General features: G+C 34.5%; 43 protein-coding genes and 1 pseudogene (1 of these 44 running past the window's edge). 29 read left to right on the forward strand and 15 right to left on the reverse strand.

Annotated elements, in window-relative coordinates:
- Nucleotides 1-279 precede the first annotated feature (279 nt).
- The 4 genes and pseudogenes from APR43_RS21705 to nhaA form a co-directional block, all read right to left on the reverse strand.
- Nucleotides 280-579 carry an antibiotic biosynthesis monooxygenase gene (locus APR43_RS21705; protein WP_205720343.1) on the reverse strand — a complete coding sequence of 100 codons (300 nt, stop codon included), beginning with the start codon at nucleotides 577-579 and terminating at the stop codon, nucleotides 280-282.
- Nucleotides 580-736: 157 nt separating this feature from the next.
- Nucleotides 737-844 (reverse strand): annotated as a pseudogene (locus tag APR43_RS24715) (c-type cytochrome); the annotation flags it as partial.
- 189 nt (nucleotides 845-1,033) lie between these two features.
- Entirely contained in the window at nucleotides 1,034-1,576 is a 543-nt protein-coding gene (locus APR43_RS21715; RefSeq protein WP_053474522.1) for a hypothetical protein, read from the reverse strand.
- A gap of 63 nt (nucleotides 1,577-1,639) precedes the next feature.
- Complete coding sequence (nhaA, locus tag APR43_RS21720; RefSeq protein ID WP_053474521.1) at nucleotides 1,640-2,785, reverse strand: Na+/H+ antiporter NhaA; 1,146 nt, start codon at nucleotides 2,783-2,785, stop codon at nucleotides 1,640-1,642.
- Nucleotides 2,786-3,406: 621 nt separating this feature from the next.
- Here nhaA and APR43_RS21725 point away from each other — a divergent pair.
- The 6 genes from APR43_RS21725 (at nucleotide 3,407) to APR43_RS21750 (ending at nucleotide 6,437) form a co-directional block, all read left to right on the forward strand.
- Nucleotides 3,407-3,640, forward strand: coding sequence for a hypothetical protein (locus APR43_RS21725; protein ID WP_053473978.1), 234 nt, complete (start codon nucleotides 3,407-3,409; stop codon nucleotides 3,638-3,640).
- A gap of 81 nt (nucleotides 3,641-3,721) precedes the next feature.
- Entirely contained in the window at nucleotides 3,722-4,669 is a 948-nt protein-coding gene (locus APR43_RS21730; RefSeq protein ID WP_053473979.1) for a 2-hydroxyacid dehydrogenase, read from the forward strand.
- 211 nt (nucleotides 4,670-4,880) lie between these two features.
- On the forward strand, nucleotides 4,881-5,282 hold the full coding sequence (locus tag APR43_RS21735) for a DUF805 domain-containing protein (RefSeq protein WP_053473980.1): 402 nt from the start codon (nucleotides 4,881-4,883) through the stop codon (nucleotides 5,280-5,282).
- A gap of 22 nt (nucleotides 5,283-5,304) precedes the next feature.
- A complete protein-coding gene (locus APR43_RS21740; RefSeq protein WP_053473981.1) occupies nucleotides 5,305-5,583 on the forward strand; it encodes a TM2 domain-containing protein in 279 nt (92 codons plus the stop codon).
- Nucleotides 5,584-5,673: 90 nt separating this feature from the next.
- Nucleotides 5,674-5,937 carry a TM2 domain-containing protein gene (locus tag APR43_RS21745; protein WP_053473982.1) on the forward strand — a complete coding sequence of 88 codons (264 nt, stop codon included), beginning with the start codon at nucleotides 5,674-5,676 and terminating at the stop codon, nucleotides 5,935-5,937.
- A gap of 239 nt (nucleotides 5,938-6,176) precedes the next feature.
- Entirely contained in the window at nucleotides 6,177-6,437 is a 261-nt protein-coding gene (locus tag APR43_RS21750; RefSeq protein ID WP_053473983.1) for a TM2 domain-containing protein, read from the forward strand.
- 103 nt (nucleotides 6,438-6,540) lie between these two features.
- Here the strand turns inward: APR43_RS21750 and APR43_RS21755 are convergent, their stop codons facing one another.
- On the reverse strand, nucleotides 6,541-8,343 hold the full coding sequence (locus tag APR43_RS21755) for a GNAT family N-acyltransferase (RefSeq protein ID WP_053473984.1): 1,803 nt from the start codon (nucleotides 8,341-8,343) through the stop codon (nucleotides 6,541-6,543).
- 120 nt (nucleotides 8,344-8,463) lie between these two features.
- Here APR43_RS21755 and APR43_RS21760 point away from each other — a divergent pair, with 120 nt between their 5' ends.
- From APR43_RS21760 to APR43_RS21770, 3 genes are all read left to right on the forward strand, one after another.
- A complete protein-coding gene (locus tag APR43_RS21760; RefSeq protein ID WP_053473985.1) occupies nucleotides 8,464-9,225 on the forward strand; it encodes an exodeoxyribonuclease III in 762 nt (253 codons plus the stop codon).
- Between the two features lie 145 nt (nucleotides 9,226-9,370).
- The gene (locus APR43_RS21765) at nucleotides 9,371-10,315 is read left to right on the forward strand and encodes an OmpA family protein (protein ID WP_053473986.1); all 945 of its coding nucleotides are present in this window, start codon (nucleotides 9,371-9,373) and stop codon (nucleotides 10,313-10,315) included.
- Nucleotides 10,316-10,592: 277 nt separating this feature from the next.
- On the forward strand, nucleotides 10,593-11,630 hold the full coding sequence (locus APR43_RS21770) for an aldo/keto reductase (RefSeq protein ID WP_053473987.1): 1,038 nt from the start codon (nucleotides 10,593-10,595) through the stop codon (nucleotides 11,628-11,630).
- Between the two features lie 170 nt (nucleotides 11,631-11,800).
- On the opposite strand, the gene APR43_RS21775 is transcribed toward APR43_RS21770, so the two are convergent.
- The 4 genes from APR43_RS21775 to APR43_RS21790 all read right to left on the reverse strand — a co-directional run bounded on the left by APR43_RS21775 (nucleotide 11,801) and on the right by APR43_RS21790 (nucleotide 16,398).
- Nucleotides 11,801-13,441 carry a DUF4139 domain-containing protein gene (locus APR43_RS21775; protein ID WP_053473988.1) on the reverse strand — a complete coding sequence of 547 codons (1,641 nt, stop codon included), beginning with the start codon at nucleotides 13,439-13,441 and terminating at the stop codon, nucleotides 11,801-11,803.
- Nucleotides 13,442-13,500: 59 nt separating this feature from the next.
- The gene (locus tag APR43_RS21780) at nucleotides 13,501-14,124 is read right to left on the reverse strand and encodes a murein L,D-transpeptidase catalytic domain-containing protein (protein ID WP_053473989.1); all 624 of its coding nucleotides are present in this window, start codon (nucleotides 14,122-14,124) and stop codon (nucleotides 13,501-13,503) included.
- A gap of 22 nt (nucleotides 14,125-14,146) precedes the next feature.
- Nucleotides 14,147-15,307, reverse strand: a complete 1,161-nt coding sequence (locus APR43_RS21785; protein WP_053473990.1) for a vWA domain-containing protein — start codon at nucleotides 15,305-15,307, stop codon at nucleotides 14,147-14,149.
- A 110-nt stretch (nucleotides 15,308-15,417) separates the two neighbouring features.
- Entirely contained in the window at nucleotides 15,418-16,398 is a 981-nt protein-coding gene (locus APR43_RS21790) for an SIMPL domain-containing protein (RefSeq protein WP_053473991.1), read from the reverse strand.
- Between the two features lie 147 nt (nucleotides 16,399-16,545).
- On the opposite strand from APR43_RS21790, the gene APR43_RS21795 reads away from it, so the two are divergent.
- Nucleotides 16,546-18,369 (forward strand): histidine kinase, encoded by a 1,824-nt coding sequence (locus APR43_RS21795; protein WP_053473992.1) that lies wholly within the window; start codon nucleotides 16,546-16,548, stop codon nucleotides 18,367-18,369.
- Nucleotides 18,366-19,115 (forward strand): LytR/AlgR family response regulator transcription factor, encoded by a 750-nt coding sequence (locus tag APR43_RS21800; RefSeq protein ID WP_053473993.1) that lies wholly within the window; start codon nucleotides 18,366-18,368, stop codon nucleotides 19,113-19,115. Before APR43_RS21795 ends, APR43_RS21800 begins: the two co-directional genes overlap by 4 nt.
- 131 nt (nucleotides 19,116-19,246) lie before the next feature.
- Here APR43_RS21800 and APR43_RS21805 read toward each other — a convergent pair whose 3' ends face one another.
- The 5 genes from APR43_RS21805 to panC form a co-directional block, all read right to left on the reverse strand.
- A complete protein-coding gene (locus APR43_RS21805) occupies nucleotides 19,247-21,211 on the reverse strand; it encodes a transglycosylase domain-containing protein (protein ID WP_053473994.1) in 1,965 nt (654 codons plus the stop codon).
- Nucleotides 21,212-21,378: 167 nt separating this feature from the next.
- A complete protein-coding gene (radA, locus tag APR43_RS21810) occupies nucleotides 21,379-22,740 on the reverse strand; it encodes a DNA repair protein RadA (protein ID WP_053473995.1) in 1,362 nt (453 codons plus the stop codon).
- Nucleotides 22,740-23,894 carry an alpha/beta hydrolase gene (locus APR43_RS21815; protein WP_053473996.1) on the reverse strand — a complete coding sequence of 385 codons (1,155 nt, stop codon included), beginning with the start codon at nucleotides 23,892-23,894 and terminating at the stop codon, nucleotides 22,740-22,742. The genes radA and APR43_RS21815 overlap by 1 nt, the downstream gene beginning before the upstream one ends.
- A 201-nt stretch (nucleotides 23,895-24,095) precedes the next feature.
- Nucleotides 24,096-24,446 carry an aspartate 1-decarboxylase gene (gene panD / locus APR43_RS21820; protein ID WP_053473997.1) on the reverse strand — a complete coding sequence of 117 codons (351 nt, stop codon included), beginning with the start codon at nucleotides 24,444-24,446 and terminating at the stop codon, nucleotides 24,096-24,098.
- A 14-nt stretch (nucleotides 24,447-24,460) separates the two neighbouring features.
- Nucleotides 24,461-25,339, reverse strand: a complete 879-nt coding sequence (gene panC / locus APR43_RS21825) for a pantoate--beta-alanine ligase (protein ID WP_053473998.1) — start codon at nucleotides 25,337-25,339, stop codon at nucleotides 24,461-24,463.
- Between the two features lie 78 nt (nucleotides 25,340-25,417).
- Between panC and APR43_RS21830 the strand changes: the two genes are divergently transcribed.
- The 16 genes from APR43_RS21830 to APR43_RS21905 all read left to right on the forward strand — a co-directional run bounded on the left by APR43_RS21830 (nucleotide 25,418) and on the right by APR43_RS21905 (nucleotide 44,656).
- On the forward strand, nucleotides 25,418-26,224 hold the full coding sequence (locus tag APR43_RS21830; protein WP_053473999.1) for a glycogen/starch synthase: 807 nt from the start codon (nucleotides 25,418-25,420) through the stop codon (nucleotides 26,222-26,224).
- Nucleotides 26,225-26,245: 21 nt separating this feature from the next.
- On the forward strand, nucleotides 26,246-27,877 hold the full coding sequence (locus APR43_RS21835; RefSeq protein ID WP_053474000.1) for a DUF4270 domain-containing protein: 1,632 nt from the start codon (nucleotides 26,246-26,248) through the stop codon (nucleotides 27,875-27,877).
- 7 nt (nucleotides 27,878-27,884) lie between these two features.
- The gene (gene glmS / locus APR43_RS21840) at nucleotides 27,885-29,735 is read left to right on the forward strand and encodes a glutamine--fructose-6-phosphate transaminase (isomerizing) (RefSeq protein WP_053474001.1); all 1,851 of its coding nucleotides are present in this window, start codon (nucleotides 27,885-27,887) and stop codon (nucleotides 29,733-29,735) included.
- A gap of 317 nt (nucleotides 29,736-30,052) precedes the next feature.
- Nucleotides 30,053-32,824: a carboxypeptidase-like regulatory domain-containing protein gene (locus APR43_RS21845; protein WP_053474002.1), complete on the forward strand. Its 2,772-nt coding sequence runs from the start codon at nucleotides 30,053-30,055 to the stop codon at nucleotides 32,822-32,824.
- Nucleotides 32,825-32,911: 87 nt separating this feature from the next.
- The gene (locus tag APR43_RS21850) at nucleotides 32,912-34,477 is read left to right on the forward strand and encodes a G-D-S-L family lipolytic protein (protein WP_053474003.1); all 1,566 of its coding nucleotides are present in this window, start codon (nucleotides 32,912-32,914) and stop codon (nucleotides 34,475-34,477) included.
- 235 nt (nucleotides 34,478-34,712) lie between these two features.
- On the forward strand, nucleotides 34,713-36,224 hold the full coding sequence (atpD, locus tag APR43_RS21855; RefSeq protein ID WP_026984148.1) for a F0F1 ATP synthase subunit beta: 1,512 nt from the start codon (nucleotides 34,713-34,715) through the stop codon (nucleotides 36,222-36,224).
- A gap of 92 nt (nucleotides 36,225-36,316) precedes the next feature.
- Nucleotides 36,317-36,598 carry a F0F1 ATP synthase subunit epsilon gene (locus APR43_RS21860; RefSeq protein WP_053474004.1) on the forward strand — a complete coding sequence of 94 codons (282 nt, stop codon included), beginning with the start codon at nucleotides 36,317-36,319 and terminating at the stop codon, nucleotides 36,596-36,598.
- A 207-nt stretch (nucleotides 36,599-36,805) separates the two neighbouring features.
- On the forward strand, nucleotides 36,806-37,444 hold the full coding sequence (locus APR43_RS21865) for an NAD(P)-dependent oxidoreductase (RefSeq protein ID WP_053474005.1): 639 nt from the start codon (nucleotides 36,806-36,808) through the stop codon (nucleotides 37,442-37,444).
- A 78-nt stretch (nucleotides 37,445-37,522) separates the two neighbouring features.
- A complete protein-coding gene (locus APR43_RS21870; protein WP_053474006.1) occupies nucleotides 37,523-38,659 on the forward strand; it encodes an aminotransferase class I/II-fold pyridoxal phosphate-dependent enzyme in 1,137 nt (378 codons plus the stop codon).
- Between the two features lie 42 nt (nucleotides 38,660-38,701).
- Entirely contained in the window at nucleotides 38,702-39,103 is a 402-nt protein-coding gene (locus tag APR43_RS21875; protein ID WP_053474007.1) for a GxxExxY protein, read from the forward strand.
- Nucleotides 39,104-39,233: 130 nt separating this feature from the next.
- Nucleotides 39,234-40,097 carry a TraB/GumN family protein gene (locus APR43_RS21880; RefSeq protein ID WP_053474008.1) on the forward strand — a complete coding sequence of 288 codons (864 nt, stop codon included), beginning with the start codon at nucleotides 39,234-39,236 and terminating at the stop codon, nucleotides 40,095-40,097.
- Between the two features lie 6 nt (nucleotides 40,098-40,103).
- Complete coding sequence (locus APR43_RS21885) at nucleotides 40,104-40,607, forward strand: RNA polymerase sigma factor (protein ID WP_053474009.1); 504 nt, start codon at nucleotides 40,104-40,106, stop codon at nucleotides 40,605-40,607.
- Entirely contained in the window at nucleotides 40,597-41,214 is a 618-nt protein-coding gene (locus APR43_RS21890) for a hypothetical protein (RefSeq protein WP_053474010.1), read from the forward strand. Before APR43_RS21885 ends, APR43_RS21890 begins: the two co-directional genes overlap by 11 nt.
- Nucleotides 41,215-41,371: 157 nt before the next feature.
- On the forward strand, nucleotides 41,372-41,989 hold the full coding sequence (gene bioD / locus APR43_RS21895; RefSeq protein WP_053474011.1) for a dethiobiotin synthase: 618 nt from the start codon (nucleotides 41,372-41,374) through the stop codon (nucleotides 41,987-41,989).
- 98 nt (nucleotides 41,990-42,087) lie between these two features.
- The gene (bioA, locus tag APR43_RS21900) at nucleotides 42,088-43,359 is read left to right on the forward strand and encodes an adenosylmethionine--8-amino-7-oxononanoate transaminase (RefSeq protein ID WP_053474012.1); all 1,272 of its coding nucleotides are present in this window, start codon (nucleotides 42,088-42,090) and stop codon (nucleotides 43,357-43,359) included.
- Between the two features lie 127 nt (nucleotides 43,360-43,486).
- Nucleotides 43,487-44,656, forward strand: coding sequence for a beta-ketoacyl synthase N-terminal-like domain-containing protein (locus APR43_RS21905; RefSeq protein WP_053474013.1), 1,170 nt, complete (start codon nucleotides 43,487-43,489; stop codon nucleotides 44,654-44,656).
- Between the two features lie 73 nt (nucleotides 44,657-44,729).
- Here APR43_RS21905 and APR43_RS21910 read toward each other — a convergent pair whose 3' ends face one another.
- Nucleotides 44,730-51,425 (reverse strand): T9SS sorting signal type C domain-containing protein, encoded by a 6,696-nt coding sequence (locus APR43_RS21910; protein ID WP_123924587.1) that lies wholly within the window; start codon nucleotides 51,423-51,425, stop codon nucleotides 44,730-44,732.
- A 279-nt stretch (nucleotides 51,426-51,704) separates the two neighbouring features.
- Here APR43_RS21910 and APR43_RS21915 point away from each other — a divergent pair, with 279 nt between their 5' ends.
- Together APR43_RS21915 and APR43_RS21920 are read left to right on the forward strand one after the other, a co-directional pair.
- Entirely contained in the window at nucleotides 51,705-52,175 is a 471-nt protein-coding gene (locus APR43_RS21915) for a regulatory protein RecX (protein ID WP_053474015.1), read from the forward strand.
- 407 nt (nucleotides 52,176-52,582) lie between these two features.
- Nucleotides 52,583-57,671, forward strand: partial view of a T9SS sorting signal type C domain-containing protein gene (locus tag APR43_RS21920; protein WP_053474016.1) — the 5' portion only. The gene runs 488 nt beyond the window's last position; only the first 5,089 of its 5,577 coding nucleotides appear in the window; the start codon lies at nucleotides 52,583-52,585; its stop codon lies off the right edge, out of view.

Genomic DNA, 57,671 nt, shown 5'->3' on the forward strand with positions numbered 1-57,671 from the left:
TAGACAATGATTTAAGAAAATACTACATCAGAAAAGTTGATGAAGGAAAGAATAAAATGAGCGTTTTAAACGCTGTGAGAAACAAAATAATACATCGGGTTTTTGCGGTAATAAAAAACCAAATCCATTATCAAAAAGATTTGGTTTTATCATAGAAATCGAAATGACAATATTATGGATAAATTTGAAATTAATAGATTGTCAGTCTGAGCGAAGTCGAAGACCTTATGCACAATAAAGTCCTTCGACTTCGCTCAGGATGACATTTAGGATAATTGTTTAAGCAAAAACCTCAAAATGTTCGACTTTCTCTTCAAATTCTAATAAAAAGTCATCATCTTCAGGATAATATTTTGCTTTTTCGAAATCGTCTCCTGCAAAATTTTTAATTACTTCGAGATTTTCCCAATATGTAATTAGCGTAAAATGTGCTTCGTTGTTTTTGATATTTCTTAAAAAAGACAATTTTACAAAACCAGCTGTTTTTGAATAATCAGGAATTGCAGTGTCATTTATGAATTGGGTATAAGCTTCATAATCTTCAACTTTTGTTTTTCCGTGCCATATTCTTGCGATCATAATGGTAAGTTTTTAAGATTTAATAACGTATTCCTGAACAATAATCTATTAACAAAGGAAGATTTTCTTCATTTAAATAATCTTTAAACTTCGTTCTGTGAAAATCAAGTCCTAATTTTTCAATTTTAGTGGTGTCAATCCTGTGATTTTTATCGATCATCCATTTTACAAAAACTAATGAATCAATGTTACGAAGTGCCGGACCAGTGCTTTTGGCGTCTAGTTTATGGCAAGCAGCACAATTAGCGTTAAAAATTTCTTTTCCCCCATATTGTTTTTCTGTTAATTTAGGACTTTCTGTTCCACAAAAGGGAACAGGAATTTGACAATTTGTTACAGGTTCATACGTTTTTATTTCATAGAACATTACTCCAACGAGTAGAATTATCAAAGTAATTGAAAACAAAAGGATATGGCGTATTTTCTTCATTTGCGAAGTTTGGAATTTGGAATTTTACTTTTGGGTTTTAATCAATCGAATATATTTCCTCCCACATTCTGAAAGCTTTGTATAGGAATTCATCGAGTTGCCATAATTTTGAATTGTCAATGTGTCTTTTACATAAGAAGCTTCGATTCCAACTGGGATTTCTAATTCTTTTGAAGAAGTTTCAGAATCCGAAACAGAATCATTTTCTTCTTCATGACTTATATCGCCTTCATATTCATCCCATTTTATACCTTCGAGAATCAAATATTTTTCTCCATATTTTTGGATTTTAAAAGTCGCAATTCCTTTAAGCTGTCTGGTTTTTGTTTTTAAGAAATAAGAATACCCGCTTTTTGTTTTAGTTATTTGTAAAGAAAGCTGACAATCATCAGAATCGTTTTCTTCGGCTTTTGTTTCATAAGTGCCTTCTATCAATTTTTTGTCAAATGGCTTTGGTAAAGTAACAGTAACAATTTTTTTTGAAATGGGAGTTTCAGAAACGGGTTTTTTGTCGTTACAAGAAAAAAGGAAGACAAAACTAAACAACAAACAATAATACTTTTTCATTTCTTAATTAAGATTATTAAAATTAAATCTGTTTATATCTGCGAAAATCTGCGTGCCAAAAAACTAAACGCTTTTATCTTTGGAAAGAACAAACTTTAAATAAGCAAATCCCAAAACGCCGGAAAGTACAGAAGCTATAATAATTGATATTTTAGAATACAGAATTGTTTCGGGATCTTTAAAAGCCAGGAGCGTAATAAAAATAGACATTGTAAAACCAATTCCGCCCAACATTCCGGCGCCTAAAATATGCGCCCATTTTAAGCTTTTTGGTAAAGCACATAATCCGGCACTTACGCCAATGGAAGAAAAAAGAGCAATTCCCAAAGGTTTTCCTATTACGAGACCAAGAATAATTCCAAATGTATTGGGATGATTTAATCCAGCATGCCAATCAGAATTTATGGCGATGCAAGTATTCGCAATTGCAAACAAAGGCAAAATAAAAAATGCCGAAGGCTTATGTAAAAAATGCTGCAATTTATAAGAGGACGATTTTTCGCTGCAGTCTCCAAACGGAATCACAAAGGCTAAAATAACGCCCGTTATTGTAGCATGAACTCCGGAGTTTAACATAAAATACCACATTATTACGCCGCCAATTAAATACGGAATTAGGTTGTAAACTTTCATTCGGTTTAAGAGAAATAATAAAATCCAAATTCCCAATGCAATGCCTAAATTTAAAAAGGCAATTGATTTTGTGTAAAAAACAGCGATGACAATTATGGCGCCCAAATCGTCTATAACGGCAAGTGCGGTTAAAAAGACTTTTAAAGATGCGGGAACTTTGTTTCCTAAAAGAGATAAAATTCCAATTGCGAAAGCAATATCTGTCGCCATTGGAATTCCGGCACCGTTTTGCGTTGCCGTTTTAAAATTTAAAGCTAAAAATATAGCGGCAGGAACCAGCATTCCGCCAAAAGCAGCCATAATAGGCAATGATGCATTTTTTATATTGGAAAGTTCGCCATGATAAATTTCGCGTTCTAATTCTAAACCAATCAATAAAAAGAAAATCGTCATTAATCCGTCGTTAATCCAATGCGTGATCGAATGTCCGCCCAGATCTTTTTCCCAAAAAGAAATATATTCCGTCGCATAAGACGAATTTGCGGCAAACAAAGAAATAATCGTAACAAATAATAGAAGCAATCCTCCTGATTTTTCGTTTTCAAAAAAGGCTTTAAAAGTCTTGGTCAATTTCATTTTAGAAAGATTGTGTGATTTAGAAAAGAGAGAATTTCTTTGAGGCTTGTTTTTCAAAGTTAAAAAAAATCTGACCAATAAAAAAGTTTAGTTCGAGAGGGACAAAGGTTCAGAGGTTCAAAGGGACAAAGGTTTCGCCAGGTTTTATCGTAGAGACGCACTGCAGTGCGTCTAACCCAATTTGAGAAAAAAACCTATGCTCATTCTATGTCATTTCGACGAAGGAGAAATCGCACTCGTGAATCTATAAAGAGAATCGCCAATCTTTGTCGAGTTTCTAGTGCGATTTCTCGTTCCTCGAAATGACAAAACGAGAGGAATTATTTCAGTTAAAAAATAATAAAACTTTTAATATTTTGGACACATTTATGAGTCTTATTTAAAGAAAATTATTACGACTTTTGTGATAGTAACATTCCTAATCTCAAATAGGCAGAATAAAAGAGCTGAAGTAAATACCACAACTAAACTCTTGTAAAAATCTTAAATGCTTTAAATCTTGAATTTAAAGAAATGCTAGATTTTACTTTTAAATAGAAATTCGGCTAAAGCCTTTCCCTTTTAACATAAAAAAACCTCCAGTTAAAACTGGAGGCAATTTACTTATAAAAAAATAAAATAATGACTACAGAAAACCTTTCACAAGAATTTGAAAACAGATTAAAAGACTTTTTCATACACAGTATTGATCCTGAAGATATGGCCAAAACGATACGACAAGTAAATCATGCTCTTTCATTGTGCTCTATGCGCGGATGTGAAACTTTGGAATCTGAATTACCTAATATCGATGATAATTTTTATTGGCTCAATAAATTGGCAGAAGTTCTTGATCCTTATCTGGATGTTGATTAAGTAATTGAAATTGTGTTTTCATTTAAAAATGGAACAATTAAGAATTAGCTGTATTTTTGTTTTAATAAAACAGAATAAAAAATGAGTGTAAAAATTCTTCATATCGACAGCAATCACCCTATTCTTTGGCAACAACTTGAAGAAGCGGGTTTTGAAAATCACGCCGATTTTAAATCTTCTAAAGAAGAAATTGAAGCTAAAATTCAGGATTATAACGGGATCGTAATTCGCAGCAGATTTAAAATTGATAAAACATTTCTGGACAAAGCGACCAATTTACAGTTTATTGCACGTGTTGGTGCGGGTTTAGAAAGTATTGACTGTGATTACGCTTTATCTAAAGATATTGAACTAATCGCCGCTCCCGAAGGAAATCGAAATGCGGTTGCAGAACATACTTTAGGGATGATTCTTTCTCTTTTTAATAAATTGAATATTGCCGATTATGAAATTCGTTCGGGTCAATGGAACAGAGAAAGTAACCGTGGTCACGAACTGGATGGAAAAACGGTAGGGATTATTGGTTATGGAAATATGGGTAAAGCATTTGCAAAAAAACTGAGAGGGTTTGATGTCGAAGTTTTATGTTATGATATTCAGGATAATGTGGGAGATGAAAATGCCAGACAAGTTTCATTAAAGGAACTTAAGGAAAAAACAGATGTTTTGAGTCTGCACATTCCGTGGACTCGAGAAACGGATAGAATGGTTGATGCTGCGTTTATTAACGAATTCAAAAAGCCAATATGGATAATTAATACTTCGAGAGGTAAAAATATTGTTACGGCAGATTTAGTTGAGACAATGAAAACCGGGAAAGTACTTGGTGCAGGTCTTGATGTTTTGGAATATGAAAAGCTGTCTTTTGAAACTCTTTTTCAGGATAAAAATACTCCCGAAGCTTTTCAGTATTTATTAGACGGGCGAAAAGTAATTTTAACGCCTCATATTGCAGGTTGGACTTTTGAAAGTCACGAGCGTTTGGCACAGGTTATTGTTGATAAAATAAAAAAAGTGTATTCGAAGTAAATTATTGATATCAGAATTTAATTACTTCTTGATTTTAATAAAATCAGTTTAGTTTTTAATAACAAGGCAATTCTGTAAAAGTAATGTTCATTATTAGTTTTTAAAATTATTTTTGTTTAATATTGTTTTCGATTTTTTTAACAAAATTTTAGAAAAGGAGAAACTGAAAATCCTAAAAAGAGTAGGGGTAAACTAACTAATTTATTAATTTATGATTGAATGGTACAAAAAAGTGGTTTTTGAAAACTATGCAAACTTTAAAGGTCGTGCAAGAAGAAGTGAATATTGGTATTTTGCACTTGCAAATGGTATAATTTCATTTTCATTAATAATTATTGGAGTTATACTTGGGACAATATTTGGTGACGCTATGACAGGAGGAATCATTGGATATGTTCTTGTGATACTTTATTCATTGGCAACACTTTTTCCAAGTTTAGGTGTATTAGTTAGAAGATTACACGATGTTGGAAAAAGCGGCTGGTTTTATTTTGTTGCTTTTATTCCATTAGCCGGCCCAATCTGGATTTTGATTTTATTATGTACAGATGGAGACTACCCTAAAAATGATATCGAAGAAATCAATGAAATTGGTAAAGTTGAATTGCAATAATTAATTAACTAAATATATAAAAATGGAGACTACAAAACCAGAATCTTGGAATACACCATCTGAACCAAAAGCAGAAAACAAAAAAGTTGTTGCCGGAATCCTTGGAATCTTATTAGGTGGATTTGGAATTCACAAATTTATCTTAGGATATACACAAGAAGGAATTATCCAATTAGTAATTACTCTTGTTACTTGCGGAGTTGGAAGTATAATTGGTTTCGTTGAAGGAATCATTTACCTGACAAAATCAGACGAAGAATTTTACCAAACTTACCAAGTAGGTAAGAAAGGCTGGTTCTAAAAACATATTTATCCCATTTGTATCATAACAAATGGGATTTTTTTTGCCCGATTATTTTTTAATTTAAATACTAATTTTAAGAATAAAACTATGGAAAACACACAATCAGAATTTGGAGGACCAAAACCAGAAAACAAAAAAGTTGTTGCTGGAATTCTAGCTATTTTATTAGGAGTATTAGGAATTCATAAATTCTATTTAGGATATAGTAAAGAAGGCATTATTCAGCTTGTTTTAGGTCTTTTATGCGGAATAGGAGGTTTAATAGGCTTAATTGAAGGAATTATTTATCTGACAAAATCAGATGAAGATTTTTATCAAACGTATCAAGTTGGCAGAAAAGGCTGGTTTTAATCCTGAAAAGTAAAACGAACTAGTTTTAAAACAAAATTGTAAACATAAAATCCCATTTGTATAAGCAAATGGGATTTTTTTATGTACAGATTAAATATAATTCCTCTATTCGAAGATTGATTCATAAATGTCTTTTTATAATACTTTGATGGCTTTTAGTGGTTTAAGCTTTATGTTTAAGGGGGTAATATTGCGGGTTTTTAGAAATAATTAAGAAGTTAAAAATTAGATTTATTATTATGGAAAACGAAGATTTAAATTCAGGAAAAGTAGAGAATAAAAAAGTTACTGCCGGGGTTCTAGGGATTTTGTTAGGATCATTTGGAGTACATAAATTTTATTTGGGTTATCAAAAAGAAGGAATTATTCAACTTATAGTTACTTTAATTACTTGTGGTTTAGGTGGAATTGTTGGTTTTATTGAAGGTATTATCTATCTAACAAAATCAGATGAAGAATTTTACCAGACATATCAGGTTGGTAAAAAGCCATGGTTTTAATCCTAATAGAAAAGTAAAACGACTAGTTTTTAAATAAAAATTGTAAATAAAAAATCCCATTTGTATTAGCAAATGGGATTTTTCTATTTTGGAGTAAATCTGATTAATCTTCTTTCTCAGATAATTTACGTTCTAATTCTATTTGAAACTCTTCAATAACAGGTTTCATAGTGCTTTCTGGAATATCTGCGATTCTAATGTACATTAAACCATCGACAGCGTTATTAAACAAAGGATCGACGTTAAAAGCAACCACACGTGCATTTTGCTTGATGTACTTTTTAATTAAAACTGGCAAACGTAAATTTCCAGGTTCTAATTCGTCAATAATTTTATCGAATTTATTTAAGTCAGATTCAGCTTCGTCAAAAATAAAGTCTTTATCTGCGTCTTTCAGTTTTACTTTATATGCCTTTTTCGGGTGAATGTATTGTGCAATATACGGATCGTAATAATTTGATTTCATGAACTCAATCATAAGTGATTTAGAGAAATCTGAAAACTGATTACTGATACTCACACCGCCTAATAAATATTTATGTTCAGGATAACGTAATGTAGTGTGAATAATTCCTTTCCATAATAAGAATAAAGGCATTGGTTTTTGCTGATATTCACGAATGATAAAAGCACGTCCCATTTCGATCGATTTATGCATCATATCATGCAATTCGGGTTCAAAACGGAATAAGTCAGTCAGATAAAAACCTTCGATGCCGTATTTCGGGTAAATCTCAGCCCCTAATCCCATACGGTAAGCACCTGCGATTTTTTTAGTTTCATCATCCCATAAAAACATATGGTGATAATATTGATCGTATTCGTCAATGTCAATAGATTCGTTAGTTCCTTCACCAACTTCTCTAAAAGTAATTTCACGAAGACGTCCAATTTCATGTAAAATATTCGGAATTGATTTTGCACGTGCAAAAAACACTTCATAATTTTTACTCTGTAATAACCTGCAGTCGCTGTTTCTTAACGCCTGAACTTCATCAATCATTTTTGATTCATTCGCCGGCGTAACGATTTTTTTGGGTGCTTTAGGAATTTTTAAACTTGCTGTGTCAATCAATTTGGTGTCTTTTTCAAAAGGATTGGCAAGCATATAGGTTTTCTTTCTTAAGAATTCTGAGTATTCTTCAAAAGATTCTATTTCATTTTGTTCGCTTACAGAAATTGGTTTCCCAATACGAACTTTAATAACACGGTCTTTTTGTGTAAGCAGTTCTGACGGAAGTTTTGCAGTACGCAGCGTATCATCAATTTTAGAAAGCCAATAAAATAATTTACTGTTTTTAGCGTGAAAGTATATCGGTACAACCGGAACTTTGGCTTTTCTGATTAATTTTAGGGCACCTTCTTCCCAAGGTTTATCTACTACTAATTTTCCATCTTTATAAGTCGAAACTTCCCCGGCAGGGAAAATTCCCAAAGGCTTTCCGTCACTTAAATGACGCAAAGTTTCTTTGATTCCAACAACGCTCGATTTAGCATCCTTATGATTTTCAAAAGGATTAACCGGCATGATGTATTTTTTTAGCGGAACAATTCGATGCAATAAGAAATTAGCGATAATCTTGAAATTTGGTTCTCTTTCAAGCATTAATTTCAAAAGCAAAATACCATCAATTCCTCCAAGCGGATGATTTGAAATGGTTATATAAGCGCCATCTTTAGGTAAACGTTTTAAATCTTCTTCAGGGATTTCGAATTTGATTTCCATCTCATCCAAAATTCCATTTAAAAACGCAACATCCTCTAAATGTTTATTATGATCGTAAATTTTATTAAGGGTAGAGATCTTAAGAACCTTCATAAGAATCCAGCCTGAGAAGGTACCAAGCACTCCGTACTTCTCAACATTTATTGCCTTTGCAACTTCTTTCGCGGTAACTAAACCCATGTACTATTTTTAATTTATTAGAGCAGCGAACAAAGATAACAAAAAACTCTACTTTTCCTTTATTCAATTACAAACTTTCCTCTTTTTTATTACATTTGGAATCCTAAAAAAAATATCCATATGAAAATTATTTCTTATAATGTAAACGGAATTCGTGCTGCAATTACTAAAGGTTTTATCGAATGGCTTCAGGCGGCAAGTCCAGATGTTATCTGCCTTCAGGAGATAAAAGCTACTCAGGATCAGATTCCTGTCGAAGCAATAACGGCTGCCGGCTATCCGTATCAATATTACTATCCTGCAACAAAAAAAGGATATAGCGGTGTTGCAATATTATCTAAAATAGAACCTAAAAAAGTGGTTTACGGAACTGGAATTCATCATATGGATTTTGAAGGCAGAAATTTACGTGCTGATTTTGATGATGTTTCGGTAATGAGTTTGTATCTACCTTCTGGAACTAACATCGAAAGATTAGATCATAAATTTATGTTTATGGATGATTTTCAAACCTATGTTAACGAATTGAAACTGACGCTTCCAAACCTTATTATTTGCGGCGATTACAATATTTGCCACGAAGCAATTGATATTCACGATCCGGTTCGTAACAAAACGGTTTCGGGATTTTTACCTGCAGAACGTGCCTGGCTGGATAGTTTTATGAAGTCTGGTTTTATTGATAGTTTCCGTCATTTTAATAAAGATCCGCATCATTATTCATGGTGGAGTTACCGCGCAGGAGCCAGAGGAAATAACAAAGGCTGGCGTATCGATTATAATTTAGTGAGCGAAGTAATGGGGCATCGTTTAAAACGTGCCGTTATTCTTCCAGATGCCATTCACTCAGATCATTGTCCGGTTTTAGTTGAAATTGAATAAAGTTTGGTATTGTTCTTGTTGAAAGAACTGCGGTTCAAAGATTTAAAATATACATTCCATTAAAACTATGAAACATTGGAATTTGGAATTTTTGAATTTAAAATATTAAGAATTATTATCGCCCCAAATAAAAAACAAAAGTAAAATGATTAAAAAAGCCTCCATTGGATTAGTAGTTTTGGCATTGTCTGCAACTTCTTGTGTATCCAAAAAGATTTACAATGATCTTGAAACAAAATATTCAGATCTAAAAAAAGAAAACCGTTCTATCGCTGACGAAAATGCAGATTTAAAAACAGCAAAAAATCAGTTAGAGTTAGACCGAGATAAACTAACAAAAGATTTATCGGCAACAAAAGATGACCTTGCCAAACAAAAAGCTGATTTAGCTGCAGAGCAAAAGAAATACAAAGTATTACAGGATTCTTATAATGCATTAGAGAAAAACAGCAACGATGCATTAGAAAGTAATATGGCTAAAAACCGTGATTTGCTTGCTCAATTAGAAGCAAAATCTAAAAAACTGGCCGATGAACAAGCACGTTTAGATAAAACAGCAAACCGTTTGAAAGAACTTGAAGATATGATTGCTGCTAAAGAAGAAGCAATGCGCAAGCTAAAAGAAACTTTATCTAAAGCTCTTAACGGTTTTGAAGGTAAAGGTTTAACAGTAGAACAGAAAAACGGTAAAGTATATGTTTCTATGGAAAACAAATTACTTTTCAATTCAGGAAGCTGGGCTGTTGGAACAGAAGGTAGAAGAGCCGTTGTAGAACTTGGAAAAGTTTTGGGCGACAATCCGGATCTTTCTGTTCTTATTGAAGGACATACAGATGATGATCCGTATGCTGGTTCAGGACCAATTGCAAACAACTGGGATTTATCGACTAAAAGAGCAACAGCAATTGTAGCTATTTTGAGCGAAAACAATAAAATCAACAAACAAAAACTTACAGCAGCGGGAAGAAGCGAATTTTCTCCTTTGGCAAGCAACGCCACTCCGGAAGGAAAAGCTAAAAACCGCAGAATCGAAATCATCTTAACACCAAGATTAGATGAAATCGCTGAAATGCTTAATAGTATAAATTAAGTTGCTAAGGTTCTGAGGGACTAAGATGCTAAGATTTTTAAAAAGGGTTCAAAGTTTTACTTTGAACCCTTTTTTGTTTCCTGCAAGGTTTTGAAAACCTTGTAGGTTTAAGTTTAAGTTTGTTGAGAATAGATAACAATACCTACAAGGTTTTCAAAACCTTGCAGGAAACGAAGGCATAAAAATCTTGTACTTTTTTTAACCTTTGTCAAATTTAGATTTGTAAAATCCCTTTGTACCTTTGCGCCTCTGCAACTTTGAACCTATAAAGAAAAAAATGAAATACACTACAATCCCAAACACAGATATAAAAGTTAGTAAAATAAATCTTGGAACGATGACTTTTGGTCAGCAGAATACAGAAGCTGAAGGTCACGAACAAATGGATTATGCACTTGAACAAGGCGTAAACTTTTTTGATACAGCCGAAATGTACTCCGTTCCGGCACGTGAAGAAACTTACGGAAGTACAGAAAAAATCATCGGAACATGGTTTAAAAAATCCGGAAATCGCGATAAAGTTGTTTTAGCCTCTAAAATTGCAGGACCAAACCCGAATTTTACTTATATGCGTGAAAAAGGAGATTTTTCTCCGGCAAGTATTAAATATGCTTTAGAAAATAGTTTAAAACGCCTTCAGACAGATTATATTGATTTGTACCAAATGCATTGGCCGGAACGTAAAACAAATTATTTCGGACAGCGTGGTTTTAATGGTCATGATGATGCGTGGGAAGATCATTTTAGAGAAATCCTTGAAACGTTTGACGGATTAATTAAAGAAGGAAAAATTAAACATATTGGAGTTTCAAATGAAAACGCGTGGGGAATGATGCGTCTTTTAGAGGAAAGTAAATACCAAAACCTGCCAAGAATCAAAACCGTTCAAAATCCTTATAATTTATTGAACCGCCTTTTTGAAGTGGGTTCTGCCGAAGTTTCAAAATATGAAAATGTTGGTTTATTAGCATATTCTCCTTTAGCATTTGGAGTTTTAACGGGTAAATTTTTAACTGGCGAAGCACATCCAAATGCGAGAGTTAATCTTTTTCCGCAATACACACGTTACAAAAGCGAACAATGTACACAAGCAACAAAATTGTATCAGGAAATTGCTAAAAAACACGGATTAACATTGACAGAACTAGCAATGGGATTTGTTTTGCAACAGCCATTTTTGACCAGTGCGATTATTGGTGCAACAACAATGGAACAGTTAAAAGAAAACATCGCCACAATTGATGTAGTTTTATCAAAAGAAATTATAGCAGAAATTAACCACGTTCAGGCGATTATTCCAGATCCGGCGCCTTAATTATTTGCTAAATAGGGCTTCGACTACGCTCAGCCTGACAATTTCAAGAGACTTCTAAATTTCAAGTGTCAGCCTGAGCGTAGTCGAAGGCCTTTTATAACACAAATTCCACAAATTAACACAGATCAGTCCGTGAAATTTGTGGAATTTGTGTTTAAATGTTTATCCATTTATAAGTTCAAAGTTTGATCTTTTGGATATTTCACTTTATAACTAATTCTGAATTTTTTGGTTTCATTTGGTTTTAACTGCAATTGCCAGGTTAATATTCCGGTTTCGGCATTTACTTTTGCCGAATCACTTTGCAGTAATTCTACTTCAATATCTTTATTTGTAGTCAATGGATATTGATCTTTCAAAAGCAATTCAACCGCTTCTTTTTTGTTATTTCTTACTGTAATATCAAAAGTAAAAGTCTGTTCTTTTTTAGCAGATAAAAACTTAGTTCCTGATTTATCTGCGACTTTTTCACGTTTGATAGATACTTTTTTGTCGCGTCCCATACTCAGGTTCAAAGTATCGCTGGTTTGATTCGGTTCAATAAACGTTTTACCAACATACATTCCTTCAAAAATAATATTCGCTTCGCCTCGCAATAAATTGTATTTACTGTAATCTGCAATTTCAGCAAGTAAAAAAGCATCGTTTTCCACTTTTGGAACCGCATAATATTTATACGTTGCCGGAAGTTTTATTTCTTTTAAAGAGACGCTGTGAATTTTTCCATTCGATAAAATATCATATGGAATATCAATATCAAAAGAAATATTAAGCTGGTTTTCCGCAACTGTTGTGTAATTCGAAACAGAAGATTCTGCTATCGCAGGTGCAGCCATTTCCGTTTGGACACCTGCTATTTTATCTTTAAAAACACTTCCCTGCAGCTGATTCCTTTTTTTCTGTGTTCCATAACCAATAGTCACAACTTCATCATTATATACCTGATTCGCCAGAAACCAAGAACTCAATATTGGCGCCTGATTATTTTGATTTGGATAACCGCTTGAAAGAGTCAGTTTTACTTTTTTCCAGTCAATTCCTGTATTTTGAACCACTTGTGCTTTGTACATCATATTAATTGGAGCCGCAACACTTTCGGTACGCAAATCATAAAAAGGAGACCAGCCAGCATTATTGGTTAAATAAGATATTTCTAAAGGAACCGGCCCGGCTACACTATTCATTACCTGAACGATTAGTTTTCCAGACGAAGTTTTTTCTTCTTTGCTTGTATCCACTTCAAGTTTATTATTAAGTTTTTGAAGCGTTTCGTCCAGTTTTTGCTTTTTCTCTGTCAGCGTATTTATGTTGTTAGCAATTTCAATTTGTTTGCTTTTATAATACTCCACCATTTTCATTAATTCGGCAACATTCAATCCAGAATTTACGCCGGAAATCTGTTGGTTTTTGTCTAATAACTGAATGGTTTTTGTTTCAGAATTGATAGTATTATTTACTTTCTGAATTTCCTTTTGAACCAAAACAATACTGTCACGAACTCTTTTCAATAACGGCGATTTAGGATCAGTTTCATATTCTGAAATATAATTATTGGTAAACTGAACCGAAAGCACCGTTACACTTGCAGGCGTACCAATTTGGATAGAACTTTCATTTAAATTTACTGCCACATTTTTAACTACAATTTCGCTTGTTCCTAATGGTAAAGTCGTACTTGCAGTTTGAGAAATTTCGGCAGCATTAAAATATACCGTTGCCGCTTTTACTTTTGCAGTGGTGAAAATGGGTTTTTGCGCAAAGGCAAAAATGCCTAAAAATAATAAAAGCGCCGTTGCATGTTTCTTAATCATTGGAGTATAATTTAAAGTGTTATAAAAGTATAGATGACAAAATGAAGTGAAAGGTTGGTTTAATAATACATTACTAAAAGAATTTTCTTTTTAGAATTATCGATCATTTTTTCAATTACGCCAAAAAACTTTTCGTTAACCATTGGGCATCCCAAACTATTACAAATAGGATTTATTTGTTCTTCAAAAGGAATATCTACATATTTGTGGAGGACGATATTTCGATCGAGAGCATTACTATTGGTTTTGTCTAAACCGTATAATTTGTATGCTTTTCCAAAAGTTCCAAAATAAGAATTACCAATTGCATATTTGCCAAGTGAACTGCAGTTAGAATCTTTGGTATTGCTAAATTGTAGTTTTCCGGCAATTCCGGTTTCAGATCCGGAACCGTGGCCAACCAAACCTTTGTTCAATATTTTGTTGTGTTTTAAGTCGTAAACAAAAAACCGGTTTTTTCCAGATTCAATCTTCATATCTAATAAGAAGACAACATTTGAATTGTATTTAGGAGCTTTCCCCAAAAAATTCCTAATCTCAGTTATCTCACTTTTTAGTTTCTCTTCGTAGGAGTAAACCGGTTTTGAACTTGTAATGATTTTTGGCTTTTCTTCCTTATTGTTACAGGCAAAACTCAAGCCAAAAATGCTCAGCCAAAGCAAAAAGAATATTTTCTTTTTCATGTTTCAGGATTTGCAGTACGATTTATTTCTCAACCGTATAACCTTTCACTTTTGCAAAAGCAACTATCGAAGTATTAATCGTGTTACCAAGATCGTCTTGCTTTTTAGTTTTCTTAGCTTCGGTATCAATATACGCCTGACGTTTTTTAGCCAAAACACTAATCTCTTTTTGGATTGTTTCTCTTTCCTTCGTTTTCTCAGCTACGATTTTTTGCAATTCTTCAGTCGATTTACCCTGAAGTTCAGCGGGAAGTTCTTCTTTTCTAATTTTCGAAAGAGCTGCTGCATCATCTTTTGTTTTATCGACCAAATCCCAGCTTTCATTTTTATAAACCGCTTTTGATTTGCTTACGGCGCGGTCTGTATAGTTAGCTTTCGAAACCTTTTTGGCATTTTGATCCTGCATAACCTGGTTCATTTTTTTGTCAGCTCCTTTAGCACCATAATTAATGTAGGTTTTGTTTATTTTTTCATCGCATTTAGTGATTTCATCGTCATATGGCGTTGCGATATATTCAACAGATTGATTGGCGTCGATATTAAAATATTTCCCTTTTCCGATGTCAGCGCCATCCTTCCAAAATATGTTTATACCTTCCGTTTTATTGCCGCAAAAAATCGTGTTTACATAAATATCATTTTTTAAAGCACTGCTTATGGCTTCTTTATAGCTGATTTTTCCCTGATTGAATCCCTCGTTTCCGGCAATGTAAATCAGTTTCATACTGTTGTTCTCGTCTGCCCATTTTAATTCTTTTGTCGCATCCTGAATTACAGCGCCGCAATATTCATTTCCGCCATTGGTTCTAAGTGCAAATAATTGCTCCGAAATCAAATCCAAATCTGTTGAAAGCGGCGTAATTTGTCTGATGTAATTTGATTTTTCTGATAAGCCGCTATTTCCATATTCATACAACGCTATTTCGATATCTGGAGTTTTTCCTTCGTATTTTAAAGTCGTCAAAGTATTCACGATGTTCCATAATCTCGATTTGGCCTGATCGATTAATCCTTCCATACTGCTCGAAGTGTCCAGCAAAAGTGCGACCTGAATTTTGGTAGCCGTAACGGAATCTGATTTCTTAATCTCAGTTTTATTTTTTGGATTTGCATTCGCTGAATTACAGCCGGCAATAGAAAACACAGTAGCAAAAAGCGCGGAAATAAAAAGATTTGATTTCATAATTTTAGTTTTAATTGGATGATTACAGATCAAACTTAAAAACTAAAAACGCGCGCTTTTTGCACAAATGGTGAAACGGTATTTTGACTTGGTGAAATGCTTCTGCCAGATTAATGAATTGGTCGGGCTGTAGTTGTATTCAATGTTTTTAAATCACCATTTGCAGTCACCAGAATAAATTCTTTCTCTGTTTTGTCGGCTTTTAAAGGTTGTTTCTTTTCTCTGCTAATCGCCATTTTAACCTCATATTGTACTTGAATAACTGGTTCTAAAACAGTAGGATTAATAACGAAATCAAATTCTTTATTAAATACAGGCTGATAATAAAGTGTAACAGATTTACTAAGCTGATTAACGTTTGCCGCTTTTTTTAAGTTTAAAGAAGAACCATTGTAAGCTTCATACGATTTGTACATTTCTACTGGAACATTTACGATGTAATCGTCGGTGATTCTTTTTTCGGCATTTATAAATGTTTCGCCAAGCAATTCCTGATAGTTTTTAATTTTTTCCTGAACCAAAAGTTTTGCTTTTAGCATCATTTCTCTCTTAACCGTTTCTAATGTATTAGAGAAATAATCCACTCGTACCAAATCGTATATTTCGTTATTAGATAAAATAGCAATAAACTCATTAAGCTGATTTGGGTCTGAAAATTTGATATGAATGTTTTTCTTCAACTCAAATCCAGCCGGAACTTCATTATAAGTTTTACGGTTAAAAAGCTTTTTCTCTGCTTCATATTCATAAGCAGGAACAAACGAAATCATATCGACAAAAGTTTCCACGCCTTTTTTAAGTTTAATGGCATTGAGAGACTGCGTAATTCTTTGATCAATTAATTCATTTACTTCTTTAGTGGTTTTACCCGTTTGAGTTACACTGAAAATTGCCGTATAAGCATCTGCTTTAATATTGGCAAGCCCTTTTACGCTTACCACAATATCGCCATTTGAAGGGAAATTTGTGTCGATCGTATTATTGTCGTTATTATAAGATTGCGGATTTTTATAATTGACATTTCCCGAAGCCTGGCCAATAATAAATGAAGAAAATAGAAGCGCTAAAAATGTAAAGAATAGTTTTTTCATGATTATAGTTTTTAAGAATTAGTGGTCAAATGTATTGATCGAAAAAACGTATTTTTGACAGAATGGGTCAACAGGCTGTTTGACTTGGTGAAAAATATAGGATAGGAATTTGAAATTAGGTTACTTTACATTTCTAAATAACATATTGTGAAACGTCATTTATTAATTGGTTTTAGTCTGTTTTGTTTAGTGCTACTGTTTCCACAGCGAACAATAGCGCAGGCATTTCCTGTGCAGAAAAGTGAAAAAAGCCAGCAGGTCAAAATCAGTAAAGCTGCCGACGATTTATCGAAATCATTAAATGAAAATGATGAAGCAAAAATTGCTCAGAATTATGAAAGGCTGGCGAATGAATTTTTAAATAACGGTGATAATGCCAAAGCCGAAGAATATTTTAAAAGAGCATTAAACAGTTATACCAAACTAAAACTAACCGACGATAAAACCCGTGTAACGCGAAGCTTAGCCAAAACACAGGAAAACCAGAAGAACTTTGATTCGGCAATTAAAAATTATGAAGTTGCGGGTTCATTAGCAAAAGATGTTTCTGAAGAAAAGATAAATTTAAACGACGCTAACCGACTTAAAAATCAGTCGAATCCGGAGAGTCAAAAGGGTTATGTAGATTCTAATATTGAATTGCTGAAAAAGGAAAAGAAAAGCCAGGAAGTTACAGATGCGTACGTGCAAAAAGCGCAAAATTCATTAGATTTAAAAGATAAAAAGGTTGCTATTGAAAGCTATAAAAGAGCATTAGTGTATGCAAAAGACAAACCGGAATCTGTAATTAAAATCAAGAATGAAATTGCAAAAGTGTATGCCGAAGACAATCAGTTTGATAAAGCCGTAAGCATCAACGAAAAACTACTTGCCGAAGCCAAAATCAATAAAGATTATAATACCGAAATAAAACAATTGCAATCGCTGGCATCTCTTTATTTTCAAAAAGCAGAAGCTGAAAAAGCAATTTCATCTTTGAAACAAGCGTATGATTTATCGTTTCAAAAAGGAAATTCGGCGGAAGCCAAAAAAAGTTTGTCTTCTTTAATTAAATATTACAAAACAAAAGGCGAGGACAAAGAAAGTATGGCTTTGTACGAACAGTTTTTTGAAAACTTCGAAAAGCTCATTCATTCTGATACGACTTTAATTGATGCTAAAACGTTTCAGATTACCGAGGATAAAATTCGTCAGTTAGAGAAAGAAAAAACCTTGAAGGACGAATTGATTTCAAAGAAAAACACCTTCAATTATTTTCTAATTGGTTCAGTAATTTTACTGCTGCTTTTGTTTACGTTTATTTCAAAAGCATTGTATTCCATCAGAATAAAAAATAAAGAAATCGCTTTGCAGTCTTTGCGTCGTGAAATGAACCCGCATTTTATTTTCAATAGTTTGAATAGCGTGAATCAGTTTATATCTGAAAATAAAGAACTGGAAGCCAATAAATACCTGACTTCGTATTCAAATTTGATGCGAAATATGATGGAAAATTCCAATAAGGATTTTATTTCTTTGGATAAAGAAGTCGAACAGCTTAAGAAATATCTGGATTTAGAACATTTGCGTTTTGAGGATAAATTTGATTTTGAAATTATTGTAGATGATTCGCTGGATGCTGAAAGGGTTTTTGTTCCAAATATGATTATCCAGCCACATTTAGAAAATTCAATTTGGCACGGATTGCGCTATTTAGATAAAAAGGGGTTTTTATCGCTTCGGTTTGATTATAAAAACGGAAAAATAATCGTTACGATTGATGATAACGGAATTGGTTTAGCCAAAAGCCGTGAACTCAAAACAACAAATCAAAAAATCTATGAATCCCGCGGTTTGAACAATACAAAAGAACGAATTGATCTTTTGAACGAATTATATAAAAAAGATATTTCATTTAAGATTTCGGAGAAAGAAGGAGCAGAGAAGGGAACTATCGTTGAAATTGTTTTTCCATTAATTGACAAAATATGATGACACTGCAGAAGATAAAAAGTGTAATTGTCGAAGATGAACTTGCTGCGCGCGAAGTGCTTAAAAATTATTTAAGCAAATACTGTCCGCAGGTTGAGGTTGTGGGTGAAGCTCAAAATATAAAAGAAGCCGTTCCGCTGCTTCATGAAGTGAAACCACAATTGGTTTTTCTGGATGTCGAAATGCCTTTTGGAAATGCTTTTGATGTATTGGAAGCCTGTAAAGATTTACATTTTGAAACCATATTTGTTACCGCTTTTTCTGAATATTCATTGAAAGCCCTGAATCAGAGTGCGGCATATTATCTGTTAAAGCCCATAAGTATTGAGGAATTGATTGTTGCGGTAAATAAAGTACAGCATCAAATAATGAACAATGAAATCTTTAACCGAAATAAAATCATCGTAGAAAACTTTCACGAACAAAAACCGGAAAAGCAGCAAGTTATTCTGCCAACACTTGAAGGTTTTGAAGTGGTAAAAATGGAAGAAATCGTGCGCCTTCGCGGTAACGGTAACTTCACCGATTTATATCTCAATAACGGAAACAAAAAAATGGTCTGCCGATTTTTGAAACACTTTTCAGAGATTTTACCTTTGCCATTTATTCGGGTTCATAAATCGCATATTATTAATATGAATTGTGTGAAATCGTATAATAAAGGCGGGATTGTTACACTTAATGATGAAACTGAAATCGAAGTTTCTTCAACTTATAAGGAAGAATTTTTAAGAAACTTTAGGTAATTCGTTTCCTGCAAGGTTTCCAAAACCTTGTAGGTATTAGAGAGTAAATAGTAACAAACACCTACAAGGTTTTGGAAACCTTGCAGGAGAAATGACAAAACTTTGTGACTTAGTGCCTTCGTGGCAAATACCTACAAATCAAATTCCTCATCAGTAGATAAAGAATCATTTTTAACCGCAGTCGAATCCGGAGCTTTGATTTTTATTAACGAACGCGCATTTCCTGAAATGTAAACGGGTAATTGACCAATTGTATCTTCAGGAACTAAAAGACCACGACGGAACATCAAATTCTTCAAGAATTTTTGATTTTTCAATGCATAATCTTTCAGATTTCCTTCATCATTAAACTGATACATGAATTTTCTCGGCTTCGGAATAATCGTAGCCAAGTATAAACACTCATCAACATTTAAAGCAGACGGACTTTTTTGGAAATAAAAATGACTCGCTTCGCCAATTCCGTAAACATTTGGTCCCCATTCGATAATGTTGAAATAAACCTCGAGCATTCTTTCCTTGCTTACAATTCGGTTATTTTCTAAAATGTAAACTAATAAGATTTCTTCAAGCTTTCGCGAAAGCGTTTTTTCTCTGGTAAGAAAAACATTTTTAATCAACTGCATGCTGATCGTGCTCGCGCCGCGGGAGAATTTTTTAGTTCTAATATTTTTAAGAATCGATTGTTTGAAAGCTTCATTTATAAAACCACGATGTGAAAAGAACGACGGATCTTCGGTCGTTAAAACGCATTTTCTTAAATAAGGAGAAATTTGGTCTAAAGGCGTATAATTCGGATTTGCATTTCCAACCAAAACTGGTCTTTGCAATACATTTTGAATAATCGCACGATAAACAAATTCGCCGTTTAGTTTATTTAAATCGGCTTCGCCATATTTTGTAATTCGTAAATCTTCTTTGTTGAGTTTGCTGTCAAATACAAGTGTATTCGGTTTGTTTTTATTGAATTTGAAATCGAGTTTATAATCAAAATTCCCCGTTGCCTGCATTCCCTGAAAATGCGTAAACAAACCGTCAGGAAGTGAAACGATAAAATCCTGCGCTTTCATTTTCGGAATATCCACCTTTAAAGTATAAACTGTATCTTTTTCAGTGTCGTAAGAAACGTATGGACGCAGTTTGATTTTATTCAGCGTCATTGACGAAGTACTGTCAATCGAAATAAAGTCATCACCCAATAAAAATCTATAATCGAAACGTGCATTTTTTATAACAACATCTTTACTGGCAATTTTTGGATGGTTGATTTTTAGGTTTACGATTGAAGTAAAACCGTCAAGATGAAATTCGCTTCCGCTTTTATCAATATTTTCAACGTTTAAACGAATAGAATCAAAACTTGCTTTTAAGCCGTATCTTTCATCAAGATACGGAACGCGAATGGCTCCGGTATCTAAATTAAAAAACCGAATATCCGCTTTTTGGTTTCTAGGATCTGCAAAACCTTTTAAGTTCCAGCGCTGATCAAAATCTTTACTTTGGACATGAATACTGGTTTCAAGTTGTTTGTTGTTTAAAACCAGTTTATTTATCGCTACAGCGGTTTTTTTGCCGTTATCGTCAATTTTGAATTGGAAGTTATCCAAATTCATATCAGTCGGAACCAAATTGAGCAGTTTTGAAATAATACGATAAGCAAAAGCACCGTATTTTCGTTTTTCGCTTTTTTCAGAATCGTCACGATCTCTTTTTAAAAAAGCATCGAAGTTGCGGATTTTTCCTTTTTTAACTAATTGTATGTAACCGTTGTCGACTTTTAAAGTTCCAAGCTGAACATCGCCAATTAATAAATTACTTAAACTGACGCTGGTTTCAATGTTTTTAATTTTTAAAAGTGTATCGGCATTTTTGGGAACCAAAACTACATCGGTAAGTTTGATGCTTGATAAACCATTAAAAGAAGCATCTTTTATTGAAAAATCACTGTTATAATCAACAGCCATTTTGTGGGTTACTTTTGCAATTGCCTGTTTTAAAAGTGAATTGCGAAAAAAGTATAATCCAATGCAAAGCAAAATCAATACCAGGGCAAGTATTTTTAAAGCTTTGAAAATTTTTTGTTTTGGAAAATTCATAAAGTCTATTTCGTAAAGATTTTAGGATTGTTCGTTAGTAGGATGGTTTTTGCCACGAATTTCACTAATTTCTCGAATTAATTTGATGTGATATTTACTTTGGAATAGGTGCTAAATTTAAATAAAAAATTCGTGTTTAATTTGTGAAATTCGTGGCAAAAAAAAACTTAACCAAAAAGAATACTCGCGACATCTTCAATTTTTGCCACAAGTTCAATCTTGATTCCGGTATTTTTTAAAGCAATTTTATTGTATTTAGAAACAAAGATGGTGTCAAAGCCTAATTTTTCAGCTTCCTGAATTCTTTGATCAACGCGGTTTACAGGACGGATTTCTCCAGAAAGTCCAACTTCGCCGGCAAAACAAAAACCTTTTCCAACCGGAATATCTTCATTTGATGATAAAATGGCAGCAACAACGGCAAGGTCAATTGCAGGATCATCAACAGAAATTCCTCCGGTTACGTTTAGGAAAACGTCTTTTGCGCCTAAACGAAATCCGGCTCTTTTTTCAAGAACAGCCAAAATCATGTTTAGTCTTTTCGCATTGTAACCTGTTGTGCTTCTTTGAGGAGTTCCGTAAACTGCGGTACTTACCAAAGATTGGATTTCGATCATTAGCGGACGCATTCCTTCAAGTGTTGTAGCAATTGCGGTTCCTGACAATTCTTCGTCTTTGTGCGAAATCAATATTTCTGACGGATTGCTGACTTCGCGCAAACCGCTTCCAAGCATTTCGTAAATTCCGAGTTCAGAAGTTGAACCGAAACGGTTTTTTAACGAGCGTAAAATTCGGTAAATGTGATTTCTGTCGCCTTCAAACTGAAGAACAGTATCAACCATGTGTTCCAAAATTTTTGGTCCGGCGATATTTCCGTCTTTCGTAATATGGCCAATTAAAATAACCGGAATATTGGTTTCTTTGGCAAATTTGATCAATTCGGCAGTAGTTTCCCTGATTTGAGAAATACTTCCGGCAGTCGATTCAATATAATCAGTATGTAAAGTCTGAATAGAATCGATAATCACGATTTCAGGCTGAATGGCTTCAATTTGTTTGAAGATATTCTGCGTTTTGGTTTCCGTTAGAATGTAGCAGTTTTCACTGCTTTGCGTAATTCTTTCGGCACGCATTTTTATCTGCTTCTGACTTTCTTCTCCAGAAACGTATAAAGTTTTATAAGGTAATTTTAATGAGATTTGAAGTAAAAGTGTACTTTTTCCAATTCCCGGTTCTCCGCCTAATAGCGTTAAAGATCCCGGAACAATGCCGCCGCCCAAAACACGATTCAATTCGCCATCAGTAGTATCCATACGGATTTCCTGAGCCGAATCGATTTCATTTATTTTTAAAGGTTTCGGTGCTTTGCTTGTTGAGGTTGGTTCGCTTTTCCACGCTGTTTTTTCCTGCTTCTGAATAATTTCTTCGGCAATTGTATTCCATTCTTTGCACGCGTTGCACTGTCCCTGCCATTTAGAATACTGGGTCCCGCAATTTTGACAAAAAAAGGAAGTTTTAACTTTTGACATTATTTGGTTTTTTTAGCAAGCGTATTCATTTCGTCAATTTTCTCATACATCAAATCTTTATTCAAATCGCCAATTGGCTCCATTTGTGAAGCATTTTGGTATTTTTTTGAAGCATGTTTAGGATCGCCCATTTTTTCATACATCAAGCCTAATTCATATTCTCCTAACATGGCTTTTGGATAATTTACGTTTCCAATTTCAGCCATTCTTCCTAATTCATCGTAGGCATTTCTTTTTAAAATAATATTTTCAATTACTTTAAAGTCACTCATTCTAACAGGAATCTGAACGCCTAAAACTTCAGACATATCGTTGTATTTTTTTTGTAAATAATCGGCATAACCCGTTTGAAGAACCGCAATTTTGTCGTTAAATTCCGCAGAATTTATCGGTCTGTATATATCAAAAATCTGATATAATGCACTCGGAATCGAATGTAAAACCTCAGTATAATGCGTTGCTCCTTTAAATACTTCGTATTTATAATTCACTAACGGATTATTTGCGATTTTAATATTTCCGGCCAATTTTTCAATTGGTTCTTTTATTTTCTTGATATCACCTTCTCCAGCAGAAAGGTAATAGAATATTGGTTTTTGTATTTTGGCAAATTTTTCAGCAATACGAACTTCCATTTTTGGAGCAAGTTCCGGACTCAAACAAATGTATGCATTAAAAAGAGGTTCTTCTTTATAAAGATAAAAGTTAGCAAAACTTGCTGTTACATCATGACCTGCAATAATTCTGAAAGGAGATGTACGGTATTTTTTCTCTACATACGGAATAAGCTCTGAACCAATAAATTCGAAAAATTTTGCTCCTTTTTCAAAAGGCAGACCTTCGTTTTGATCAATTGTTGTATCGTCGTAACGTTCTTCATCTTTATTTTGATGAATACCAATGATAATCATCTCCGGAATATCATCCCAATAATTACCATAACTTATAGCTCCGGAAAACGGATCAAATAAATAATCACCATCTAATAAATATAAAACAGGATATTTTTTATCTGATTTTGCATCGTAAGAAGGAGGAAGTCCAATTGTTATTCTTCTTTCTTCTCCTAGTTTTTCGGATTGGATATTATCAAATTTTTTCTGGGAGAATACAGAAATGGAAATTAATGTAATGAGTAGGTAAACTTTTTTCATGATTTGTGGCATTTCAGTGAATTAAAAAGTATTCAAATAGTGTAGCAATATAATACTTTATTTGCTTTTTGTGATTTTGGGGAATAAAAAAAGCAATGATTTCTTACGATGTATACATTTTCGATTTAGGCAAAAGAAAATCTGTTTGTACAAAAATATTTTTTGACAAATTATACATGTAAAATAAGAAAGGAATGTGGTTTATGTTAACGAATTATCATTTTCATTTGGGAAAATGATCCACGGTTTGAAGGTTTTAGCTTCTTCAAAATCGAGGGTTGCATAAGAAATGATAATAATAATATCGTCTTTTTGAACTTTTCGGGCAGCAGGTCCATTCAGCGTGATTTCACCTGAATTTTTTTCTCCCTTAATGGCATAAGTTTCAAAACGTTCTCCATTATTAATGTTAACAATAGCTACTTTTTCGCCTTCAATAATGTTTGAAGCCTCCAGTAAAGTTTCATCAATAGTAATACTGCCAATATAATTTAAATCAGCTCCAGTAACTTTTACTCGATGAATTTTTGATTTTATAACTTGAATTTGCATGCAGCAAAGGTAATTTAATTTAATGAAATGGTGTCTATCAGTCTTATAGAATTAACAAATACCGCTATAAACGCACGGTATTTTTTATCGTTTGTTTTATGATCGATAGGTAATAATGTCGATTCATCAGCAATGACGAAATATTCGAGTTCAAATCTTTCGTTGTCTTTAAAGGAATCTTCGACAAATTTAATGGTTTCTTCAGGTGTACTGTTTTGGAAGATTTCTTTGGCTTCGGTTAAAACTTTATATATTATTGCGGCTTCTTTTCTTTCTTCAGCAGTTAATCTTTCGTTTCTGGAACTCATTGCCAAAAGATTGTCTTCTCTAAAAATTGGGCAGCCAACAACATTTACCGGAAGATTATTTTTTTCGACCAGTTTTTTAACAATTTGAAGCTGTTGAAAATCTTTTTCACCAAAATAAGCATTGGTTGGTGTAACGATTTCAAAGAGGCGTTTTACGATTGTTCCAACACCATTAAAATGACCCGGACGGAATTTTCCTTCCATCTGGTTTTCTAAACCATCAAAGTCAAAAGACTGTGAAATTGTCTGTCCTTCATAAATATCATCGACAGAAGGAGCATATAAAATTATTTTGTCACTTAAACCTCTCATTTTCTTGACGTCTTCTTCAAGAGTTCGAGGGTATTTTTCAAGATCTTCGGGATTGTTAAATTGCGTAGGATTTACAAAAATACTTACAACGGTGTCGTCATTTTCCTTAAGTGAACGCTGCATTAAAGCCAGATGCCCTTGGTGTAAAGCTCCCATGGTTGGGACAAATCCTATAGTCGAATTTGCGGTTTTGATAGTTTTTAAATAGGCTATCAGAGCTACTTTACCGTAGAAAATATGCATGGCGGTATTATTAAAATTTAGTGCAAACATAATATATTAGTTATAAACTGCATAAATTTTTGTAATTTTGCGACGTTTTTATTACCAAAAATTAAGTAAAATACTATTATGAAAGATAAGAGGATATTATACGTATCATCTGAAGTCGTGCCTTATTTGGCTGAAAATGAGGTTTCTTTAATGTCTTATGACGTTCCTAAAATGATTAACGATCAGGGAGGTCAGATAAGAATTTTCATGCCAAGATATGGAAATATCAACGAAAGAAGACATCAATTACACGAAGTGATCAGGCTTTCAGGGATGAATTTGGTAGTGAATGATTTAGATATGCCATTGATTATCAAAGTAGCTTCAATTCCGAAAGAAAGAATTCAGGTTTACTTTATTGATAATGATGAATATTTTAAACGTAAAGCCACTTTTGCAGACGAGGAAGGGGTTTTATATCCAGACAACGACGAGCGTGCGATATTTTTTGCAAAAGGAGTTGTTGAAACTGTAAAAAAATTAAATTGGGTTCCGGATATTATCCATGTTCATGGATGGTTGGCTGCGATGCTTCCAATTTATATGAAACACTACTATAAAAATGAGGCTTTATTTAACGATACAAAAATCGTTACCTCAGTTTATGGTCAGTCTTTTGATGAAAATTTAGATTTAGAAATGATAAACAAGGTTAAATTTGATGGTGTTCCGCACGAATCAATTGCTGATCTTGAAATCCCAAATTACGAAAATGTCTTAAAGGCCAGCATATTGCATTCTGATGCTGTCATTATTGCGTCAGAAAATGTTTCTCCAAGTTTAACAAAATTTATAGAATCTTCAGGAAAACCTTTTTTACCTTTCGCCGCGAAAGATGCATTCGCCGAAGCGTATACAAATTTCTATAAAACTATGGGTCTTTAAATTTTAACTATTAATACGAATATGTACAATACTTCTTTTATTAAGAAAATTCTATTAGCTGCAACAGTTGTTTTTTTATATTCTTGCGACAAAGATTTTAATGCGATTGGTGATGATTTAATTGGTGATGATCATTTTGGATTGGAATCTGAAAAATATGATGTTATAGCTTATAATCAAGAAGTAACTCCAATACAATCAAATTCTTTAGCAATTAATGCTTTAGGGATTTATGATAATCCGGTTTTTGGTACCACTACTGCAAATTATAATACGCAGGTAGGGCTTGCTGCTTATGGGGTAGCAGTTGGAGACGCACCTGTAATTGATAGTGTAACTGTTAATATACCTTATTTTAGTCACGTTAAAGGTATTGATGCTGATAGTGGAAGGAATAAGTATGAACTTGATTCTATTTATGGAAGTACAGGAGGTTTTTTAAAATTGGGAGTTTATGAGTCTAAATATCTAATGAGAAGTTCTTATTATGATAATGGCAATCAATTAGCACAGCTTTATTATAATGATCAAAATAGCGATTTTGATACTAATAAAGGAACCTTATTGAATGATGATGCTAACGAATTTCAAAATAATAAATTCTATTTTAGTTCTAAGGAAACTACAGAGGTAACAAAAGATAAAGATGGTAAAGATGTTAAAACGTATACATCGCCAGCGATGCGCTTAAAATTAAATAAGGCATTTTTCCAAACTAAGATTTTAAACGCTGCAAAAGAAAAACTTTCTGCTGCTGATGTATTTCAGGAATATTTTAGAGGATTATATTTTAAGGTTGAAAGAGTTAGCGGCAGTCCAAGTAATATGGCATTAATGGATTTTTCTAAAGGAAAAATTACAGTTTATTACAAAGCTAAAACTGATATTACAACCGATGGTGATGACGTAAAAGAAGACAGAACTTTAGTGATAAACTTAACCGGAAGTAATGTTAATCTTTTTCAGGATGCTAAAGATGCCACGTATCAAAATGCGATAAGCAGCCGTAATATGACTACGGGTGATGACAGACTTTATTTAAAAGGTGGTCAGGGATCTTTAGCAATTATAGAACTTAAAGATTTTGGCTCTAAAATCAAAGAAATTAAGGAAAATGGATGGCTGGTAAATGAAGCTAATCTTGTCTTTACTATTGATGCTGCAAAAATGGCAGTTAAAAAGACTGATAATCTGGAAGCTCAGGAACCTAAAAGGGTATATTTATATGACTTTACAAATAATACACCAATTTTAGATTATAGTGCAGATGGAAGTTCAAGTATAACAAATGACCCGAGAATGTCAAAAGTTATTTATGGAGGAATAATTAATGTTGATGCAACTACAAAAAGAGGAACTACTTATAAAATTAGGATAACAAACCATATTCGTAATATTATAAAGAATGCAACTGCAACCAATGTTAAATTAGGATTAGTTGTTATCGATGATATAAGTGCTGTAACATCAAACAAATTGAAAAATAGAATTCTGTTAAACGCAAGTACAAATGAATATTTTTCAGAAGCACCAAGAGCATCAGTTATGAATCCGTTAGGTACTATATTATATGGTAATAATATACCTGCCGGTAATGCGGATTATGATAAAAGATTGAGGCTTGAGGTTTACTACACGAAACCAAATAAATAAGTAATATATGTGTGGAATTGTTGGATATATCGGCCATAGAGAGGCCTATCCTATTGTTATCAAGGGCTTAAAGCGGCTTGAGTACAGAGGATATGATAGTGCCGGCGTTATGTTGTATGATGACGAATCAGGTATAAAAGTTTGTAAAACAAAAGGTAAAGTTTCAGATCTTGAGGCTAAAGCTAATGAAGGTTTTACAATAAATGGAAATATTGGAATTGGACACACACGCTGGGCTACCCACGGTGTACCAAATGACGTGAATTCGCATCCTCATGTTTCTAATTCTGGAGATTTAGTAATCATCCACAATGGAATTATTGAGAATTATGCGCCGCTTAAAGAAGAGTTAATTAAGCGTGGATACACTTTTAAATCTGATACGGATACAGAAGTTCTGGTAAACTTGATTGAAGAAGTTCAGAAAAATGAGAAAATTAAACTTGGTAAAGCAGTTCAAATTGCATTAAATCAAGTTGTAGGAGCTTATGCAATTGCCGTTTTTGATAAAAAAAATCCAAACGAAATTGTTGCGGCAAGATTAGGTAGTCCATTAGCAATTGGAGTAGGTGAAGGAGAATTCTTTATTGCTTCTGATGCTTCTCCGTTTATTGAATATACTGCAAATGCTGTATATTTAGAAGATGGTGAAATGGCTAATATCAGACTGCACAAACCTCTTAAAGTAAGAAAAATTAAAGATGACTCTTTAGTCGATCCTTATATTCAGGAACTTCAATTGAATTTGGAGCAGATTGAAAAAGGAGGTTATGATCATTTCATGCTAAAAGAAATCTACGAACAGCCAAGTGTAATTAAAGATACTTACAGAGGAAGACTTCATGCCAATGAAGGAATTGTTCAAATGGCTGGTGTTGAAGATAATCTGGAGAAATTTTTAAACGCTAAGCGAATTTTAATTGTTGCTTGTGGAACTTCATGGCATGCAGGTTTAGTTGCTGAGTATATTTTTGAAGAATTTACACGTATTCCGGTTGAAGTAGAATACGCTTCTGAATTTAGATACAGAAACCCAATTATAAATAAAGATGACGTTGTAATCGCTATTTCTCAATCTGGAGAAACGGCCGATACTATGGCGGCTATTAAACTGGCTAAAGAAAACGGAGCTTTTGTGTTTGGAGTTTGTAATGTTGTAGGTTCATCTATTTCAAGAGAAAGCCATGCAGGTGCTTACACGCACGCAGGACCAGAAATTGGAGTAGCTTCTACAAAAGCTTTTACAACTCAAATCACAGTTCTTACCATGATTGCTTTACGATTAGGAAAAGCAAAAGGAACTTTGTCAAATCCTGATTTCCATGCCTACTTACAAGAATTAGAGTTAATTCCTGAAAAAGTGGCTGAAGCTTTAGAAACAAACGACAGGGCGAAAGAAATTGCTGCTAAATTTAAAGATGCTCCAAACTGCCTTTATTTAGGTAGAGGATATAATTTTCCAGTAGCATTAGAAGGAGCTTTAAAACTTAAAGAGATCTCTTATATTCACGCAGAAGGTTATCCTGCTGCCGAAATGAAACATGGACCAATTGCTTTAATTGATGAGCAAATGCCGGTTATTGTAATTGCGCCTAAACAAGGTCATTACGATAAAATTGTAAGTAACATCCAGGAAATTAAATCCAGAAGTGGTAAAATCATTGCCGTTGTTACAAAAGGAGATACGCAGGTTCGCGAATTAGCCGATTATGTAATCGAAATTCCAGAAACTTCAGATGCATTATCACCGCTTATTACGACAATTCCGTTACAATTGCTTTCTTACTATATTGCAGTTATGAGAGGATGTAATGTTGATCAGCCGCGTAACTTAGCAAAATCTGTTACGGTAGAATAAATATTTTTTAAAATACAAATAATGTTAAAAAAGCGAGATTTAGGTCTCGCTTTTTTTATTTGTCAAATTTTTTTTCTTGACCCTGTATTTTTAGTAAATCCGCAATTTTTCTTTCAAATTTTATATGTATGCATAGTATTAAGGTTTTTCTTGGTTTCATAATTGATTTTTATCTAATAAAAGCTATTATGAAATAGTTAAAATAGTTTAAAATTTTGTGCTGAATATGAATTTTTTTTAACGTTTTTTTATTAATATTAAAAATATTTGTATTTTGGCTATTAAAACTAATAAGAACTAACCAAAAACTAACCCTAATGAGAGTCTACTTGCTAATTATGTTGTTTTTCAGCGGAATATCCTTTGCGCAGAATACAATTACAGGTTCTGTTACTGACAGTAACAAACAATCTATTCCCGGTGCCAATGTTGTTGTACTTGGAGGCAGCGGAGGTGTATCCACTGATTTTGATGGAACATTTAAATTAATCACAAGTGCAAAATTGCCTTTTTCGATAAAAGTATCGGCGGTAGGTTTTGAAGCTCAAACAATCAGCGTTTCATCTGTAAACCAAAGAATAAATGTGGTTTTAAAAGATGAGGAAACTAAACTAGACGAGATAGTGGTTTCTGCTTCCAGAACTCCTGAACGAGTTATTGAATCGCCAGTTACTATTGAAAGAATGGGTATTCAGGAAATTAAGAATACAACAGCTCCTAGTTTTTATGACGGATTAGAAAATTTAAAAGAAGTGCATTTCAATACGAGCAGTATTTCTTTTAAATCAATCAATACCCGTGGTTTTGCTACAGTTGCCAATACCAGATTTATGCAATTGGTAGATGGAATGGATAACTCTTCGCCAGCCTTAAACTTTGTGTTAGGAAACTTAATTGGTGTTTCTGATATTGATGTGGCAAGCGTTGAGCTTTTGCCTGGAGCATCTTCTGCTCTTTATGGAGCTAATGCCTTCAACGGAATCATGTTTATGAACAGTAAAAGCCCTTTTACAAATGAAGGAATTAGTGTTTACTATAAATACGGAAAAACCAGTCAGGATATAGCAGGAACAAATGATTATAATGATTTTGGAATTAGAGCAGCAAAAGCATTCACAAAGCATTTTGCTATGAAAGCTAATTTTACTTATATGACTGCTACGGAATGGATTGCCGGAGATAAAAGAAGTATGACGCCAGGAGGTGACAGCCATGCAGTAAATCAAAATTATGATGGATTAAATATCTATGGTGACGAGGTTACTACTTTTGTTCCAAATGTTGGTCAGGTAAGTAGAACTGGATATCGTGAACAAGATTTGACAGATAATAAAGTTAAAAGTATGAAAGCTGACTTTAGTGCTCATATCAAACCTTGGGCTGACGATACAGAATTTATACTGCAATATAAAATAGGTACAGGAAGTACTATTTACCAAGGAGCAAACAGATATGCTTTAAAAGATTTCTTAATGCAGCAAGGTAAATTTGAAGTAAAAGGAAAAAACTTTTTTGGTAGAGTATATTTTACAAGTGAAGATGCTGGAGATTCTTATGACATGAGATTTGCAGCATGGAACGTTAACAGAGCTGCGAAATCAGATACAGAATGGTTTACAAATTACGCAACAGCTTACCAATATGCTGGTGCAGTTATGGGAACAGATGCAAATCAATCTGCTGCAATAGCGAGAAATTTTGCTGATTACAATGTGCTTCCGGCCGCGATATCATTTATTCCTGCTCCAACAGGATCTCCTAGATTTGAGCCAGGGTCTGCGAAATTTAATAGTGCTTTGGCAACAGTGGTTTCAAATCCTGATTTAACACAAGGAGCTAAATTTATCGATCATTCAAAATTATATCATTCAGATGTGAATTATAATTTTAGAGATATCATCAAATGGGCAGAAGTTCAGGTTGGTGGATCTTGGAGAGAATACATAATGAACTCTGAAGGAACAATCTTTACAGATTACGATGGACCAATCTCTTACAGAGAATACGGTGCATATGCGCAATTACAGAAAAAATTCTTAGATGACAGATTGAAATTTACAGGATCGTTACGTTATGATAAAAGTCAAAATTTTGACGGAAATGTTTCGCCTAGAGTTTCGTTTGTATATTCTGCAGGAGCATCAAAAAGACATAACTTCAGATTGTCTTATCAAACAGGTTTCCGTAACCCAACAACACAAGATCAATATATTGGTTTAGATTTAGGGCCATTTGCATTGATTGGTTCAGCAGCAGAAAATTTAGATCGTTTTCAGGAAACTGTAAATGTAAGTGCGGCAGGACAAACAATCGCTGGTCAGCCGGCAACTATTGGAATGTCTGGTCAAAATGCATATCGTAATGCTTATACTGTAGCATCTGTTCAGGCATTTGGTGCATCAGGAAATGTAGCTGATCTTCAGGTGGCTAATATAGGATTGGTAAAACCGGAACAAGTACAAGCTTTTGAAGCTGGTTACCGTACAGTAGTTCAAAATGATTTATCAATTGATATTAACGGATATTACAATATTTATAATGATTTCATGAATACAGCGAGAGTTATTTCTCCTTATTACGGAACCGTAGGAACACCGCTAAGCTACCAAGCATTAGCTTTTGGAGACAGAAGAGTTTATCAGGTTTACACAAATACAACAGCAGAGATTTCTTCTTTAGGATTTGGAGTTGGTTTGTCTAAAAAAGTATACAAAGATTTTGAATTAGGTGTTAATTATAACTATGCTCAATTTAACTTTAAGCAGCAAGATGACCCTGATTTCGTTGCAGGATTTAATACGCCAAAACACAGAATTAAAGCTTCTTTAGGAAATGCGAAAGTGATTAAAAATTTAGGATTCAATGTAAATGTAAGATGGAATACAGAATACTTATGGGAATCTTCTTTTGGAGATGGAATAATTCCGGAAAATACTGTTCTTGATGCTCAGATAAACTATGCAATACCAAAACTAAAATCGGTTATAAAAGTTGGTGCAACAAATCTTTTCGGATCAGATTATCTTCAGGTAATTGGAGCGGGAATGATAGGTCAGCAATGGTTTGCTTCGTGGACAATTAATCCTTAAATGATATAATTATTTGTGTGAAATTGATTCGGCTTCCCTGGAGCGGTTCAATGAAAATGAAGAGGTAATAATTTAAAAAGTACTAACATGAAAAAAAATATAAAATGGCTATTATTGGTTTCTTTAACCTTTATGGCGGCTTGTAATAGTGATGATGATAATAATACAGTCGAAGAAGTTCCGGTAACTCCCGGTTCGGCAGTTTTTACAAAATATGTTGCCCTTGGAGATTCTTTTGCGGCTGGTTACAGCGATAATGCTCTTTTCAAAAAAGGACAGGAAGGAGCTTATACTAATATTTTAGCGCAGCAATTTGTGGCTGCTGGCGGTGGAGCTTTTACAACTCCATATATGAATGATAATCTTGGTGGTTTATTGTTAGGAGGAAATGTCGTTGCCGCAACCCGATTATATTTTAATGGACAAGCTCCGGTAAATGTGGCGGGAAAACCAACAACAGAAATAACAGCACATCTTACAGGTTCATTTAATAATATGGGAGTTCCGGGTGCGAAAAGTTTTCACTTAGTTGCACCGGGATACGGAAATGTTGCAGGTGTAGCTACAGGAGCAGCGAATCCTTATTTTGCAAGATTTGCAAGTACACCTTCAACAACAGTTTTAGCTGATGCAGCAACACAAGCGCCAACATTTTTCTCTTTATTTATTGGAGGAAATGATGTTTTAAGTTATGCAATTTCTGGTGGAGTTGGAAAAGATCAAAAAGGAAACCTAAATCCTGCTACATATGGGCCAAATGATATTACAGATCCAGCTGTTTTTGCAAATGTTTATACTGCATTGGCAACAACTCTAACAGCAAATGGAGCAAAAGGAGTAGTGGCAAATCTTCCATATATTACAGCTTTGCCTTATTTTACAACAGTACCTTATAATCCGCTTACGGCAAAATCTCTTGGAGGAAATAATGAAGCAGTAGGTAAAGCAACAATTAAAGCATTAAACACACAATTATACGGACCTTTAAAACAAGTATTGACTGCTTTTCAGGCAGGTGATAGAATTAATTTATTATCTGAAACGGCTGCAAATCCAGTATTAATAAAAGACGAGTCACTTCCTAATTTGTCTGCTCAATTAACAGCAGCATTTACGCCTTCTTTAGGTGCGCAGACTGCAGCTTTTTATGGAGCAGTTTTCGGACAGGCAAGACAAGCAAAAGCTACAGACTTGGTGGTACTACCAACAAGAACAGATATTGGTGCCGCTCCCAAAGCTTCAGATTCTGGACTTGGGATTGCACCGCCTGCGCCATTAGATAAATTTGGAGTAACCTTTCCTTTACAGGACAAACATGTTTTAATCCCAACAGAAATTGCAGAAATTAAAACAGCAACAGATGCTTATAATGTAACTATCGATGCGGTTGCTAAAGAAAAAGGTTTGGCTTTCGTTGATACAAGAGCTTTGTTGACTCAACTGGCAAGCGGCGGATATAGATTTGGAAATTATACTATGTCGTCTACTTATGTAACCGGTGGTGCCTTTTCTTTAGATGGAATTCACCCAAGCGGAAGAGGATATGGTTTGATTGCTAATATTTTTGTTGATGCAATAAACGCTAAGTATGGTTCTACACTTCGTCATGTTGATTTGGCTTTATACCCAATTCAATACCCGGCGTCATTATAATATACCATTTTTTTAATTAAGAAAGCCACTCGTTTTATAAAATGTAGTGGCTTTTTTATTTCGTTAAAAAATGATATAAACGACAGTTTAAAAGTCTGTTTTTATGAATCAAACAAAATCATGCTATTTTTTATGAAAAAAAAATTGATTTTATATTTTAAAAAATTATCTTTGCGCTCTGAAAAAAGAGGTATTTTCGATAAACCTAAATAGCTATTTAATAAATACATAAGTAATGTCAAAAGTAATAGGAAAAGTTGCTCAAATCATTGGACCAGTAGTAGACGTAGTTTTCAACGGTAAAGATGTTGAACTTCCAAAAATTTATGATTCGTTAGAAGTCACTAAAAAAGATGGAACTTTATTAGTTCTAGAAGTACAATCTCACATTGGAGAAAACACTGTTCGTACAATCTCTATGGACTCTACAGACGGTTTGTCAAGAGGATATGAGGTAGTTGGAACTGGTAATCCAATCCAAATGCCAATCGGTCCAGATGTATATGGACGTTTATTCAATGTAATTGGAGATGCAATTGATGGTTTAGGAAACTTGCCAAAAACAGGAGAAAACGGTTTGTCTATTCACAGACAAGCTCCTAAATTTGAAGATTTATCAACTTCATCAGAAGTTTTATTCACAGGTATTAAAGTAATCGATTTGATCGAGCCTTATGCAAAAGGAGGTAAAATTGGATTGTTTGGTGGTGCTGGTGTTGGTAAAACAGTATTGATTCAGGAGTTGATCAACAATATCGCAAAAGGTCACGGTGGACTTTCAGTATTCGCAGGAGTAGGAGAAAGAACACGTGAAGGAAATGACTTGCTTCGTGAGATGTTAGAGTCAGGAATTATTAAATACGGTGATGATTTCATGCACTCTATGGAAAATGGAGGATGGGATTTATCTAAAGTAGATATGCCAGGAATGAGAGAGTCTAAAGCTACTTTCGTTTTCGGACAAATGAATGAGCCACCTGGAGCTCGTGCTCGTGTAGCACTTTCAGGATTATCTATTGCTGAGTATTTCCGTGATGGAGCTGGAACAGATCAAGGTAAAGATGTATTATTCTTCGTTGATAACATCTTCCGTTTTACACAAGCAGGTTCTGAGGTATCAGCACTTTTAGGACGTATGCCTTCTGCAGTAGGATACCAACCAACTTTGGCAACAGAGATGGGAGCTATGCAAGAGCGTATTACATCTACAAACAAAGGATCTATTACATCTGTACAAGCGGTTTACGTTCCTGCGGATGACTTAACTGACCCGGCGCCGGCTACAACTTTCGCCCACTTAGATGCTACAACAGTATTGTCTCGTAAAATTGCTGAGTTAGGTATTTATCCAGCGGTTGACCCGTTAGATTCTACTTCAAGAATCTTAACTCCTCAAATTTTAGGAAACGAGCACTACGACTGTGCACAAAGAGTTAAAGAAATTCTACAAAAATACAAACAACTTCAAGATATCATCGCGATCTTAGGTATGGAAGAGTTATCAGAAGAAGATAAACTTTCTGTGTCAAGAGCTCGTCGTGTACAACGTTTCTTGTCTCAGCCATTCCACGTAGCAGAGCAATTTACAGGTATCCCTGGAGTTTTAGTAGATATTAAAGATACTATCAAAGGTTTCAACATGATTATCGATGGTGAATTAGATCATCTTCCAGAAGCAGCTTTCAACTTAAAAGGATCTATTCAGGATGCTATTGAGGCTGGAGAAAAAATGTTAGCAGAAGCATAATCAAGCATAGCTTGATAAACATCAAAAAATAAAAATTCCAAATTTCAAAATTGGGATTTGGAATTTTATAATTTGGAATTTAAAAAAAAGTTATGATTTTAGAAATAGTATCACCAGAAGCAAAATTATTTTCAGGACAAGTAACTTCGGTTACACTTCCGGGAGTTGATGGAAGCTTTCAGATTTTGAATAATCACGCTCCTATTGTTTCTATTCTAGAAAAAGGAACTATTAAAATTGCAGCGGCAAGCTTTGATTTTTCTAAAGAGGTAGCAAATAAATTTACGAAAGTGAATGACCAAACCTATACATTAGATATTACGTCAGGAACAATCGAAATGAAAGATAACAAGATAATTGTTTTAGTAGACTAACAACAATTTCGAAATAATCTTAAAAGCCATTCACATAGTGAGTGGCTTTTTTTATGCAATGCTTCAAAAATATTTTTTACTTTTGAAGTATTAAAATCTCTTTATAAAATATTGATTCAATTATAAAAGCTCAGTAAGCTTTTATGTTTTCGTTTTATCGGCCTGGTAAAGCGCAATTATTTATGTCAAATTTTATAAAGAATACCTATGAAAAATATATCAAAAGTCGCTGTTCTGGGCGGTGGCGGAAGAACTGGAAAATATCTTGTAAGCCAGTTATTAAAAGAAGGATTTAGCTTAAAACTGTTATTAAGAAATCCTGAAAATTTCGAAATTCAAAATCCTAAAATTGAAATCATTCAGGGTGATGCCCTTGATTTTGAATCCATAAAATTATTGTTGAAAGACTGTCAAGCTGTTGTAAGTACAATTGGTCAGAGAAAAGATGAACCTTTGGTTGCAAGTGAAGTAAGCAAGAATGTCTTAAAAGCAATGAATGAATATGGAATTGAACGTTATGTTCTTCTTGCGGGTCTTAATATCGATACGCCATTCGATAAAAAAAGTCCAAAAACTATTACGGCAACAGATTGGATGAAAACCAATTTTCCAGTAATTCAGGAAGATCGCCAAAAAGCGTATAATCTTTTAGTTGAAAGTGATGTAAACTGGACGCAGGTTCGTGTTCCTTTTATTGAATTTACAGATAATAGTTCTGATATAGCAGTAAATCTCGAAGATTGCTTGGGAGACAAAATCAGCGCGTTTGATATTGCTGAATTTATGGTTAAGGAAATGATTGAGTCAAATTATAGCAGGCAATCGCCATTTATAAGCGCAATTTAGAATACAATAAAGAACAGCGGGAAATATCAAAACCCGCTGTTTGTTTATATCAAATTTCAATTTCATAACTTTGTTTTTATGAAATTACCTGAAAATCTTAATCAGAAACTTGAAAACCGAAAGCACAATAATTCGCTTCGCAAACTCCCCGTGTTTAATAATCTGGTGGATTTTTCTTCGAATGATTATATCGGATTTTCAAAATCCGAATCAATATTTAAATTGGCACATGCTTATCTCCATGAAAATGAAATTTTTCAAAACGGAGCGACAGGTTCAAGATTAATTTCAGGAAACCATTCTTTATATCATATTGCAGAAAATTTTATTGCACAATTTCATGACGCAGAAGCCGCTTTAATTTTTAATTCGGGTTACGATGCCAATTTGGGTTTTTTTAGCGCTGTACCGCAAAGAAATGATGTTATTTTGTATGATGAACTAAGTCACGCTTCCATTCGGGATGGAATTATAATGTCAAATTCAAAATCATATAAATTTAATCACAATGATTTTGAAGATTTAGAACGACTTATTCTAAAATTTCCCGATACCAATATTTACATAGTTACCGAAACTGTTTTTTCTATGGATGGCGACAGTCCGAACTTAGAAGAATTAGTACAGCTTTCGGAAAAATACAACTGTTATTTAGTAGTTGATGAAGCTCATACTTTGGGTGTTTTTGGAGATAAAGGAGAAGGTCTTCTTCAGTATTTAGAACTGCACAACAGAATTTTTGCCCGAATCATGACTTTCGGAAAAGGCTTAGGCTGTCACGGCGCGGTTGTACTTGGAAGCCCGGAACTCAAAGAATATCTAATAAACTTTGCCCGAAGTTTTATTTATACTACAGGATTATCTCCACATTCTGTTGCGACAATTTTAACAGCATATCAACAGCTGGAAATTGAAAAAGAAGTAATCGAAAAGTTACGTCAAAATATTATTTTCTTCAATCAGCAGAAAAACTTATTAGGTTTAAAGCCAATGTTTGTTCGAAGTAAATCAGCAATTCAATCTGCCATTGTTCAGGGAAACGAAAGCGTCAAAAAATTGGCCCAGCAATTGCAAGACAAAGGTTTTGATGTAAAACCAATTCTTTCTCCAACAGTTCCCGAAGGTCAGGAACGTTTACGTTTTTGCATTCACAGTTACAATTCCGAAGAAGAAATCAGGCAGATCTTAGAATTATTAGGAAATTACGTATATTAGGCCCGCCGATTAAACGAATTAAACGGGTTTACACAGCGTATAATGTCTGACTTATTACACAAAGAAAAATCAAAATCTATTCTAAAAGTATTTTATGATGTTTATAATCAATTAGGTTATGGTTTTCTGGAAAAGGTTTATCAAAATGCAATGTATTTTGAACTAAAATCTTTAGGTTATAAAGTCGAAGCTCAAAAACAAATCAAAGTATATTTCAAAAATCAATTAGTTGGCGAGTATTACGCAGATTTAGTAATTGATGATGTTATCATAATTGAATTAAAAGCTTGTGAATATCTTTTAAGCTCGCATATTGCACAATTGATGAATTATCTCAAATCAACAAAAATGGAAGTCGGCCTACTTTTGAATTTTGGAGAAAGCCCAGAATTCAAACGTTTAATCTATACAAATAACAGAAAACCAAATTTAATACTGCGTTAATCCGTTAAACCTGTTTTATCAGTGGGCTAAAATAATTTTTAATATTTTTCTGTAACGTTTTGACTATTCCTATACTTACAACTCGTAATTACAAAATGAGTTTCAGTCATTAACTTAATCAACCCTCAAAATGAAAAAAGTATTCCATTTATTTATAGCATTTATAATAGTTTTTTTTAGCATAAAATCACAAGCTCAAACCAAATCTCCTAAATTAGAAAATTCTCTTTTATGGGAAGTTTCGGGAAACGGACTTTCTAAACCTTCTTATCTATACGGAACAATTCATATGATTTGTTCTTCGGATTATTTTCTAACTGAAAAAACCAAGAAAGCTTTAGAATCTTCTGAAAAATTAGTTTTAGAAATCAACTTTTCTGACCCAAAAGAAATGTCAGAAATGCAGCAATTGGCAATGGGAAAAGAACCTTTAAGCAAAAAACTGAATCCTGAACAGCTGGCAAAATTAGATGCAATTCTCAAGAAAACTACCGGAATGACCGTGCAGCAAGTTGACAGCTTTAGTTTGCTGACTGTAATGAGTTTGATTTCGATGAAAAGTTTTGGCTGCGCCGATTTAAAATTTTACGAAATGGAATTTATAGAGCAGGCTAAAAAAAGAACTATTGAAATTGGCGGACTTGAAACTGTAAAAGAACAATTCGGAATGTTTGATAAAGCGTATTCAACTGATGAAATGATTTCAATGTTAGAAGAATCAACTCCTGAAGAATCGGCTAAATTAGTTTCGGCCTATAAAACCGAGAATATTGATTTAATGTATGATTTTACAACCGATAAAAAATATACAAGTGAAAAGACCAAAAAGATTATTCTGGACGAAAGAAATTTAAATTGGGCAAAAAATATACCCGAAATGATGAAGAAACAAAGTATCTTTTTTGCTGTTGGATCGGGACATTTGGCAGGAGAATTTGGAGTTATTAATTTATTAAGAAAAGCAGGTTACAAGGTAAAACCAATTCTGAATTAATAGATTTTGAAAGAAAGGGAACAAGAGTTTTTAAATCGAATTGAAAGTCATAAAGGAATTTTGTACAAAGTTTCTAAAATGTACATGGATACCCATGACGATCAGCAGGATTTATTTCAGGAAATTATTTGCCAGCTCTGGAAATCATATGACTCTTTTCGAAATGAAAGTCAGTTTTCGACCTGGATGTATAGGGTTGCTGTAAATACGGCTATTGTTTTCCTTAAGAAAGAAAAACGGAAAGTTGATAAATATGAAATCGCTTCAGAAAATGTAAAAGAAGAAGAAGGCGATTCTCAGATCAAAGAAAACCAAATTGAACACTTTTATAAAGCTGTTCAAAAACTGGAAAAAATTGACAAGGCGATTATTTTTTATCAGTTAGAAGGGTTTTCACATAAAGAAATTGGAGAAAACCTCGGAATCTCTGAAGGAAATGCGAGAGTAAAACTGAACAGGGCAAAAGAAAAATTAAAAGATATAATTAAAAACCAAGGATATGGATTTTGATGAAATACAAAACGCATGGAATAACGATAAACCAAAAAACGTCGTTGTTCCCCATAATTTAGAGAAAATACAATCGGCAAATACACCTTTGGATAAAATTAAAAAAAATCTGAAAACAGAATTTTATTATCAAATCCTGTCCATAGTTTTCATTGGTACGGTTCCTTTGATTGCTAATCTTCCGCCAAAATGGACTTTTTTTTATTATTTACTTTTTAGTCTTTTTGTCGCTGTTTGTGTTTATTATTTACTGAAGCTTTATTTCTTTTATAAAAGATTAAATAATACCACTTTAACAACAAAAGACAGCTTGTATGAAACTTATTTTGATATAAGACTGAATATGGAATTGTACAAAACATTTGGTTTTGCCTTAACGCCGTTTTTGGTTTTATATCTTTTGGGACTTTATTATTATGCGTTTTCAAAAATTCCGGGATTTTTTGATCACGAATTTTCAAATGGACATTTAGTCGCATTCTTTTTGATTGTTGTTTTTGGAGTACTCTTTATGGGGATTTCTTTAGAATGGTGGGTCCACAAATTTTATGGAAAATTCGCCAGTGAAATAAGAAAAGTAATTGACGAATTAAAAGAAGAAGAATAAACAGAAACCATCGTAATGATGGGTTTGTTTTTATTGGTATTTTTGAGGAAATTATTACACAGAGACTCACAAAGAAAAACACAAAACAGCGCAAAGCAAAAAAATAGCTTTGTGAATCTTCGTGGTTCTTTGTGCATCTCTACGAAACAACAAACTCATGAAAATATTCGTAACAGGAATTTCGACAGATGTTGGTAAAACAATCGCGTCTTCGATTATTGTCGAAGCTTTAGAGGCTGATTATTGGAAACCAATTCAAGCTGGGGATTTAGACAATTCTGACAGTCATAAAATTCAATCCCGAATTTCTAATAAAAAAACTCAAATTTTTGAGAACAGTTATAAATTAAATACACCCGCAAGTCCACATTTGGCGGCAGAAATTGATGGATTAAGAATTGAGTTAAATCAAATTCAGGAACCAAAAACAAAGAATAATTTAGTTATTGAAGGCGCAGGTGGAATTTTTGTTCCGTTAAATGATAAAGAAACGATCATCGATTTAATACAATCCGATTATAAAATTATTGTCGTTTCAAGACATTATCTGGGAAGTATCAATCATACTCTATTAACGATTGAGGCAATTCAGAATCGGGGATTTAAAGTCGCCGGAATTATCTTCAGCGGAAGCGAAAATAAATCAACAGAAAGTTTAATTCTGAATAAAACGGGAATAAACTGCATCGGAACAATTGACGAAGAACCGTATTTCGATCAAAATGTAATTAAAGAATACGCCGATTTATTTAGAGAGAATTTGCTTAATTTATAGAATAAAGATTATAGAATAAAGAAAATAGAGTTTCCTATCTTTGCTTAAACAATTGAGTTTAGTCTTTTTTCTATTCTCTTTCTTCTATTTTCTTAACAATGAGCTTAACAGAAAAAGATCGTCAATATCTTTGGCATCCTTATACACAGCATAAAACTTCACAAACGCCAATTGCAATTACTCGAGCAGAAGGTGCATTACTTTGGGATGAAAACAATAAAGAATATATCGATGCAATTGCTTCCTGGTGGGTAAACCCATTTGGACATAGTAATAAATTTATCGCCGATGCTATTTACAAACAATTGACAACTTTAGAGCACGTTTTGTTTGGCGGTTTTACACATGAACCGGCAGTAAAAGTTGGGGAAAGATTAATGGAAATTCTACCAAAAAACCAACAGAAGATTTTCTTTTCAGATAATGGTTCTACTGCTGTTGAAGTAGCAATAAAAGTAGCGCTTCAATATTTTTTTAATAAGAATGAAAAGCGAACAACGATTATTGCATTTGAAAATGCTTTTCACGGAGATACTTTTGCGGCAATGGCGGCGAGCGGAATTTCATTTTATACACAAGCTTTTCAAGGAATGTTTATAGATGTAGTCCGAATTCCGGTTCCAATAAAAGGGCAGGAGCAGGCAAGTTTTGATGCTTTAGAAGAAGCAATTAAAAAACATAATTGTGCGGGATTTATTTTCGAACCTTTAGTGCAGGGAGCAGCAGGAATGGTAATGTATGAACCTGCAGCATTAGAAAAATTGATTCAGATTTGTGTAGAAAATAAAGTCCTGACAATTGCCGATGAAGTAATGACGGGTTTTGGCAAAACAGGAAAAACTTTCGCTATGGATTATGTTTCAGAAGAACCGGATATGATTTGTCTTTCGAAAGCATTAACCGGCGGAACAATCCCAATGGCGATTACAACTTTTACTCAGGATATTTTCGATGCATTTTATGATGATGATATTAATAAAGCTTTATTTCATGGTCATACATTTACAGCAAATCCAACAGGTTGTGCAGCCGCTTTAGCAAGTATAGATTTATTGCAGACAACAGAAATGCAGCAAAATATTGAAAGAATAAATGCAAGTCATTTAGATTTTCAAAAGAAAATCGAAAATCATCCAAAAGTAATTACTGCCAGAACTTTGGGAGTTATTTTTGCCGTTGAAATAAAATCAGATTCAGAAGAAAGCTATTACGGATCAATGCGTACAAAATTATATAATTTCTTTATTGATAAAGGAGTTGTTTTACGCCCCGTTGGAAATATCGTTTACATTTTGCCTCCGTATATAATTACAGATGAACAGCTTAATAAAGTATATATTACAATTGAAGAAGCCATTGAAATGGTATGATTTTGCCCACAGATTTAACGGATCAAACGGATGAACACAAATTAATTATTTTCTCCGTGTAAATCTGTTTCAACCTGCTTTATCAGTGTGCCATTTTTTTACAGACCTTTGTTATAAATAAACTATTGTGAATACACCAAAAATTGCCATAACCGCTTTTTCATCGATTTCTCCGCTAGGAAATAATAGTGATCAAGTTTGGGAAAAATATCTTGATAATAAACATTGTTTTACGAAACAGTTTTTAGATCAGCAGGAAACTTCTGTTGCTGCTCTGGATGCTGAATCGAAACAAATTGTGGCTGAAATCCGTGAATCGGATATTAAATATAAATTTCTAGATGATTCTGTTTTATTTGCTTTAGCTGCTTCGCGAAAAGCAATTGAAAATGCAGGCTGGAATTCCAATGATATTTTCGGAATCAATATAGGTTCTTCAAGAGGCGCCACAGATTTATTCGAAAAACATTACAAAGAATATCTTGAAACAGGGAAAGCACAAACTTTAGCATCACCAACAACAACTTTAGGAAATATTTCGTCCTGGATAGCACACGATTTACAAAGCGCAGGCCCTGAAATTTCGCATTCGATTACCTGCTCAACGGCACTTCATGCACTTTTAAATGGAGTTGCATGGCTAAAATCCGGAATGGCTGATAAGTTTTTGGTTGGAGGAAGTGAAGCTCCTTTAACCGATTTTACCATTGGACAAATGCGGGCTTTGAAAATTTATTCACGAATGGATCAGGACATTGATTTGTGGCCAAATTTAGCTTTTGATTTCAAGAAAACACAAAATACCATGATTTTGGGCGAAGGCGCAGCGGTTTGTTGTTTAGAAGCTGGAGAAAAACAAAATGCAATCGCCTATGTGATCGGTGTTGGTTATGCGACTGAAATTTTGGAACACAATATTTCAATTTCTGCGGAAGCTGACTGTTTCCAAAAATCGATGAAAATGGCTTTAAAAGATATTGATTTAGAAAGTGTGGATGCAATTGTAATGCACGCGCCCGGAACAATAAAAGGAGATTTGACAGAATTACGAGCGATTGAAAAAGTGTTTGGATCTAATTTGCCTTTATTAACGACTAATAAATGGAAGATCGGACATACTTTTGGAGCATCTGGAATGTTGAGTTTAGAATTGGCACTTTTGATGCTCCAGAATGATATTTTTATAGAAACACCTTTTTCAGAATCAAAAAAACAAGACAAATCAATTAAAAGGGTTTTAGTTAATGCAGTAGGTTTTGGCGGAAACGCTGTGAGTATTTTAATTGAAAAAGCCTAATATTCATCTTATTTAAAAACAAAAAATCCATTCCGTTTTGCGGAATGGATTTTTTTATTGGAAGAAGTTTTTATTATTTAAAGATAATCTTTCTGGTTACTTCGGCTTTGTTTTCAAGGGTAACTTTTACCAGTAAAACCTGATCTTCAGCTTGTAAATTTGAGATTGAAAATTCTGTCGTTTCAACTTTCTTTTTGTTGTATAAAAGTTTTCCTGTAATATCAAAAACAGAAACTTCTTTAATGTTTTCTTTTGAAGAAGTTACTTTGATTACCTTGTCTTTTACAGAAACCAAAAGTCCGTCTTTTACATTTTCGAAATCGCCAGTTCCTAATGTTTTGTTAGTATAACGAAGTACGAAACGATCTGTAAAAGTTCCTATTTCAGTAGTAAATTTATAATTTCCTGCTTTTAGATCGTGTACTTTGCTTGTTACTTTATCCTCTAGATAAACTGCCTGATTGTTTAGCAATCCATCAGTATGGTCAATTGCAATTGTAAATTCTCCTGCAACGGCAGTTCTGTAACCAAGCGGAACTAAATCTGTATCTTCAAAAGGAAGACCACGTCCCTGAATCGTTAGTTTCTTGGCTTCATTTAAACTATAAAAGTCTAAATAAACACTTCCATTAAGAGTAGCTGCATCATAATTTTGATCCCAGCTGTTTGTCGCTCCGTCTATATAACCTACAAGGACTTGTTTAAATAATCCTGTTGTAGTTGACATATTCAGCCATACACGGTTTCTCTCTATATCGGCAGCTGTTTTAAAGAACTGGCTATTTTCGCCTGGAATTCTCATACTGTTTGTAAAAACAACATCACTTCCTGTACTTGCTTTGAAGAAAAATCCCTGACCTGCCGCAATTTTTCCACTTGCAGGTGGACCGTTTGAAGTTCCTGTACTTCCTGATAATGTATATACTGAATAATCATCAGGATCATAGTTATATGTTTCATTTCCAGTGGTATTTTCGTCAGGCTGATTAGTGTGTGTCCAGAAATACAATGCTCCAGTTCCTGCGTCGGTTATTAATTTGTTTGCACTAATTGCTGACGGGTATGGATTTCCGATTAAATGCCACTTTGTAGCTACAGGTGTAATGGTAAAGTCCCCATTATTTGGAACTCCCGTAAAAGAAGCTTGAAAAACAGCAGCACTAACATTTTCCTGAGGTCCTCTTACAATATATCCTTGTCCAGGTGTCATAACCTGAGTTCCGTTATAACTAATTACCCATCCACTTGTTGGATTAAAACTTTGGTATTTATCTGCCAGAGTAGTGGGTGATAAATCATGAAGTGTTATACCCGGTGTTGCAGTAACTGGTACTGACCAGTAAACATAATCGTAACGATTTACAGGAGTTGTGCTTCTTAAATAAGTAATGTTTCCGCTGTTAACAGCATTGGTTGTTTGAACTAAACTTGCATTGTTTTCAAAAGTTAAAGTACTGCCTGTATTAACTGTTACTGCATTTGTAACGGTTAGAGTGGTTGTACTTCTTACTATAAAAGAGCTATTATTATTCAAATTAATTGAATGAGCTTTATATTCAATATTTGTTCCTGTAATTTCTGGCTTGTTTGCGATTGAAGTTAAATCTGGAATCACTACACAGTCATCGACAGTAGGAACTCCACTTGGAGTCCAGTTTCCGGCAACGTTCCAGTTTGTACTTACACTACCATTCCATGTTTTACCTGCATAAGTATTTACAGTAACAACTGTAATTGGAGATTCACATCCTGAACTATTTTTAGTGGTAACATTATATGATGATCCAGTCGCTACTCCAGTAAATATACCAGTAGTATTAGTGTAAGTTGTTCCGTCAATACTATAAGTAATTCCTGCAGCTGGAGCCGGGCTTGAAACTGTAATAGTTGCTGTAGGCGCAGCACATGTTGGCTGAGTTGTTACAGATGCAGTTGGCGCAGTTGGCGTTGGATTTACGGTTAATAAAGCAGAGTTTGATGTGCTTGAACATGTCCCAACTGTAATGATACAACGAACATAATATCCAGAATATGATAAAGGAATGTTTGCCACATTTAATGATGCAGTTGTATGACCGGTTACGCCAGCAGCTCCGTTTGTGTTTGTCCAAGTTGAATTATCTGGTGAATACTGCCATTGATAAGATGGGCTTCCCGCAGAAGTAACTATGGTGAATGTATGATTTTTGCCTTCACAAACCGCAATTGCTTGTGGATGTGTTGTTATTGTTGGTAATGCATTTACAGTTAAAGTTACATTTGTTGTAAATGACTGACTGCAATTAGGAGTGCTGCTTGTAGTCGTAATTCCGGTAATTTGTAAAGTCTGGCCATTATTTGCCGCTGTTAAAAGAGGTGTTGTAAAGCTAGCTGTTCCACCTGCTGTTGCAGTAACACTTGTTACAGGGGTCTGTGCGACACCATTAATTGTATATGAAACGGTAGAAGTACTGCTTGCTAATAATCCGGTTAAATTTATCGTAGCAGAAGACCCCACGCATACTGCGGCAGCTTGACTTGCTCCGGTTAAAGTTGGGGTTGGGTTTACCGCTAAAGTTACATTTGTTGTAAATGTCTGACTGCAATTAGGAGTACTGCTTGTAGTTGTAATTCCAGTTATACGTAATGTCTGCCCATTATTTGCTGCTGTTAATACAGGTGTCGTAAAACTAGCTGTTCCGCCTGCAGTTGCCGTTACGCCAGTTACAGGAGTTTGCGCGACACCATTAATTGTATATGATACTGTTGAAGTACTGCTTGCTAATAGCCCAGCTAAATTTATTGTAGCAGAAGACCCCACACATACTGCAGCAGCTTGACTTGCTCCAGATAAAGTTGGAGTTGGATTTACAGCTAAAGTTACATTTGTTGTAAATGACTGGCTGCAATTAGGAGTACTGCTTGTTGTAGTTATTCCGGTAATTTGTAAAGTCTGGCCATTATTTGCAGCTGTTAATGCAGGTGTTGTAAAGCTAGCTGTTCCTCCTGCTGTTGCTGTTAGACCAGTTATAGATGTCTGAGCAACACCATTAATTGTGTATGAAACAGTAAAAGTACTGCTGGCTCTTAGTCCAGTTAAATTTATAGTTGCAGAAGATCCCACACATACTGCTGCAGCTTGACTGGCTCCAGTTAAAGTTGGCGAAGGATTTACTGCTAAAGTTACATTTGTTGTAAATGACTGGGTGCAATTAGGAGTACTGCTTGTAGTTGTAATTCCAGTTATTTGTAAAGTCTGGCCATTATTTGCAGCTGTTAATGCAGCAGATGTAAAACTAGCTGTTCCGCCTGCAGTTGCGGTTACGCCTGTTACAGGAGTTTGCGCTACACCATTAATTGTATATGATACTGTAGAAGTACTGCTTGCTAATAATCCGGTTAAATTTATCGTTGCAGAAGATCCTGCGCATACCGTAGCAGCTTGGCTAGCTCCGGTTAAAGTAGGAGTTGGATTTACAGTAACTGCAACTGCATTTGACGTTACGCTTGTAGAACAAGCATCACTAACAACAACAGTATAATTTCCAGCATTTGTAGCTGTAGGATTTGTTAAAGTAAGAGTGTTTGTACCTTGTCCAGAAATTACACCTCCGTTAGTAACAGGATTTCCAGCCAGTCTCCAGGAATAAGTTAGACCAGCGCCTGCTGCAACAACAGATATTGTACTTACTCCTGCTCCAGAACAAACAGCTGTTGGAGCTGTAGGTTGAGTTGTGATTGCGGCTGTACTCATATCGACAAGTACAGGAGTTGAATTTACAGAAGATAAACCACAAGTAATTATAGCACGATAGTATGTTTTAGTAGTTTGTGAAGTTGTAAATTTAGATTTTGAATTTGCAGAATCTAAGAAAGTAATATTAAGATCGTCTATACTGTGTTTATCTTTTAATCCTCCTGTACGAGCAGAGAACTTAAACTTCCAAGTAGATTTATCTGTTGTTGAATAGTTTGGTAATAATAGTTTAGAAACAACTGTAATCATTGTTCCAGACGAGTTTTGAATATCAAGAGACAGATATCCATTAGTATCGACATATAACTTAACATCTTTGAAAGTAGAAGTTCTTAAATTAAAAGGATCATCTATTCCTGCATTAAAAATAGAAACATTATTATAAACGATTCTTACACGGCTTCCGGTGGCTACATCTTCATTGTCATAAGTGTCAAATTGTACTCTCAATCCAGATCCTTCTCCATTTTCGCCACCACCAGCATCTCCTGTAAAACCTGGCCCATAACTCAAGCTCAAACCGTCGGCTCCAGTAGTACCGCCATCCCAAACTCTATATTTGAAAGTAGCGGTAAAAGGATTAATATTGTCAATATTGGCTTTGTTTATAAAAAAGCCACCATTATGTCCACCAGCTGTTACGTCAGTTAAAACTAATGCACCACCAGTGATCATCGTATCTTCTCCAGATAGAGATACAATACCCGCTGTTGAATTAATAGGCTGATCTGTAGAAAAATCATTATTATAAAATGCTATAGATGGCGTAGCGGCACCACTCCATGGCCCAGTACTACTAGACCCAGTCTGCCATAAATAGGTAACACCTTCACCAAATATACTTCCTAATGAAAGTGTAAAAGGAACATTAGGACAAACAGTTGTAGCCGTTGTGTTTGTACTTACTACGGATGGAAGTGTTTCTGTGCAACCTGCTTGAATCGTAATTGTATAATCTTCAACCTGACCTACTCCTGTGTTTACGGTACAAGAGGTTGTATTATAAGCACCACGAAGTCCTATAATACGCATTTTAACGTTTGTTCCGGCAGTAGCAGATGTTGGAATTTGAAAATATGCAGAAGTTGCTTTATCATCACTCCCAGATGAGTTTCTTATAGTTCCAAGATTTATTGGCCCTTCTCCTGAATCGAAAGTACCATTTCCATTCCAGTCAAAAAATGCGGTATAATACATGTTATAGTTGCCATTTGTATTTCCTTTAACTACCAATGAATAATAATCTCCTCTCGTAACGGTGGTTGTTGCAGTGCCGCTTGGAGCAAAAATTTCATATGCTGCTGTTCCCGTAACCGAATTAGAAAGGGTGTTTAAAGTTACTTGGGTTATTGGTGCAACTGTAGCAAATGAAACGCAAGAATCAGTTGAAATTGTCACTTTCCCAGTTGCGTTAGCAAAATATCCTGTATCTATTGTTGTACCTGTAGAGCCAGTACCTCCATATACCCCAACTGTCTTAGTAGCTGTTCCTAATATTAATGCGCTAGCGGTATGGGTAGTTGCGAAACCTCCTAAGTTGGCTTTCGCATTTGTGTTTGCAATAGTTAAAATGTTTGCTATTGTAGTTACATTAGCAAACGTTTTATTTCCGGTTCCTGACAAAGTAAGGTTGTAAAAATTAGAAAGTACTGTATTTTGAGCTGCTCCATTTAAATTAACTGTTCCTGTTGCAGGTTGAAAATTAGAAGTTGTTCCTGTAAAAGGAGTCGCAGCAGAAAGATTTATAATGCTTGAGCTACCATTTAAAAATCCATTTGTAAGGACTACAGATGTAAAAGTGTGAGACAAACTAGAACCTAGGTTTAGTGTACCTCCGGTTCCATTTATTGTTAGTGCACCTGCATTACTACTAGTAACATTTCCAGTAAAAGTTGCAGTACCTCCAGTTTTAGTCATTGAAATTAAACCAGTTGTGGTAAAGCCTCCTATGTTTTGATTAGCTGTACCAACAAAACTTATAGTGCTGTTGGCACCAGTAGTTAAAGTTCCATTATTTGTAAAATCTCCACTTATATTTAATAACGCAGTTGCACTATTGGCTAAGGTTAAAGTAGCACTATTATTAATTGTTAAATTTCTTGGAACTGCAGTAACTCCAGCTAGAATATTTGGTGAATTTGGAGTTCCAGATGGTATAACGACATCTGTTGTTGCTGTTGGTACTGTATTACCACACCAGTTTGTTGCTGTATTCCAGTTTGTGTCGGTTACACCTGTCCAGTAACCTGTTGTACATGTAGTTGTTCCAATTGTAATTCTCCCAACCGCCGCTGTTCCCAAATAAGTTCCACTTTTGTTAGCAGCTGTACTGGCTGTACTTCCCCAAACACCAGAATTTTGTCCATTTCCATTAAAAGTCAATGTTCCGGCTGTATGGGTAGTAGCTGTTGATAGACTTAGAATAACTCCATTAGCTATTGAGAGATTGTTTACTACGGTTATGGTTGAGGCTGGAAAAGTTTTAGTATTACTTCCAGAAATAATTAAATTTCCATAACTTCCTGCGAGAACATTTTGGTTACCTGTTTCTCCATAATTGACAGTACTGGTGGCAGCTAAAGTTCCAAATGTAATTGCTGTATTACCGGTAGTGGTCAATGTAAGTGTTCCTGAAGCGAGAATGTCCATAGCTGCAGTTATAACATTATTGCCTGCTACTGTAAAATTAATTGCGGTAGTTCCATCACCCAAAACTATTTTTGATCCTGTGCCAGATACTGTCCAGTTGTTGCTGACTGTAGGTGCAGTATTATTTCTGATATAAAAAATATTTCCAGCTGCTGTAAAATTAACTGGTGCAGTTCCTGATCCATCAGTATTTGTACCCCACGTTGCTAGAGTGTTAAGATTACCTGTTGATTTAGAATAATAATCTGTTGCATTCGCAGCCGACACAACAAAAAACATCCCTAAACAAATTAATCTTAAACTAAGAGTGAAAGACTTTTCTTTAGAAGAATTAGGGAATAATAAAAATAAAGAACGAACGAACAAAAGTAGTTTTCGAATCATAGTAGGCGTGGTATTAAATTTGTTTTTGGCTTAAATTCAAATAAAAAATTTCAAGTTTCGTTATAAACGAAAGACTAATTTTGAACTTAAATTCTTATTAATAACTGTTTAATAAACAGGGCAATTTAACAAACAGAATTTACCCACAAAAATATTATAATTCTCAACATAAACAAGGTTTTGAAAAAATAGTTTTGTCAAAAAGGCAATAAACACATCATAATTTAACATTTAAATGGTTATTTTTACCACTTATAGTTAAAAAGAAAGAAAATACTCATGAATGTAATTTTTACTCCAAAAGAAGCATTACAGAAATTAGAACGATTTTGTGCCTATCAGGAACGCTGTCATGACGAAGTTGTTTCGAAACTTTATAGCTTAAAAATGACTTCTGATGAAATTGATTCTATTGTTGTTCAGTTAATTGAAAATAATTTTTTGAATGAAACACGTTTTGCCTGTAGCTTCGCAAGAGGTAAACACAGAATCAAAAATTGGGGAAAAATCAGGATTACAAATGAGCTTAAATTGCGAAATATTTCTTCAACAAATATAAATCTCGCTCTTAAAGAAATTTCAAATGAAGAATATTTTGAAACTTTTGAAAATTTATCTGAAAGATGCTGGAATAGTATTCAGGAAAAAAATAATTTAAAAAAGCGCAAAAAATTTTGTGACTATCTTCTTCGAAGAGGTTATGAAAGTAGTCTTGTTTATGAAAAAGTTAAAGAATTAGAGCAAGAATAAACATCAAAAAAAGATATTTAGAATTGCATTTTTTGCCTCACTTTAAATATTAAATTTTTATTTGAAAATATCTTAAATTCCTTACGGAATAAAAAATAACGCAAAGTTGTAAAATATTGCTTTTTTGAGGATTTTTTACAAAACAAGACGTTTTTTCGATTATTATCCCAAAAAAACAAAGCTAAAATGCTTATTACTAAGGATTTTTCTTATTTTTAATTTACTTGTTTTATAAGAAATTCCATAAAATCATCATTTTTGTCGTGCATTTCATCGATTATTTTATCGGTTTATCGATTATATGCCTATTCTAAAAACCCTGATAATTTCTAAAACGTATATGTATATATCTTTGCGGGCAAGACAACTCTTATGCTCGCATAACAACCTGATAGAAAACATATAACATGAAGAAAACATTACTTTTTAGTTTTTTATTTTTTGTAATTTCCTTTGTTTCTTTCGGACAAACCGTTACAAAAACTTATGTGACAGCTACAACTCCTAAAACCTTTACAGTTCCTGCTGGTGTCACAACTGTGGTAGTAGAATGTTGGGGCGGCGGCGGAGCTGGAGGAGGATCTACAAATGCTGTTGGAGCTACTGCAAGAACAGGAGGCGGCGGCGGCGGCGGAGCTTATGCAAAAAGTAACTTAACAGTTGCACCAACAAATGTACTTGATGCTACAGTTGGGGCTGCCGGAACAGCAGCTAGTGGTGCAAGTGGTGGTAATGGAGGTTTTTCTACTGTAAGTATAAATGGAACTTCAGCTTCTGGTTTGATATATGCAGCAGGAGGATCTGGAGGAACGGGAAATACTAGTGGAGGGAATCCTATTTTAGGAGGAACTGGAGGAACAACTGGAAATGTTGGTGGAGTACAGGTCATTGCGGGCGGTAATGGAGGAAATGGAGAAAGTAATAATGGTGCAGACTCTGGTGTTGGTGGAACTGGTTCCGGCCCAACAGGAGGAACAGGAGGGGCAATAGTAGGTGGTTCTGGTAATACAGCAGCTGGTAATCCTGGAAGTCTTTATGGTGGAGGTGGCAGTGGAGGAAGAACATCACAAACAGCTGGAAACAGAGCTGGTGGTGCAGGTGCAGCGGGTAAAGTTGTTATATCTTATGATTGTCCAACATCTGCTGGAACTCTTTCCGGTAATCAATATATTTGTACTTACGGAAGTACATCTACTACTTTTGCATCTACAGTTCCGGGAGGAACATGGACCATAAGCCCATCTGGTATAGCGTCAATCAATTCAAGTACAGGTGCAATTACTGCAACTGCAAACGGAACAGTTACTGTTACTTATACAATTCCATCAACAACAGATTGCCCTACAGCAAGAACAGTAACCAGAACAATTTATGTTACGAATGGACCTGGAGGAGCACCATCAAATTTAGCAGGTTCTCAAACTCAATGTCAAAGTTCTACAACTAGCTATACAATTAGCGCCGTTCAAGGTTCTTATGCTTACAATTGGTCTTATTCAGGAACAGGTGCAACTATTACACCAGCGGCTGATGGTCTTTCTGCAAGTGTTACTTTTAGTGCTTCAGCTACTTCTGGAAATATTCAGGTTACATCAACAAATGCTTGTGGTACTTCAGGTCCATCAAGTTTATTTGTAACAATAGCACAAACGAGCAACGGAGGTACATTGCCGTCTGCAAGTGGGTGTCCAAATACATATATTACATACTTAAATTTAACGGGATATATTGGTTCAGTTATTCGTTGGGAATCCTCTACAGATAATTTTGTAAGCAATACAACAACGATTAATAATACAAATAACGGAATTGATGTACAAAATTTAACACAAACTACTTACTACAGAGCTGTTGTTAGAAATTCACCTTGTACTAATATTTCATATTCTACAGTTTCAACAATTACAATTGGATCTACTTCTTATACCGTAGGTAGTGCTTCTTCAAGTCCAAATGTATGTATTAACACAGCAATAACAAATATAACACACAGTACTACTGGTGCAACAGGAATATCTAATAATGGGGTATCTGGCGCAAATGGTTTACCAGCAGGTGTATCAGCATCATTTGCATCAAATACAATTACTATTAGCGGAACTCCTACCGCTGCAGGAACTTTTAACTATAACATTTCACTGATTGGGGGGTGTGGAAATGCTACAAATGCTACAGGGACAATAACTGTTAGAACAAATACAGTAACAGCTGCTTCATCAAGCCCAAATGTTTGTATCAACACGGCTATTACTAATGTAACTCATACTACTACTGGCGCAACAGGAATAGCTAACAATGGTATCGCCGGAGCAAATGGTTTACCAGCAGGAGTTTCTGCATCTTGGGCTTCTAATACTATTACTATTAGTGGTACTCCAACAGCATCAGGAATTTTTTCATATAGCATTCCGTTAAATGGAGGATGTGGTACTGTAAATGCAACAGGAACAATTACAGTTAATGCAAACAAAGCTGTGGGTGCTGCGTCAGCAAGTCCAAATGTTTGTATCAATACAGCAATAACAGCCTTTACGCATACAACTACTGGGGGTGTAACAGGAATAGCTAACAATGGTGTTGCCGGAGCAAATGGTCTGCCAGCAGGAGTTTCTGCGTCTTGGGCTTCTAATACTATTACTATTAGCGGTACTCCAACAGCATCAGGAACTTTTTCATACAGCATTCCAGTTAATGGCTGCGGGTCAACTGCGGTTAATGCTACAGGAACAATTACCGTTAGGATAAATACAGTGACTGCTGCATCATCAAGTCCAACTACTTGTATTAATACAGCAATAACAAATATAACACATACTACAACTGGCGCAACAGGAATAGCTAACAATAGTGTTGCAGGAGCAAACGGTTTACCGGCAGGAGTTTCTGCATCTTGGGCTACCAATACTATCACTATTAGTGGTACTCCAACAGCATCAGGTAATTTTACTTATAGCATTCCGTTAAATGGCGGATGTGGTACAGTAAATGCAACGGGAACAATTACTGTTAATGCAAATAAAGCCGTTGGAGCAGCATCATCTAGTCCAAATGTTTGTATCAATACAGCGATAACGAATGTTACACATACAACTACAGGAAGTGTAACAGGAATAGCTAATAATGGTGTTGCCGGAGCAAATGGTTTACCAGCAGGAGTTTCTGCATCTTGGGCTTCTAATACGATTACTATTAGTGGCACACCAACAGCATCAGGAACTTTTTCATATAGTATTCCGGTTAATGGCTGCGGGGCAACTGCGGTTAATGCCACAGGAACAATTACAGTAAATGCCATAACAGCAATAACAGTACAACCAACTGCTCCTGCTGCAGCATGTTCAGGAAGTGGTACACAAACAATTTCAGTTACAGCAGTAGGAAGCACATTAACATATGTTTGGAAAAAAGATGGAACAGCTGTTACAAATGGCGGCGGTGTAAATGGACAAGGAACAAATACATTAACCTTAACAAATCCAACAACTACAAATGTTGGAAACTATACTGTAGAAGTTAGTGGAAGTTGCGGTTCTACTGTTATATCAAATGCTGTAGCGGTATCAGTTATAACTACAGACAGAGGACGTACACATGGAGGTAGACATATTTGTTATGGAACTCAGCCTAATAAATTGACTTTGGCAAATGCTGATGCGCCTAATCAAGGAGCGGCATATTCTTATCCTGAAAAAGTAGTAAGATGGGAATATAGTGACGATAATAATGTAACCTGGGTTCCTATAGCAGGTACTGCAAACTTAATTGAGTATCAGCCAACAGAATTACTTTACGCAAAAAGAGCATATAGAGCGGTTGCACAAACTTCTGGCTGTCCACAAGGTTTTGCTGCTATCGAAACTAGCTTTGATATTGATCCTTTATCAACAGTTACTTTTACAAGTCAGGCAGGAACAAGTACCTGTACAGGAACAAACGTAGTTTATACTACACAAGGCGGACAGGCAAATTATACCTGGACAATATCTGGAAATAGTGGAAGTGATTACACTATTACTGGAGGAGGAATCGGGACAGGAAGTAATACAGTAACATTAAGATGGTTAACGACAGGTAGTAAAACAGTAACAGTTAATTATAGAAATTCTAACGGATGTTCAGCGGCCTCTCCGGCTTCTTCAACAACAACAGTCGAGACTTCTTATACTGCTCCAGTACCAGGAACAATAGTTAGACCAACTTGTTTAGTTCCAACGGGAAGTGTTACATTGAGTGGTTTGCCAAATTCCGGAACGTTACTTTTTAATGGACCAAATTCAACAAATGGAACTTACAGTATTTCAGGAACGGGAACAATGACGGTTTCAGGATTAGTTCCTGGTGATTATAGTTTTGCAATACAAAGTAATTGTGGATCAGTATATTCTTCAGTCGTAACTATACAATCAGCAAATAAATGGAATGGAACGACATGGTCTAGTGGCTCAGATCCAACGTTAAATGATATATTAGAATTTGATGCCAATTATAGCTTAGACAAAGATATTAATGGATGTTCATGTAAAATTGCAAGCGGAGCAAACGTTACCATAAAAAGCGGAAGAACTCTAACAGTTACTAACGCATTAAACGTTAATTCAGGCGGTTCTTTAACCTTTGATAACAATGCAAGTTTAGTTCAGACTGCAAATGTTGTTAACACAGGAAACATTACTTATAAAAGAAGCACAACTCCTATAAACCGTTACGATTATGTATACTGGTCAATACCGGTTACAGCAACACCAGGTATGACACTTCATGATTTATCACCAACTACTCTGGCAGATAAATACCAAAGTTTTAATCCATCAAGTGGATGGGTAATTAGTTATAACGGAACTCAGGTTATGACACCTGGACAAGGATATATTGTAAGAGGACCGCAGGAAAATGTTAGCGCTGCTGTTTTTCAAGCTTCTTTTACGGGAGTTCCAAATAATGGAGATTTTACCATTACAACTGTAGCTACAAAGTGGCATTTAATCGGAAATCCATACCCGTCAGCAATTAGTGCAAATAAATTAATAACCGACGCAGGAACTGGAGCATTGTATTTCTGGACGCACAGCAACCAACCAGATAAAGATACTGATGGAAATGCAACTTACAATTATGATCCGGATGATTATTCGGTATATACCTTATCAGGAAGTACAGGAACTTCTAATGGCCCGGCAGCAAGTGGAAAAATTGCAGCAGGTCAGGGATTTTTCTTCAAAGCAAGTACGGGAAGTGATGTAGTTTTTACAAACAGTATGAGAATACCAGGTGAAAACAGCCAGTTCTTTAAAACAGCTGCCGATATAGAGAGAAACCGTGTATGGCTGAATATGTCAACTACAACAGGATTATTTAAACAAGCCCTGATAGGTTACATTGAAGGAGCAACAAACAGCTGGGATCAGAATTATGATGCAGCTACACTTAACGGAAGTGCATATTTAGACTTTTATAGTTTAAATGACGCCAAGAAACTAACGATTCAGGGACGTGGAC

Source organism: Flavobacterium sp. NLM, from assembly GCF_002210235.1.
Taxonomy (GTDB): domain Bacteria; phylum Bacteroidota; class Bacteroidia; order Flavobacteriales; family Flavobacteriaceae; genus Flavobacterium; species Flavobacterium panici.

What these genes read in the sequence shown, in the direction of transcription:
- radA (WP_053473995.1), bottom strand. Translation starts at nt 22,740, where the DNA reads ATGTCAAAAGTTAAAACTTCCTTTTTTTGTCAAAATTGCGGGACCCAG.
- APR43_RS21875 (WP_053474007.1), top strand. Translation starts at nt 38,702, where the DNA reads ATGTCTGACTTATTACACAAAGAAAAATCAAAATCTATTCTAAAAGTA.
- APR43_RS21880 (WP_053474008.1), top strand. Translation starts at nt 39,234, where the DNA reads ATGAAAAAAGTATTCCATTTATTTATAGCATTTATAATAGTTTTTTTT.
- APR43_RS21755 (WP_053473984.1), bottom strand. Translation starts at nt 8,343, where the DNA reads ATGGGTTTAGTTACCGCGAAAGAAGTTGCAAAGGCAATAAATGTTGAG.
- panD (WP_053473997.1), bottom strand. Translation starts at nt 24,446, where the DNA reads ATGCAAATTCAAGTTATAAAATCAAAAATTCATCGAGTAAAAGTTACT.
- APR43_RS21725 (WP_053473978.1), top strand. Translation starts at nt 3,407, where the DNA reads ATGACTACAGAAAACCTTTCACAAGAATTTGAAAACAGATTAAAAGAC.
- APR43_RS21735 (WP_053473980.1), top strand. Translation starts at nt 4,881, where the DNA reads ATGATTGAATGGTACAAAAAAGTGGTTTTTGAAAACTATGCAAACTTT.
- APR43_RS21785 (WP_053473990.1), bottom strand. Translation starts at nt 15,307, where the DNA reads ATGAAATCAAATCTTTTTATTTCCGCGCTTTTTGCTACTGTGTTTTCT.
- APR43_RS21750 (WP_053473983.1), top strand. Translation starts at nt 6,177, where the DNA reads ATGGAAAACGAAGATTTAAATTCAGGAAAAGTAGAGAATAAAAAAGTT.
- APR43_RS21915 (WP_053474015.1), top strand. Translation starts at nt 51,705, where the DNA reads ATGAATGTAATTTTTACTCCAAAAGAAGCATTACAGAAATTAGAACGA.
- panC (WP_053473998.1), bottom strand. Translation starts at nt 25,339, where the DNA reads ATGTTTGCACTAAATTTTAATAATACCGCCATGCATATTTTCTACGGT.
- atpD (WP_026984148.1), top strand. Translation starts at nt 34,713, where the DNA reads ATGTCAAAAGTAATAGGAAAAGTTGCTCAAATCATTGGACCAGTAGTA.
- APR43_RS21745 (WP_053473982.1), top strand. Translation starts at nt 5,674, where the DNA reads ATGGAAAACACACAATCAGAATTTGGAGGACCAAAACCAGAAAACAAA.
- APR43_RS21860 (WP_053474004.1), top strand. Translation starts at nt 36,317, where the DNA reads ATGATTTTAGAAATAGTATCACCAGAAGCAAAATTATTTTCAGGACAA.
- APR43_RS21730 (WP_053473979.1), top strand. Translation starts at nt 3,722, where the DNA reads ATGAGTGTAAAAATTCTTCATATCGACAGCAATCACCCTATTCTTTGG.
- bioD (WP_053474011.1), top strand. Translation starts at nt 41,372, where the DNA reads ATGAAAATATTCGTAACAGGAATTTCGACAGATGTTGGTAAAACAATC.
- APR43_RS21800 (WP_053473993.1), top strand. Translation starts at nt 18,366, where the DNA reads ATGATGACACTGCAGAAGATAAAAAGTGTAATTGTCGAAGATGAACTT.
- APR43_RS21790 (WP_053473991.1), bottom strand. Translation starts at nt 16,398, where the DNA reads ATGAAAAAACTATTCTTTACATTTTTAGCGCTTCTATTTTCTTCATTT.
- APR43_RS21870 (WP_053474006.1), top strand. Translation starts at nt 37,523, where the DNA reads ATGAAATTACCTGAAAATCTTAATCAGAAACTTGAAAACCGAAAGCAC.
- APR43_RS21850 (WP_053474003.1), top strand. Translation starts at nt 32,912, where the DNA reads ATGAAAAAAAATATAAAATGGCTATTATTGGTTTCTTTAACCTTTATG.
- APR43_RS21805 (WP_053473994.1), bottom strand. Translation starts at nt 21,211, where the DNA reads ATGAATTTTCCAAAACAAAAAATTTTCAAAGCTTTAAAAATACTTGCC.
- bioA (WP_053474012.1), top strand. Translation starts at nt 42,088, where the DNA reads ATGAGCTTAACAGAAAAAGATCGTCAATATCTTTGGCATCCTTATACA.
- APR43_RS21815 (WP_053473996.1), bottom strand. Translation starts at nt 23,894, where the DNA reads ATGAAAAAAGTTTACCTACTCATTACATTAATTTCCATTTCTGTATTC.
- APR43_RS21835 (WP_053474000.1), top strand. Translation starts at nt 26,246, where the DNA reads ATGTACAATACTTCTTTTATTAAGAAAATTCTATTAGCTGCAACAGTT.
- APR43_RS21865 (WP_053474005.1), top strand. Translation starts at nt 36,806, where the DNA reads ATGAAAAATATATCAAAAGTCGCTGTTCTGGGCGGTGGCGGAAGAACT.
- APR43_RS21705 (WP_205720343.1), bottom strand. Translation starts at nt 579, where the DNA reads ATGATCGCAAGAATATGGCACGGAAAAACAAAAGTTGAAGATTATGAA.
- APR43_RS21845 (WP_053474002.1), top strand. Translation starts at nt 30,053, where the DNA reads ATGAGAGTCTACTTGCTAATTATGTTGTTTTTCAGCGGAATATCCTTT.
- APR43_RS21775 (WP_053473988.1), bottom strand. Translation starts at nt 13,441, where the DNA reads ATGATTAAGAAACATGCAACGGCGCTTTTATTATTTTTAGGCATTTTT.
- APR43_RS21780 (WP_053473989.1), bottom strand. Translation starts at nt 14,124, where the DNA reads ATGAAAAAGAAAATATTCTTTTTGCTTTGGCTGAGCATTTTTGGCTTG.
- APR43_RS21890 (WP_053474010.1), top strand. Translation starts at nt 40,597, where the DNA reads ATGGATTTTGATGAAATACAAAACGCATGGAATAACGATAAACCAAAA.
- APR43_RS21760 (WP_053473985.1), top strand. Translation starts at nt 8,464, where the DNA reads ATGAAAATTATTTCTTATAATGTAAACGGAATTCGTGCTGCAATTACT.
- APR43_RS21770 (WP_053473987.1), top strand. Translation starts at nt 10,593, where the DNA reads ATGAAATACACTACAATCCCAAACACAGATATAAAAGTTAGTAAAATA.
- APR43_RS21830 (WP_053473999.1), top strand. Translation starts at nt 25,418, where the DNA reads ATGAAAGATAAGAGGATATTATACGTATCATCTGAAGTCGTGCCTTAT.
- APR43_RS21715 (WP_053474522.1), bottom strand. Translation starts at nt 1,576, where the DNA reads ATGAAAAAGTATTATTGTTTGTTGTTTAGTTTTGTCTTCCTTTTTTCT.
- APR43_RS21765 (WP_053473986.1), top strand. Translation starts at nt 9,371, where the DNA reads ATGATTAAAAAAGCCTCCATTGGATTAGTAGTTTTGGCATTGTCTGCA.
- nhaA (WP_053474521.1), bottom strand. Translation starts at nt 2,785, where the DNA reads ATGAAATTGACCAAGACTTTTAAAGCCTTTTTTGAAAACGAAAAATCA.
- APR43_RS21740 (WP_053473981.1), top strand. Translation starts at nt 5,305, where the DNA reads ATGGAGACTACAAAACCAGAATCTTGGAATACACCATCTGAACCAAAA.
- APR43_RS21910 (WP_123924587.1), bottom strand. Translation starts at nt 51,425, where the DNA reads ATGATTCGAAAACTACTTTTGTTCGTTCGTTCTTTATTTTTATTATTC.
- glmS (WP_053474001.1), top strand. Translation starts at nt 27,885, where the DNA reads ATGTGTGGAATTGTTGGATATATCGGCCATAGAGAGGCCTATCCTATT.